Annotated in this window: 39 protein-coding genes and 1 tRNA gene (2 of these 40 running past the window's edge); 31 read left to right on the forward strand and 9 right to left on the reverse strand. The window is 42.9% G+C overall.

The window, feature by feature from the left end; all coding sequences use genetic code 11:
• A protein-coding gene (locus CS948_RS11000; protein ID WP_099291715.1) for a helix-turn-helix domain-containing protein crosses the window boundary here: on the forward strand, positions 1 to 93 show its 3' end. Its footprint begins 2649 nt before the window's first position; the window shows 93 of its 2742 coding nt (coding positions 2650-2742); its start codon lies off the left edge, out of view; its stop codon occupies positions 91 to 93.
• 14 nt (positions 94 to 107) lie between these two features.
• On the opposite strand, the gene CS948_RS11005 is transcribed toward CS948_RS11000, so the two are convergent.
• Together CS948_RS11005 and CS948_RS11010 are read right to left on the reverse strand one after the other, a co-directional pair.
• A complete protein-coding gene (locus CS948_RS11005) occupies positions 108 to 3422 on the reverse strand; it encodes a hypothetical protein (protein ID WP_099291716.1) in 3315 nt (1104 codons plus the stop codon).
• A 123-nt stretch (positions 3423 to 3545) separates the two neighbouring features.
• Positions 3546 to 4055: a sigma-70 family RNA polymerase sigma factor gene (locus tag CS948_RS11010; RefSeq protein ID WP_255301961.1), complete on the reverse strand. Its 510-nt coding sequence runs from the start codon at positions 4053 to 4055 to the stop codon at positions 3546 to 3548.
• 244 nt (positions 4056 to 4299) lie between these two features.
• Here CS948_RS11010 and CS948_RS11015 point away from each other — a divergent pair, with 244 nt between their 5' ends.
• From CS948_RS11015 to CS948_RS11035, 5 genes are all read left to right on the forward strand, one after another.
• Positions 4300 to 5526, forward strand: coding sequence for a FecR family protein (locus CS948_RS11015; RefSeq protein WP_099291718.1), 1227 nt, complete (start codon positions 4300 to 4302; stop codon positions 5524 to 5526).
• 87 nt (positions 5527 to 5613) lie between these two features.
• Positions 5614 to 9183 (forward strand): SusC/RagA family TonB-linked outer membrane protein, encoded by a 3570-nt coding sequence (locus tag CS948_RS11020; protein ID WP_255301962.1) that lies wholly within the window; start codon positions 5614 to 5616, stop codon positions 9181 to 9183.
• A gap of 5 nt (positions 9184 to 9188) precedes the next feature.
• Positions 9189 to 10706 (forward strand): RagB/SusD family nutrient uptake outer membrane protein, encoded by a 1518-nt coding sequence (locus CS948_RS11025; protein ID WP_255301963.1) that lies wholly within the window; start codon positions 9189 to 9191, stop codon positions 10704 to 10706.
• Between the two features lie 12 nt (positions 10707 to 10718).
• Positions 10719 to 11342 (forward strand): fasciclin domain-containing protein, encoded by a 624-nt coding sequence (locus tag CS948_RS11030; RefSeq protein WP_255301964.1) that lies wholly within the window; start codon positions 10719 to 10721, stop codon positions 11340 to 11342.
• An 11-nt stretch (positions 11343 to 11353) separates the two neighbouring features.
• Positions 11354 to 11779 (forward strand): hypothetical protein, encoded by a 426-nt coding sequence (locus CS948_RS11035; RefSeq protein ID WP_255301965.1) that lies wholly within the window; start codon positions 11354 to 11356, stop codon positions 11777 to 11779.
• Positions 11780 to 11863: 84 nt separating this feature from the next.
• Here CS948_RS11035 and CS948_RS11040 read toward each other — a convergent pair whose 3' ends face one another.
• Complete coding sequence (locus tag CS948_RS11040) at positions 11864 to 14971, reverse strand: response regulator (RefSeq protein WP_099291721.1); 3108 nt, start codon at positions 14969 to 14971, stop codon at positions 11864 to 11866.
• A 534-nt stretch (positions 14972 to 15505) separates the two neighbouring features.
• Between CS948_RS11040 and CS948_RS11045 the strand changes: the two genes are divergently transcribed.
• The 21 genes from CS948_RS11045 to CS948_RS11145 all read left to right on the forward strand — a co-directional run bounded on the left by CS948_RS11045 (position 15506) and on the right by CS948_RS11145 (position 48153).
• Complete coding sequence (locus CS948_RS11045; RefSeq protein WP_176555016.1) at positions 15506 to 16090, forward strand: DUF3575 domain-containing protein; 585 nt, start codon at positions 15506 to 15508, stop codon at positions 16088 to 16090.
• An 11-nt stretch (positions 16091 to 16101) separates the two neighbouring features.
• A complete protein-coding gene (locus tag CS948_RS11050; protein ID WP_099291723.1) occupies positions 16102 to 17514 on the forward strand; it encodes a DUF3868 domain-containing protein in 1413 nt (470 codons plus the stop codon).
• Positions 17515 to 17523: 9 nt separating this feature from the next.
• Positions 17524 to 19509: an Mfa1 family fimbria major subunit gene (locus CS948_RS11055; RefSeq protein ID WP_176555017.1), complete on the forward strand. Its 1986-nt coding sequence runs from the start codon at positions 17524 to 17526 to the stop codon at positions 19507 to 19509.
• Positions 19510 to 19517: 8 nt separating this feature from the next.
• Positions 19518 to 20525: a FimB/Mfa2 family fimbrial subunit gene (locus CS948_RS11060; RefSeq protein ID WP_099291724.1), complete on the forward strand. Its 1008-nt coding sequence runs from the start codon at positions 19518 to 19520 to the stop codon at positions 20523 to 20525.
• A complete protein-coding gene (locus tag CS948_RS11065) occupies positions 20522 to 21592 on the forward strand; it encodes a hypothetical protein (RefSeq protein WP_099291725.1) in 1071 nt (356 codons plus the stop codon). The genes CS948_RS11060 and CS948_RS11065 overlap by 4 nt, the downstream gene beginning before the upstream one ends.
• A 14-nt stretch (positions 21593 to 21606) precedes the next feature.
• Positions 21607 to 24714 (forward strand): DUF4906 domain-containing protein, encoded by a 3108-nt coding sequence (locus CS948_RS11070; RefSeq protein ID WP_099291726.1) that lies wholly within the window; start codon positions 21607 to 21609, stop codon positions 24712 to 24714.
• A 329-nt stretch (positions 24715 to 25043) separates the two neighbouring features.
• Positions 25044 to 26150 (forward strand): OmpA family protein, encoded by a 1107-nt coding sequence (locus CS948_RS11075; protein ID WP_176555018.1) that lies wholly within the window; start codon positions 25044 to 25046, stop codon positions 26148 to 26150.
• A 237-nt stretch (positions 26151 to 26387) separates the two neighbouring features.
• Positions 26388 to 26948: an RNA polymerase sigma factor gene (locus CS948_RS11080; protein ID WP_099291727.1), complete on the forward strand. Its 561-nt coding sequence runs from the start codon at positions 26388 to 26390 to the stop codon at positions 26946 to 26948.
• A gap of 63 nt (positions 26949 to 27011) precedes the next feature.
• Complete coding sequence (locus CS948_RS11085; RefSeq protein ID WP_099291728.1) at positions 27012 to 28199, forward strand: FecR family protein; 1188 nt, start codon at positions 27012 to 27014, stop codon at positions 28197 to 28199.
• Positions 28200 to 28340: 141 nt separating this feature from the next.
• Positions 28341 to 31961: a SusC/RagA family TonB-linked outer membrane protein gene (locus tag CS948_RS11090; RefSeq protein ID WP_176555019.1), complete on the forward strand. Its 3621-nt coding sequence runs from the start codon at positions 28341 to 28343 to the stop codon at positions 31959 to 31961.
• A gap of 17 nt (positions 31962 to 31978) precedes the next feature.
• Positions 31979 to 33400, forward strand: coding sequence for a RagB/SusD family nutrient uptake outer membrane protein (locus tag CS948_RS11095; RefSeq protein ID WP_176555020.1), 1422 nt, complete (start codon positions 31979 to 31981; stop codon positions 33398 to 33400).
• A 29-nt stretch (positions 33401 to 33429) separates the two neighbouring features.
• Positions 33430 to 34521 (forward strand): hypothetical protein, encoded by a 1092-nt coding sequence (locus CS948_RS11100; RefSeq protein WP_099291731.1) that lies wholly within the window; start codon positions 33430 to 33432, stop codon positions 34519 to 34521.
• A gap of 12 nt (positions 34522 to 34533) precedes the next feature.
• A complete protein-coding gene (locus tag CS948_RS11105) occupies positions 34534 to 35946 on the forward strand; it encodes a hypothetical protein (RefSeq protein WP_099291732.1) in 1413 nt (470 codons plus the stop codon).
• A 19-nt stretch (positions 35947 to 35965) separates the two neighbouring features.
• The gene (locus tag CS948_RS11110; RefSeq protein WP_099291733.1) at positions 35966 to 39079 is read left to right on the forward strand and encodes a M6 family metalloprotease domain-containing protein; all 3114 of its coding nucleotides are present in this window, start codon (positions 35966 to 35968) and stop codon (positions 39077 to 39079) included.
• On the forward strand, positions 39069 to 39491 hold the full coding sequence (locus CS948_RS11115) for a hypothetical protein (protein ID WP_141560936.1): 423 nt from the start codon (positions 39069 to 39071) through the stop codon (positions 39489 to 39491). Before CS948_RS11110 ends, CS948_RS11115 begins: the two co-directional genes overlap by 11 nt.
• A 24-nt stretch (positions 39492 to 39515) precedes the next feature.
• A complete protein-coding gene (locus CS948_RS11120; RefSeq protein WP_176555021.1) occupies positions 39516 to 40961 on the forward strand; it encodes a BACON domain-containing protein in 1446 nt (481 codons plus the stop codon).
• A 93-nt stretch (positions 40962 to 41054) separates the two neighbouring features.
• Positions 41055 to 44369 carry a SusC/RagA family TonB-linked outer membrane protein gene (locus tag CS948_RS11125; protein ID WP_099291736.1) on the forward strand — a complete coding sequence of 1105 codons (3315 nt, stop codon included), beginning with the start codon at positions 41055 to 41057 and terminating at the stop codon, positions 44367 to 44369.
• Positions 44370 to 44374: 5 nt separating this feature from the next.
• The gene (locus tag CS948_RS11130) at positions 44375 to 45916 is read left to right on the forward strand and encodes a RagB/SusD family nutrient uptake outer membrane protein (protein ID WP_099291737.1); all 1542 of its coding nucleotides are present in this window, start codon (positions 44375 to 44377) and stop codon (positions 45914 to 45916) included.
• A gap of 14 nt (positions 45917 to 45930) precedes the next feature.
• A complete protein-coding gene (locus tag CS948_RS11135; protein WP_099291738.1) occupies positions 45931 to 46587 on the forward strand; it encodes a hypothetical protein in 657 nt (218 codons plus the stop codon).
• A gap of 34 nt (positions 46588 to 46621) precedes the next feature.
• The gene (locus CS948_RS11140) at positions 46622 to 47047 is read left to right on the forward strand and encodes a hypothetical protein (protein WP_099291739.1); all 426 of its coding nucleotides are present in this window, start codon (positions 46622 to 46624) and stop codon (positions 47045 to 47047) included.
• Entirely contained in the window at positions 47044 to 48153 is a 1110-nt protein-coding gene (locus tag CS948_RS11145) for a TlpA disulfide reductase family protein (RefSeq protein ID WP_099291740.1), read from the forward strand. Before CS948_RS11140 ends, CS948_RS11145 begins: the two co-directional genes overlap by 4 nt.
• Before the next feature lie 54 nt (positions 48154 to 48207).
• Here CS948_RS11145 and CS948_RS11150 read toward each other — a convergent pair whose 3' ends face one another.
• The 5 genes from CS948_RS11150 to CS948_RS11170 all read right to left on the reverse strand — a co-directional run bounded on the left by CS948_RS11150 (position 48208) and on the right by CS948_RS11170 (position 52733).
• Positions 48208 to 50544 (reverse strand): TonB-dependent receptor, encoded by a 2337-nt coding sequence (locus tag CS948_RS11150; protein WP_099291741.1) that lies wholly within the window; start codon positions 50542 to 50544, stop codon positions 48208 to 48210.
• An 87-nt stretch (positions 50545 to 50631) separates the two neighbouring features.
• Positions 50632 to 51372, reverse strand: coding sequence for a response regulator transcription factor (locus tag CS948_RS11155; RefSeq protein ID WP_099291742.1), 741 nt, complete (start codon positions 51370 to 51372; stop codon positions 50632 to 50634).
• 125 nt (positions 51373 to 51497) lie between these two features.
• Positions 51498 to 51920, reverse strand: a complete 423-nt coding sequence (locus CS948_RS11160) for a GNAT family N-acetyltransferase (protein ID WP_099291743.1) — start codon at positions 51918 to 51920, stop codon at positions 51498 to 51500.
• A 64-nt stretch (positions 51921 to 51984) separates the two neighbouring features.
• Positions 51985 to 52563, reverse strand: a complete 579-nt coding sequence (locus CS948_RS11165) for a Crp/Fnr family transcriptional regulator (protein ID WP_099291744.1) — start codon at positions 52561 to 52563, stop codon at positions 51985 to 51987.
• 95 nt (positions 52564 to 52658) lie between these two features.
• A tRNA-Val gene (locus CS948_RS11170) sits at positions 52659 to 52733 on the reverse strand.
• Positions 52734 to 53035: 302 nt separating this feature from the next.
• Here CS948_RS11170 and CS948_RS11175 point away from each other — a divergent pair.
• Complete coding sequence (locus CS948_RS11175) at positions 53036 to 53512, forward strand: Dps family protein (RefSeq protein ID WP_099291745.1); 477 nt, start codon at positions 53036 to 53038, stop codon at positions 53510 to 53512.
• Between the two features lie 156 nt (positions 53513 to 53668).
• Positions 53669 to 55600, forward strand: a complete 1932-nt coding sequence (locus CS948_RS11180) for an ATP-binding protein (RefSeq protein ID WP_099291746.1) — start codon at positions 53669 to 53671, stop codon at positions 55598 to 55600.
• Positions 55601 to 55857: 257 nt separating this feature from the next.
• Here CS948_RS11180 and CS948_RS11185 read toward each other — a convergent pair whose 3' ends face one another.
• Entirely contained in the window at positions 55858 to 56775 is a 918-nt protein-coding gene (locus tag CS948_RS11185) for a DMT family transporter (RefSeq protein ID WP_099291747.1), read from the reverse strand.
• Positions 56776 to 56906: 131 nt separating this feature from the next.
• Here CS948_RS11185 and CS948_RS11190 point away from each other — a divergent pair, with 131 nt between their 5' ends.
• A complete protein-coding gene (locus CS948_RS11190) occupies positions 56907 to 57485 on the forward strand; it encodes an RNA polymerase sigma-70 factor (protein ID WP_099291748.1) in 579 nt (192 codons plus the stop codon).
• A gap of 89 nt (positions 57486 to 57574) precedes the next feature.
• Positions 57575 to 57671, forward strand: the 5' end (the start) of a protein-coding gene (locus tag CS948_RS11195; protein ID WP_099291749.1) for a FecR family protein. Its footprint extends 1070 nt past the window's final position; 97 of the gene's 1167 nt are visible here — the first part of the coding sequence; it begins with the start codon at positions 57575 to 57577; its stop codon lies off the right edge, out of view.

A 57671-nucleotide genomic window follows, 5' to 3' on the forward strand; every position in this document is an offset into this window, starting at 1 on the left:
GACGTGAAAGTTTTGGAAGAGAAGCGGAAAACGGTGGAACCGGGTATCATGGCAAGAGAACCGTTATTCCCGGGGGATAAAGGGTATGTTTAAAATCATACCCCTGCTTATTTACCGATATACTTCCATTTTACCGCATCGGCAAAAATGATTTGTTCGGGAGCGATTCCTTTGTCGCTTAACGTGATTTTATTTTTCCCTGCAGAAAAATGGAACGTGCCGAGGGGCATCCAACCATAGTCCATGAGTCCTATCTTTAACGTGATGTTTTCTTCCCCGTCTCGGGTGGTTAGCGTGTAATACTGCTCGGGGTGTCCCTCGAAGGATACTTGCCTGTTGACGATGAACGCGGATACTTCATACTGCCCGTCTTCGGGTAAATCTGTTGTCCATTCTACGGGGGTATTGCCTTTTCCCGCTTTCTTGAATACCATACTTTTGATGATGTCGCCATAGAAGTTTAATGTCCCGGCACAATATGTCCATTCGGGAATAGGTTGTTGGTGAATGGCATTAAACGTGTACTCGTAAATGTATTTCTTCTTTTTCTTCGGTGAGAACAATGTACCTAACTTTTTCTTTCGTGAATTCTCGACGATTTGGAATCCGGGGTCTTCGTTATCCACGATAATTTCATCCGCGGGAGGTAGGAATGCTTGTTTCCCGATGGCAAATTTGCCCCGTGAGGTATCAGAGGTTACTTCTTGAATATTAGGTAAATTCTGTGTGATACCGTTGGGTAGGTTGCCGGACAGGTGGAGGTTGATGGAGAGATAAAGTTGATGTTCGGATTCTTCAATTTCTTTGATTTCCCAACTTGTTTCTGCCGGGATGTGATAAATCCGCCCTCTTGTTCTTCGTCCCGCTTGTATTGATATAAATCCGTCTGTTTTGCTGTTATTGCATATCTTGAAAGATAATTGATACAGGTTAGGCTCGTCGGATTCTATTTTCCGGGCTTTTATGTCTTTCACGATGTAACTAGGTATATCACGGGCATTGTACCATCGGGGAAGGATGTCGTTCAAGCGGATATGGTAATCGTTTTCTAGTCTTGAGCTTAGGGTGTCGAAAGACAATTCCCGGAAAGGAGATTCATTCTTGCACGTGTTTATGAGCTGTTGAAATTGGTCGGGAGATATTTTGAGGGCGATATAGTTAAGCAGTTCAGATACTTTTAGTTGAAGTATGTTTTCAACCGTCTTCATGGGAAGGGTGGCGTCATTTATGGCGTCTTTTAGACTACGGGTAGAGAGGTACGTGGTAGCCTCGAACGTTTCATCGGAGCCGATGAAATGGATGTTGTTGCGTTTTCTTTGTGTCTCGAAAGTGTATAACAATTTATCTATGACAGGATAGTCTTTCGAGTAGAAGTAATTTGAATGATTGAAGAACATGGGGGTTATATCTTGATGGTTGTACGCCATCTCCGGGGTTGCGCTTCTGTTATCGAGGTAGGGAATGAAGATATTGTATTCCATCAATACCGTGTTGGGTTGGAATAGTTTGCGAAGAAGAAAATCAAGGTACACTTCTTCCCGCGATTGGGTGTAAGGCATTCCCATGTTAGCTCTTTCTTGCATATTTTCTTGGAGTTGCTTCCGGAATCTTCGTGTGAAAATATTATGTGCCGTGATCCATTTTTCCGGGAAGAGTACGATTTCGGGTTGTACGAGTTCCGTGCCGTTTTCCCATTTCCGGGAGAAGGTCGTGAGAGAAACCGGGGTTTCCACTAACCGGAATTTCGAGAACGGGTATCGTTTTTTGAAGCGATTTTCCAAATACTTTTTGTTCCCGAGTAAAGCGGTTTTTAGTTTTTCTTCCGTTAAATCTTTGAGAGTCTTTGCCAAGTGGTTATGTCCCTTGAAGGTGTATAATTCCATGGTGACAGAGTCTATCTCGATGGAGTTTTTCTCGAGATGGCCGATACATAATGTCAGTCCCGTCAACGGGTGTGTGTTATTGAACCGTATGGTATCTCCTTTGGATTCCGGGGTACCTTGGGATATGACCGTTTTATCTTGTTCCCCGGTGACTTCCAAGGAAAAACGGGTAAAGTTTTTAATCACGGCGTAAGGGGTACTCAGATTCACGGAAGGGATCGTCGTGGGGTACCACAGGCATTCCGGGGTCAATAGGGTGTAGTCGTTTCCCGTGTAAGCGTAACGTTTCCCGAAATGCAAGGGAGAGTTCTGGAATTGATCGTTCCAGTAGGAGTCCGTGTTTATATCGAGATAGCACACCCGTTCGTCAATGTTTCCCCGGTAATCTATCGTGAACGAAAGCGTGTCGTAAGGCAATAACTTTTGGGGTAAGATAATTACTTGATTTTCTCTACTGAATGTGATGGCTTCACCATCGTTATTCGATAGTCCCGTGATTTCTAATGCCGGGTTCAGGTATAGTAAAATTTCAGAGAGCGGTGACCCGGAGGTGTTGGTAATTTGAAGGCGGCTATGACAGAAGAATTGCTCCGCATGCCTGCGTATGCTGATTTCGTGTTCGGTAATTCGGGTGGGAGTATAGTTATTGTATTTTAATGCTGTTTCCCGGTAGCATGCCCGGACGGCGTCGTCCTCGCGGAAATGCTGGTAGTAATGCGTGCCGGGGAGGATGCTTAAAAGTAATATTCCTGTCGCGATAGTGCGGTTGCGCCCGTTTTCACGGAGGTTGCCGGGAAGTCGTGTTTCCTGCCCGATGGAAAAAATGATACAAGCTATTCCTGTAAGCAGGAAAAAGGTGCGTTGATTCAAGTAATTTGCTAGCCCGACGTGTCCGGTTATAGCTGAAAAGACATTCGGCAAGCAGGTTGCCCGAAAATCCAGAAGTCCGTGTAGCATGGTTGGCAGATGGTACAGGGAGATGAAAATGAATATAAATAAAATAAACATGGAGATTCCCCTGTTTTTGACAAGGGCTGTGGCGAGCATTGAGAAGCCGAGCAAAAATAGTAAAGAAGGAAACGATAACGTGAACAGGTAAAAAATATACGGGAAGAATTGGAAAGGAGAATCGCTGTCAAAAATATGTATGACCATAACCGAAGCGAGGGATATGATATTCAATGCCAGTAAGGTCACGATTATTCCAAGGCTTTTTCCTGTGGCGTATTCGGTATTGCTGATATTTTTGGCTTGTATGGTAACCAGCGTGTCCGCGTGTTTCTCTCGTCCTTTCCATTCATTTACGGCTAAAATGATCAGAATGGATTGGAGTATCGTGAATAAATACGTGTTGATGAACGGGATTGAAGAGGATAAAGTAATCATGAACCAATGAAAGGTTTGTTCTTTGCTCTGTAAATAATATTGAAAGAAGAGGATAACGAGTAATCCGATCAAGGCGATACCCGTGAAAATAGGGGTTCTGTGGATGTATTTTATCTCGTAACGGGCTACGGTTTGAATGTTTTGAAGGTTCATGGTGAATTTATTTGTGACACACGTTTACATATAGACACCACCGGAACTTTCACGGGATGAATGACATTGAATATTTTTTAAGGAGCGTCTTTTTTTTTTAGAATGGATGTTTGTCTGACGGGACTATCCGAGTTCGTAATTGCCTGAACTGAAATACACCCGAAGTTTACGAATTGCGGCGTATTTTAAAGTTTTTATCGTGTTCACGGAAATTCCCATGATTTGAGCGATTTCTCTATTTTCGTAACCGGACAGGACAAGACGCATGATGCGAGCGCTTTGGAGGGGCAAGGTGTTGATAGCGTTTATTAAGGTTTGGTTTGTATCCTCGGCAATCAGCTGGTTTAAGACTTGTGGATCTTCCTGCTCTTCAATTTCCAGTTTGGTATATCTTTGGGTTTCGCGTTGCAATCCTCGCAGGTAATTCAAGGATTCGTTTTTTACCATGGTATAGAGAAAATTGCCTATTGAGTTGATATCTTGTTGATTATGCTGATTTTCCCAGAATTTGATAATGACTTCTTGTGCGATGTCTTGAGCCGCATCCGGCGACCCGACAAAACGAACGGCAACGGCGCATAGAGCGGCGTAATGCTCCTTGATAAATGTCTCTAGCTCATGGGATTTCCTCATATCAATAATCGTTCGTTTAAAACGATTCAAAATGACAGAATATAGCCGCAATTCCGATTTTACAATGCATTAATAATGAGCATTGTTAAAATTCTTTTGGTAGGATTGAGAAATAAATACTAAATATTAAAAAACGAAGGTTAAATAATATCGAGATGCAAGTTTATAAATAATTTTTGAATTTTTCATATTTTCATTCATCCCGTCTTTCGTTTTGTGGTGTCTATATAGAAACAAGTGAAAAATGATGACATATAATAAAGCACAAATACTGGCACAAATAATCATTCGGGTAAAGTTGGGAGCGGCATCCGGGGAGGAGAGAGAAGTTTTGGGTGGATGGCTGGATGAGAGTGAAGAGAATCGCCAGTTGTATAAAAGTATTATTCGTTGGAAATGTATCAGGGAAAGATTGAGATTGGAAGATGAGATTAACCAGACAACGGATTTCAAACGGGTACATCGTATCGTGTCACGTCGTTTGGCGTACAGGGATACCGGGCAAAGGCGATGGGTCCGGATGGCATGGGCTTCCGGTGTCGCGGCTGTTTGTTTATACGGTGTTTTCTTTGTTTGGAATTCGATGCGGCAACCGGATGTGCCGATTGCCATGAATAAACAACAAAAAGTGGAGGAAACGGGGCAATCTCCCAAGCGGGGAAAAGTGATGCTGGTGCTTGAAGACGGTCGGCAGATCGGCTTGGAACGTAATGCTTCCGATAGTGTAAAATTGGCACGAGTGCCTCTTGTCGAGGTGGGAGAAAGTTTGTTGTATAAACCGATGGTGGATTCCTTACCCTCGCAAGAGATTATTCATAAAATATACACGACGGTAGGGGGTGACTATTCGCTGGTATTGGGTGACGGCACGCGGGTTTGGTTGAACGCGGAGACGATGCTGGAGTATCCCGTGCAATTCGTGGGGAAGGAAAGAGTGGTAAAGTTGACCGGGGAAGCTTATTTTGAAGTGGCACGTGACACGGAAAAACCGTTTATCGTGGAGACGGGCAATATGCGGACTCGTGTTTTGGGAACATCTTTTAATATAAACGCTTACACGAACGAAGAAGCGATTTACACTACCCTGTTATCCGGTAGAGTGGAGGTGAGTCTGGCAGACGGAGTGGGACAAGATATGGCTCCCATGATATTGGAGCCGGGTATGCAATCCGCTTGGAAACGGGGTTCGGGTGATTTCGTGTCGAGAGAGGTGGATTTGGATAACGTGATTGCTTGGCGATACGGAGTCTTCATGTTTAATGAAGATGATCTTGATGTGGTAACACGAGTGCTGTCCCGGTGGTATGGCGTGCAGTTCGTCGAGAGTCGGGGGAGCGTTGGAAAGCATACTTTTAGCGGGAAGATGAGTAAGGATGAAAACCTTGAATCCATTTTGAAGATATTGACCTTGGCAGGAGGTCCTGAATTCAAAAGGGAGGGAGATACAGTATATGTAATTGAGAGAAAATAAGAAACCGGAAATGCGTGGCAAGCATTCCCGGTGATATCTTCCTTGTTGACAGCAAGGAACGTGTTTAATTAAAAACAAAACAAAGCTATGAAAAAAAATTACAAGACAAAAAAGTTTTGTAGACTTTCGATCAGATGTAGCCTGTTGTTATGCAGTATTTTGATACTGGGAATAACATCTGTATTCACGAGTTCGACGGTCTACGGGCAAAAAACGGTTCAGCGATTTTCTTTGAAACTCGAAAGTGTGAGTGTCTTGGATGCACTTCGGGAAGTAAACCGGTTGAGCGGGAACTCGGTCGTTTTCAAGAAAGAGGAAGTCGAAAAGGAGAGCAGGCGGGTTACCGTGGATTTGAAGGATGTCACGGCGTTGGAAGCTGTTAGGGCTTGCTTGGCGGGTACGAAACTATCGTGTGTGGAGAGCGACGGTAAAGTGGTAGTTATACCGGAAAAGGAGCAGAAGGCGAAGATCGTGTCGGGTGTTATTTACGATGCCTCGGGACAACCTTTACCGGGAGCCACGGTGGTCGTGAAAGGAACGGCGTCAAAAATCGGTACCAGTGCGAACGTGGACGGGGAGTATCAGATTGTTGTTCCTGCAGGTACGAGTGTTCTGGTCTATTCTTTTATCGGTTATAAATCGAAAGAAGTCGAGATCAAAGAGCAGACGAAAATCAACGTGACGTTGGAAGAGGACGTGAAGAACGTGGACGAAGTCGTGGTGGTTGCTTACGGGACGCAGAACAAGCGGGATGTGCTGGGTGCCATGTCCACGGTGAATGCTGATGACATCAAGGATATTCCTTCACCGTCACTTGCCAATCTTTTGCAGGGACGGGTTGCCGGGATGAGCGTTATCAACATGACGGGAGCACCCGGTGGTGGAGGAACTTCGATTTCCATCCGCGGGTTCAATAGTTTGTCGGTCGAGGCTGCACAGCGGTTCAGTAACCCGTTGTGGGTGATTGACGGGGTGCCCATGTATAGCTTTACCTCTCCGGTCAGCGGGTTGAACACCTTGGCGGAAATTGACCCCAAGGACATTGAGTCCGTGCAAGTGTTGAAAGATGCGGCGTCCGCTTCGATTTACGGATCGCGTGCGGCGAACGGGGTAATTTTGGTTACAACTAAAAAAGGACGTTTCAATCAGAAGGCGAAAGTCAGCGTGAACGTGTCGCAGACTTGGATATTCAATCCCTCTTTGCCGGATCTCACGGGTGGAAATCGGGAACGCTACCATCGTATGGAAGCATTGAAAAATTATCAAGAGGCCGGTTTTAGTGATTCGCAAAACCGTTACTTGTATGTGGATTCGTATAAAGAATCTTATTTACGAGATATCATGTACGATTATTTTTGGGGTAAAGGGAATGGCGCCGGAGTCCCTTTGTACCAAGATAGTTTGAACAAATTTTATAACAACTCCACTAATCTCTTTGATTATTATTTCCGCACGGCACGAGTGACGGATGCTAGCCTGCAATTGACCGGGGGAGCGGAACGGATGACTTATAACTTCGGTTTGGGCTACTACTCGGAAACAGGAGTACTAAAAGGTACTGGGTTCAATCGTATGAAATTGATATCCAATATAACGGTTAAACCGATGAATAAAATGGATGCTAATTTACGTTTCTACTTGGCATACACGGATCGTAGCCGTTCTTCCGAGGAGATGAATACACTTTCATTTAACACGGGAACCGATTTGGAGCAAATACCCAAGGAATTGTTGGAAACATCCACGCTTTACCCGGGAAAGGGAACTCCCGCGTTCGATGAGGCTACTAAGCGTTTCCGGGGTACGAAAGAGAAAAACGATTCCTACCGGGCAAGAGCCAGTTTTGATGTTAATTATGAGTTTCTCAAAGGTTTGTCTTTCAAGACGTCTGTGGCGTTAGACTATTCTCAACAGAACGTGAATATCTTTCTGCCTTCTGATCTGAACGATTACAATGAATCTTATTCTAGCGGGCAGGTTGAACGGTATATGATGTTGTTGAACGAGAACTTGTTGACCTATAAGCGTTCTTTTGCTGAAAATCATAACGTAGATTTCTTGGTGGGATTGTCGCTACAATCGGATGAGGCGAATAAAATCGGGGGATACGGTTACAAGGCTCCCAGCGACTTGATTCATTACGTGCCTTGGTACCACGAGTCGTATGATGTGGCCGGCAGCCGCCAATTGAAAGAGTATTTGTCGACCCGGAAAAAAAGCACGATGGTTGGTGTATTCGGTCGGTTGAATTACAACTATATGCAGAAATATTTGCTTTCTTTTAGTTTAAGGCGTGACGGAAGTTCCAAGTTTGGTGAAGATGTACGTTGGGCTACTTTCCCGGCTTACGCTGTCGGTTATGCATTCTCTGAGGAGTCGTTCATGAATTGGGCGAAAAACGTGTTGGATTACGCGAAAATCCGGCTTAGTTACGGGAAGTCGGGGAAACAATTTTCTGAGCCTTATATTGCTTTGGGATTGCTAGAACCATCGGCTCCGTTCCTTGGAAACCCGACTGTTGCTCCGGACTGGGACGAAGGATTGTTCAATCCTACTTTGACTTGGGAGGAAACAGACCAGTATGATTTCGGTCTGGATCTTGATTTATTCAATTACAGGCTGAATGTGGTGTTGGATTATTATTATCGTTATACTGACAAATTATTATATAACGTGACGCTACCGGGAAACTACTCGGGATACATCAAACAGTGGCAGAACGCCTACGCGATTTCCAACGAGGGAATTGAGTTGCAAATCAAATGGGATATTTTGCGTCGGGACAACTTGAAATGGGATATGACCTTCAATATTGCCCGGAACTGGAATCGCTTGGAAAAGAGTCTTAACGGTGTGGATTTCCAAACGTACGGGGATGCCGGTTATTTTGACAGTAACGTGAGTATTATCGGTAAACCGCTGAATGGACTTTACGTGTATAAGGATAAAGGATACTATAATAGCGACGACGAGGTGCCTTATATCTACGAGAACGGGAACAAAGTATACCTGCATGGTAATGGTTATCGTCAGTATTTCCGGGCAGGCGACCGTGTCATGATGGATATGGACGGGAATGGTTCGGTTTACACCTCGTGGCCTTTGCAAGAAGACCGGGTGTATGCGGGTTCGCCCCTGCCGAAAGCTAGCGGCGGTATCGTTTCGACACTCAACTGGAAAGGTTTTGACGTGAATGTGTTGTTCACTTACGTGCTTAGCCGGCATATTTTGAATGCCGGGAAAGGTGCTTCCGTGGGTACGAGCTTGGGATTGGAGATGGATGATCTAACCCTTCCTATTTTTGCCGATTTGGACAAAGTCACTTTCTGGCAAAAACCGGGCGACAAGACGGACTTCCCTGTTAATCGGCTGGAAGCCGGGTTGGGTAATTTCACGACGATACTCAGTTCCAACGTGGAAAATGTGAATTACTTGAAATTGAAAACCTTGACAATAGGGTACACTTTGCCGCAAAAATGGACAAGACGTGCGGGAATGGAAAGTGCGAGGGTATTTATTTCCGGGGAGAATCTATTCACGATCACCAATTACTCGGGTCCCGACCCGGAATCTGTTGACGTGGTTACCGGTGTGGATAATTTTGGTAATTACCCGCTCAGCACGCGTGTCACGTTAGGTTTAACCCTTAATTTCTGATGTTTATGAAAAAGAATATATTACTGCTTGTACTTCTTGCGGCATTCGCTTTTGGCTGTGAGGACTTTTTGACCGAAGAACCGGAAATCGCGGTAACCAACAATAATTTCTGGAAGAACGAGAAGGATGTTGAGAGTGCTGTATACGGTATGCATTCGGTTTTTCGTACGGTGTTTGGCGATGTGGTCATGCTTTACCGGGATAGGGGGATGCCTTTTGATTTTATGAATGCATTATGGCAATATCCTTCCAATAACCAACCCAGTTATATGTGGAATGCGAGTTATCCTGCCATCGACTGGAGGAACGAGTATAAAGTGATTGCCCAAGCTAATCTGGTGATCGATAATGTCGACCGGGCGAATCTACCGCAAGAAAGACACAATTATTATTTGGGGCAGGCTTACTGTATCCGTGCTTACACCTATTTTTATATCCTAAGGGCATGGGGGGATGCACCCTTGATTAAAGAATCGGTGGACGTCGGCGAGAAAGCCCGTACCCCTTGGCAAGAATTGGCTGATTTCGCTATCGAGGATTTGAAGTTGGCGGCGAAAATGTTGCCGAAAGCTCGGGATTTGTATGATGCCGGAAACGTGAAAGTAACTAGCAAACAGATTCCCTCCAGTGGTACTGCCCACGCCATCTTGGCTCACTTGTATGCATGGAAGGCTGCATTAAATAATGAGCCGGAACTGAATAAGCTAAGTATTGCCGAGGCGGATTCTGTTATTAAACACGGTGGTTATGTGCTGGCGGGAAGCCCGAAGGAAGTTTGTGACGTGGTGATGCTGGGAAATAGCGACGAGGGTATTTTCGAGGTCGATTACCAGAATATGCCGGGAGATTTGAAAGGCTCCGGGGCGTTTATTGCCGGGGCTTGCCAGAGATGGCCGATTCAACCGTTGACGACTCCTGCTACACGGCGTTCATTATTGCGTATCAACAACACCACGGTCATGGAAATGTATATGGACGAGTCGGATGAGCGACGGGATGAATATTTTTACAAGTTGGACTCCATGGCAGGCGTGGCAACGTCGGTGACTCAAGGAGCCGCTTATATCAGCAAGTGGCGGGGCGTGGTGCTTAACGTCGGGGGCTCGGGTGACGGAACCTTGAAGTCGTACGAGGATAACGAGATTTTGATCCGTTTGGCAGATATCATTCTGCTTCGTGCCGAGGTGAAAGCAAAGATGGGCGATACCCCGGGGGCTATTGCTGATTTGAATGCGATCCGTGATAGGGCTGGCGCTCCTTTGTATTCCAGCGCCGAGGGTGACTTGCAGGAAGCTATCGCCAAGGAGCGGGACAAGGAATTGTTCTTGGAAACGGGAATTCGTTACTACGATATCATTCGGAACGGAACTTTCCGGGAGAAGCTGAGAGGTAAATACAAGACTCTTACCGAGCAAGATGTGGCTGACGGGGGATACTATCTGCCCGTGGGGAGTGGGGCTTTCACCAACAATACCCTAATGCGACAAACGTTATATTGGAAACGGAATGGATACGCTTATTAAAAATGCAAAATTATGAAACTACGATATTTAATGATTCTATTTATATTCGGTCTGGGTGCGTGTGATGATGATTATTTTCACGATACCGGACTGGCAAACGGACGGCATGATTGCACCGTGTGGGAATATTTGCATAAAGATTCCTACAATTGGGATTCGACGATACTGGTAATTGAGCGTGCGGGACTGGTGGATTTGTTTGACGGGAAAGACCCGGCGTATCCCGAGATTACTTTCTTCGGACCGACGAATTTCTCGATTATGCAATTCATGTACAAAACGGTGGACGGTAATGAAGAGATGCTGTACAATCGGATTGCGGACATCCCCGCGGATATGTGCCGGAAAATGATCCTGTGTCATGTCCTTCCCAAGAAAATGATGAAGGAAGAATTTGATTATGAAGTGAAAGGAACCTTAGAGGGAGGGACCTATATTAATGCTATATCCGGCACAGAATTGCGTGTTTTCCGAGCAAAATCGTCTTACATGGGTATTGCCGACATCGGGGCGGAATCTTTGGGGCTTCATGCTTTGGCAACCGGTTTCCTCGTGGGAATCGCTTCTGCCGATATTGAAATGAATAACGGGGTTGTGCACTCTTTGAGTTACACGTACCAATTTTCAGAACTTTAATAATTTTCAGGATGAAGAATATGTATAGAATAATGATATTATTGGCTTTCGTGACCGTGTCGGCAGTCTGCTGCCAGGATATTACGGTTGGTTACTTGATGACTGCCAATGCCGCTTACACGCCGGATTCGTTGGTAGTGAAAGCCGTGCTGGATCCGGAGGATGATGCTCACCAGATAAAATTCGAGATTCCTTGGCAATCGACTTCTATCGAGGGGGTACAAGGAACCTTTCCGTTGGTTTATTCCATTAAGAGCATTGCGTGTGATAACGGGCATTCGGAAGCGGCTTCTCAATTTACGATGGCTCGCAAGGGGGTAATCGAATTGCCATGGAACCATACGGTCCCTCCCGGTCGTTATGTGATTACACTGGAAGTTTCTAACGAGGGATACACACGAGTGTTGGATTCTGTTTTCACAGTCATAGTGAAATAAAGTATCGGGTGTGCTTTTTCAAGAGGGAGCCTGAAAAGTTTGGAGAGCTTTGGGTTCCCTCTTTGTTTTACTGTCTACAAGTGTTTACACCAGCGTGAAACTTGAATTTAGTGCTGTTTTGAGTTCTTGAATCAGTTTATTCGCGTTTAGGGGTTTGGATACATAACTATTGAATCCGTTTTTCATGATTCGTTCCTTATCCGAGGCGAAAGCATATGCCGTGACGGCGATAATGGGAACCGAATCAGAGAATTTCCTTATCTCTCGCGTGGCTTCGTAACCATCCATTTTGGGCATATTGATATCCATGATGATGATTTGAGGTTTGTGTTGTTGGTATAATTCAACTGCTTCCAGTCCGTTCCAGGCGTGGATAAGTTTGTATTTTGAACCAAGAATAGATTGAAACAGCAAATAATTGCTTTCATTGTCTTCTGCTATCAGTATTGTGATATCTTTCTGTTTTATGCATTCTTTCTGTATTTCTATAATAACGGGTTTACTTTCTTCGGTGGCAGTCAAGTGCGGGATGGTGAACCAGAAAGTGCTGCCTTTGCCTTCACCATCGGATTCTACACCAATACGACCTGACATTTTTTCAACGATGCTTTTGCAAATGGAGAGACCGAGCCCGGTTCCCTGCGCGAAATCGTTCAGTTTGGTGAAACGTTCGAAAATACGTTTTTGTCCTTCTTGTGATATGCCTAATCCGGTGTCGCGGACGAAGAAACGGATTTCATTCTCTTGCAGTTCATAACCGAAAGTGATACATCCTTTGGGGGTGAATTTGCAGGCGTTTGTCAGTAAGTTTATCAATACTTGGGACAAACGATTGGGTTCTGTTTGGATGTAACAATCGGCAGCCCCGAGAGTGAAGTTCAATATTACCCCCGGCTGAACTCGTAGGCGTACGGTGCTTTCCACGGAACGAATGAGTTCATTCAAGTCGGTAGATTGGTAATTGAAATCGAGCGTGTTCGATTCTACTTTTGCCAAATCGAGCACGTCATTAATCAATTGTAGCAGTAATTGATTGTTATTCTCGATGATTCCTATAAATTGTTGTTTTTGTTCCTCGTCTTCGGTCGTGGTCAACAGGTTCGAGAATCCCACGATAGCGTTTAATGGCGTGCGAATCTCGTGGCTCATGTTGGCGAGGAAGGCGGATTTCAGACGGTCGGATTCTTTCGCTTTTTCCCTTGCCGAGATAAGAGCCTGTTCTTGTTTTTTGCGTTCGGTAATTAATAACAATGAGCCGATAAGAGCGGTGGGGTGCTCGGTATTATCGCATTGGGACACGGCGGCGTTGATTTCCAGCCAGTCAATGTGTTCTTTGCCCGCTTTTTGAGAAACAATGCGGAATTCTGCCTTGGTGTATTGTAATTTCCCGTTTAAAAAGTCGTGGTGTATTTGCTTTACCCGGGCAACGTCCTCCGGGTGTATTCTTTGGAAGTATTCGCTTTCTTCGATGATATGTATCGAGTGAGTCGAGCCTTCCTGCTTGGTGAAGTTCATGTGGCTCAGTACACGTTGTACCTCGCAGGCTATTTTGTGATTTTTCAAATCCCAACGCCACGGGATAATACGTGCCACGCTCAATGTCATATCCAATTTTCTCGCCGATTCTCTTAAATCGTTCTCTGCTTTGCTTCGGCTTGTGACATCCAGCCCGAAGATATCAATCACGTTTTCTTCTGCCGACTGGCAAATGATGAATTCATAGAAGGTGTTGGTCTGTTTGAAATAATGCGTGAACGTGACCGAACTTTCTTTTTGGAAGACGGTTTCGATGAAAGGTGAAATATATTCCACGGGGAAAAGCGAATGCTGCTGGTCGTTATCCGTGTTTTGCTTGGTTAGCGTGTTGAATGACTCGTTCGTGGAATGGTAAGTCAAGCGTGTCACGTGACTGTCTTTATTGAAATTGACGGCGGCTTGCGCGTAACAGATGGGCATGTTGCGTACCAGTATGTTGTGTGTTTTGAAGAGGGCGAGTTTCTTGCGTTGGAACAAGGAGTTCAAGACGGCAACGATAATCAGCGACACGAGGATAATGATACCGATGATGATCTGCCAGCTATATTGTTGCCATAGGGTTTTCGGTTTGTTGATAAACTTTGTTCCCGGCAGACAATTTTCAATGGAAAGGTGGTCTTGGACTAGTTGAATGTAGTTGACCACGGGGTGTGATTTTGTAGAATAGATAAAAGGAATGTTGCGCATGGATTTCCCTTCCAGCATTTTGATGACAAGTGCCGGAAGAGCTTCTTGTGTTTGTTTTCGCTCGGGAAAATAACCGCCAAGAACACCATCTTGAAGATAGGCACTTCGTAGGGCGAAAACGGGATGGGGGGATGCGGAAATCATACGTGTATCCCCGGAAATGAGCGTGGGGAAGCCGTGCACGTTTTTGCGTTCATAGAACCAAGTGGAGAAAAGTAAACCGATTGTCAGATCCCGGCTGACCAAGTATTCTTGCAAGTGTTCGGCGTTTTGATCGTTACCCACGAGCCACTCGTATTCGAGGGTAGGGTATTTTGCTAAAATATACGCGTGAACAAGTCTGTCCAGATAACGATTCGTGTAAAGTTCGTCCGCGATGAAAACGATTTTCTTTATTTGTGGCTGCATTTGTACCATCATATCGATGGTTTGTTCGTATAGGAGCGGTATCTCGATATACGCGAAATTGTATTGCTCTCTGACTTGGGATAACGGGGTTAATTTACAGTCCATTAAATTTAGTGTGCCACCCGTGTAATAATATTCGTTCGGTGCGAATGAATCCTCGTTACCGATTAATATCATCGGGATATCGCCCCATTCTTGTTTGATACGATCTCTTAAAGTAAAAGCCATGTTGCCGATTAGTACCAGATAGTCAGGTTTTTTATTTTCGAAACGGGTGAAAATGCCGTCTTCCATCTGTTTGAATAATGTCTTGTTACGGATGAACGTGCCGTTCATGTGAATGATTTCGGCAGACACTCCTGCGGTCTGGGCTGTTTGCATTGTGATAGGAGTGATCAATTCCTGACTCCATGGAGCTCCTTCGTTATAGGAATTGATAATAAGTAGACGTTGCTGCTCTTTGGCTTCTGTTGTTTGGGGTATGAGCGCCGATGTAAATCCCAAGTATGCAAATAGCATAACCACGCACTTGGAAATAAGATAGGATTTTTCGTGTATCATTATGGCAATATATTTTCTTCGCTTGTAAAATTGTATAGAATTTCTATCCTCGTAATTTGATATTTTATGTGTCTGCAAAAATATTAAAATCTGCAATGATGATCAAAAAAAAGTAGGTTGTTTTTTGATTTGTTAAAACATTATTATTCAATAATATTCCTATATTGAAGTATTATTGACTGATATATAATTGTGTTTTTGGGGAGTCTATTTTTAAACCATCGTTAAAAGAGATTGAAAAAAAAGGGGTTAAAAGAAGTGGTTTTAATAATTATAAAATATCTATATTCATGTATGTACCAAATTATTACATGAAAATTTTGCATTGTCATAGGAACGTATTAATTTTGTATCATAAAACGATCGTTTAATGCGATTCGAGTTGTGAGTTTAATTTGATTGATAAATAGATGTTTAACATGGGTGCTGAATGGTGTTATTTATTTTGTTAAGTATACCTTGTTAAAGTGGATTGCAGTTCGATGAGGTTTACGTTGGGTGTATAAATTACGATGAATCTTGAATATGGGAAAAATGAGTTTAAAGATTTGCGTGTTTTTGCTTTTTGGGCTTTTTTTCAGCACGGGAGCGAAATGCCAAAAGATGGCAGTAAAGAGCAACTTGTTGTATGATGCAACGGCAACGATTAATGCCGGTGTGGAGTTTCGTTTAGCCCCGAGGTGGACGTTTGATCTTTCGGGTAATTATAACGGGTGGACTATATCGGGTGACCGTAAGTGGAAGCATTGGATGATGCAACCGGAAGTCCGTTACTGGTTTTGTGATCGTTTCGCTGGACATTTTCTAGGTGCACATGCGTTAGGGGGAAAGTACAATATCGGTAACTTGAAAAACAGCATCTCTTTTCTGGGGACTGATTTCTCCAAGTTGACAGATCGTCGTTATCAAGGTTGGTTTATAGGTGCCGGGGTAGCTTACGGTCACTCGTGGATACTTTCCAAGCATTGGAATTTCGAGGCGGAAATCGGTGTGGGGTACATTTACACGCGTTATGACGTGTATCCTTGTGCCGAGTGCGGGACGAGATTGGCAAAAGGGCGGTCGCATCATTACGTGGGACCGACAAAAGCGGCGTTGAATTTGGTTTACTTGTTTTAAAAAGGACGGTTATGAGAAAGATATGGTGTTTTATCATGTTGATATTATTCGGGGCAAACGTGAGCGGGCAGAAACTTGCCGACGGGCAGGTCGTGGTGAGGAATCTCGACGTGGTGCACGGAGAGAATGCCTTGTTTGTTTCGATGGATTTGGATGTATCCGCTTTGGATATTGCCACTAACCGGGAATTGCTTTTTGTTCCGGTATTGAAAGGAGATCGGGATAGCGTTCAGTTACCCTTTGTGATAGTGGCGGGACGGAACCGTTATTTCTATCATTTGCGCAATACTCCCGTGTCGGATGGGGATATGCTGGAACGCGCCGGACAGGCAAAAGTGATTCGTTATCGAGCCGCATTGCCGCTCGAGGGATGGATGTCTAAGGCGACGCTGGTAATAGACGAGAGTGCTTGCGGTTGCCGTGGCGAAGGGGAGGACAGTCGGGTACCCTTGTTGCGGATGGAGCCGAAGGTTTATACCCCGGTGTTCGTGTATTTGCCCCCGGAAGTGGAGACGGTGAAGACGCGGGAGGTGAAAGGTTCCGCTTATATCGATTTCCCGGTGAATCGCACGGAGATTCATGAGGATTACCGGAATAACCCGTCGGAGTTGCGGAAGATCAGGCAGACGATAGACGTGGTGCGGAATGATCCGGATGTTCGTATCACTTCGTTAAGCATCAAGGGATTTGCCTCTCCCGAGGGTACTTATGCGAATAATACCCGTCTTGCCAAGGGAAGAACGGCAACATTGAAAACGTATGTGCGGGAGTTGTATCACTTCCCGGACAGCGTGATCTTGACTTCCTATGAGCCGGAAGATTGGGCGGGGTTGGAGGCTTACGTGGACAGCACGAATTTGAGAAATCGTGATGCGATACTGGCGCTTATCCGTTCCGGTGTGGAGCCGGATGCTAAAGAGAAGATGATAAAATCGACTTATCCGGAGGATTACCAGTTCCTGCTGAAGAACGTGTATCCCGGTTTGCGGCACTCGGATTACGTGGTGCGATACGTGGTACGTACTTACACGAGTGCAGAAGAGATACGCCGAATCATGAAAACACAACCGCAGAAATTGAGCCTTCGGGAGTTGTATATTGCTGCGCAAGGTTTGGAGCCGGGCAGTGACGAGTACAACGAGGCTTTCGAGATTGCGGTGCGGATGTTCCCGGGGGATGAGGTCGCTAACTTAAATGCTGCCAATGCCGCCATGGCGAAGGGCGACTTGAAGGGAGCTGCTCGTTACTTGGATAAGGCGGGTGACCGTGGGGAAACTGTTTATGCCCGAGGGGTCTATGCCGCACTATTGAAAGATTATGAAACGGCGATGAGGGTTTTCACCGAGGCAGCCCGGAGGGGCATAGCTGAGGCAGAAGATGCCTTGCGCCAAGTAGAAGAAGTAAAAAATGACCAATTTAAATAAAAAGAAAAGATGAAAAAGATGTGGAATTATTTCGCGAGCATTCTCGTGATGGGTCTGTTCGCCGGGTGTAGCAATGACACCCTTACAGGTGACGATTCAGACGGGGAACTGAATGGATCTAAAGATGCCGTTTACATGAACGTGACGGTACAACTTCCTGCCGGGGGAGGGATCGGTGCTCGGAGTAAAACAGACACCCCCGACAAAGGTGATTACGTAACCAGTACGGATAAGACGGAAGAGGGGAAAGACTACGAGAATAGAGTCGATGAGGTGTTGCTTGTGTTGGCAACGACTAAGAACGAATTTATCGCTCATAGTATTATAGAAACGGATAAAAAAGATGTTATTAAAGAATTGAAATCGTCATCTTTCAACACGACTAAAAAAATTAGTAAATCGGAATTGGCAGCGTACTATGATAAAAAAGGAGATGCTAATGGAGATTTGAAAGACGCTAAAGTGCATGTTTACGTGTTCTGCAACCCCACGCAGGATTTAAAAAACAAGATTAAGAAAGCAGCATTGGAGTCAACAGATTGGGTAAATGAGATTGCAACAGTGGAGGCTGAGAAGGTAGAGACTGAGAATTCTGATGTTTGGGGTGGAAAAGAGCATAAGGGTGGTTTTTTGATGTCTAATGCCATGAGAGCAGAAAAGACTTTACCTAAAAACATGGAAGATTGGAAAGATTATGCATCCGAAACTACCGCTTTCGATTTATCCGGATGGAATAATTATGGCACAGACAAGGAGGTTAATAATAGTGAGTCCGGGGCAATCAAGGTGGAGCGTTCTGTCGCTCGTTTTGATTTTAGAGACGGAAGCTCTACTGAAACAGATGCTAATACCTATGATGTTGTAAAGAAGGATGGTAACACTATTATGCAAATCCAATTGCAGAAGATTGCATTGGTAAATATGAGTAAAGAGTTCTACTATTTGCGTCGGGTGTCTAACGACGGATTGGGTGCCGGTACTATTTGTGGTGTGGAAACATCAAATAATTACGTGGTTGACACGGATGCTGACTACAAGAACGGGACTATTGATATAAATTCTTATGGAGATCATTTTAATTATTGTCTTGGTAATGTGGATGGGGGAATATGGAAAATTGACCAAGAGGCTCGTAAACAGTGGGCTGTATATGAAATAGCTAAAATATTAGCTCCTACCGCAGAAGACGATAATTATAAGGATAAAGAGTATAAAATTTGGCGTTACGTAACCGAAAACACGATTCCCGGGGAAACAGGCAATCAAAAGCAAGGAATCTCTACCGGGATTGTTTTTAAAGGTAAAATGGTTGTTCCCAATGGTGCGGATGAAACTTCTTCTTTAGTCAAAGCTATTAATAATGTTAAGGGAGAATCTATGACAGATGATATCCTTTACACGTATTTGACAAATATTTACGTAACTTGGAAGGAGGTTCGCAAGGCAGCTTTACAACCGGATGCTAGTCAAGAATTTTATAAAGCCGTATTTGGAGATCCCGAAAAGGCAGGCGATGTTAAGGCAGAGGTATTGAATGCTGCTGGGGAGGTTGAAACACCTGCTAAGTATAGTGACAATATGGATAGTCCAGATTACTTGTGGGCACAATGGCATGAGAATCAATCAAATATAGGTAAGCCTGAATATTGGGAAAGTTTTAGAGCTGCAGCAGTAAGATCTTTGTTTACAATTTATCAGTCTAGTATAGACGAAACGACTAAGATCCCCGGGTATTATTGCTATTATTTTTACTGGAACCGTCATAATGATAATGAGAAGGCAGGAGAAATGGGGCCAATGGAGTTTGCCGTGGTACGTAACAATGTATATAAGCTTGCTGTTACTAAAATTGATCGTCTTGGTCACCCGCGCATTTCGGATAACGATCCTGACCCTGTTGACCCGGAAGATCCTGACGAAAAAGGCGATGTTTACCTGACGCTTTCCGTTGAGGTGTTGCCTTGGGTAGTTCGTGTAAATAATATCGAATTTTAAGAAACGACATGCAAAGTAGAAAACGAGATATAGTTTCAAGAATCATCGGTGCGACGCTCTGTGTCGCATCGATGAACTTTGCCTTCTCTTCGTGCGAGAAAATATATGAAGATCTTGATCCATGCGCACACGGGGTATCGCTTCGTTTTATCTACGACTACAACATGGAGTTTGCCAACGCTTTCCCCAAGAAGGTGGATTGCTTGACACTTTATATATATGACGAGGAAGGCAATCACGTGGGTACCCGTGTGGTGACAGGACCGGAACTGCGTGACGAGGGTTTTCGGATGACGTTGGACCTCGAACCGGGGAATTATCGTTTCGTGGCTTACGGGGGGATGGCTTGCGGGAAAAGTTCTTTTTCCATGGTACGGACACCGGAATCGGGGTGCAAGTATAGCGATGTGCGGGCAAAGATGGATGTGGATTGTTTGACGAATCCCGACCGGAAAAAGTTGCACGATATGTACTGGGGGCAGCTAACGCTTGCCACTGCCGACTTGTATCAAGAGGGCGTGGTAGAGATGATGAAGAATACCAACAATATCCGAATCATGTTGCAACAGATGAACGGAGAGCCGGTAGATGATAAGGATTTTGATTTCGAGATCACGGATGATAACACCTTGTTCGCTTGTGATAACGATTTGATCCCGAACGGGGTCGAGACGTATACCCCTTGGGCTCGAGGACAAGCTTCGACGGGAGTGATGGAGGGAAGCAAGGAGGTTATCGAGGCGTACGCGGAATTTTCGACTTCACGGCTGATGCTTAAAAATAGCCCGAAACTCGTGATTCGCCGGAAGGATGGCGAGGAAGTGGTGAACATCCCGTTGAACAATTACTTGCTTTTGTTCAGGAGCGAGTTTCATAAAGATATGGACAAACAGGAGTTCTTGGACCGAAGGAGCGAGTGGTCGATGCTGTTTTTTCTTGATGAGGATCACACGTGGCTGAAAACGAAGATAAAGATTAATGATTGGACGGTTAGAATCAATGATGCAGAGATATGATAATGAAAAAGGTTGCGTATGTTATCATATTGTGGTTAACGGCATCCTTGTTAGCAGGAGGGTGTAGTCGGGATACGAAGGAAGATGCCGGGGAAGAGGTTCTAGTGAATCTCGATATCAGTGTGGCGTTATCCGACGTGGCTCAAACCTTGGCTCGTGGTGTTAAGGAAGATGCAGGGCCTGCAAATGATGACGAGAAGATGCAAAAGTTGCGTGTTGTCGTGGTGCGAGAGAATGGTATAGTCGAGAAAAATGGCCTTATGAATCTTTCTCAGCCAGCCGTAATGAATGAACGCTTGAGCGAACGTTTGAAGGTGGTTAGCAAGGAATGGAAACAGATTTACCTTTTCGTGAACGAGGATAACGAGAAAATCAAGGTCGGTCATGGAGATAGCGATGAATCGGTTTCTTTAACAAGTTTTCTTGAAAGCATGGCAGTTGGGTCAGTATTCCCGACAGAAGAGATTTCCGAATTGACTGTCCGGTTGGACATGCCTTCCGGGCAATTGGAGGGGGCTTTGCCTATGAGCGAATGTCATTGGGTGTATGTACCCAAAAAGGATCATGAGTGTGAGCTTTTCGTGACGAGGGGTGCCGTGAAATTCTCGTTCCGAATCACGAATAAAGGTTCGAAAGATAGCAAATTAACCGAATTGACTATCAAAAATATGATGGACAAGGAGTATTACTTGCCGCGTAACGCGAAATACGAGAACGAGGAAATTGATGGCAATAAATATTTAGCGATACAAACTTATGATATACCTTCGTTTGCCAAAGAATACGATTACAAACAAGAAGGGCTTGAGATTTCTTTACCTGTTAATAAAGAGGTCGCTTTGAAGCCTATTTATTTGCTGGAGGGGAAACACGAGGGAGCGTATTCCGTGGGAATCAAGGTGAACGGTGGCAACATGGAAGGGGTTCTCGAAAATTTACCCAGAAAACTCCCGAGAAACACGCATGTCGTGGTTAATATCACGGTTAATAACAAGAATTTAGAGTTCGAGGTAAATGTTGAACCTTATAGAGAAGTTGAACTCGAACCGGGTTTCGGGATAAACTGAAAACTTAAGGAGATATGAAACGGGATATAATATATAGTCTTTTATGTATGTTGTTCATCTTTGTTATCGCTTGCGAGGATGAACCGTTGGGAGAAGAAGATGATTTTACTCCCGGTGCCAAGAGTGTGGTGACAGCTACCGTGGAATTTAAACCATTGGTTCCTGCCTTAAATGGAGCGAGTAGAACAGCGGGGAATGCGATAAAAGAGATTAGCAGTTTATGGATGTTGTTGTACTCGGAGGATGGAATGTTGGTCGAGAAGTACAAGATTGAAGATTTCACGAAGACAACAATTGGCAGGAATGACCTTACAACAGGTGGACCCTATGCTGAATCGAAAACCTCTCGTGCATCATTTAAACGGGCTGTTCCTCAAGGACGGTACTATGTTTACGCGGTTGCCAATCTGGATCTGGAACTTGATATTTATAAAGACGCTATTCAGACTCGGGATGGATTGAAAGGAATATCTTTTAACTGGGTTGCCGAAGATGTGGCAAAGAACAGTCAAATGTTCGGTCACTTTTCAGAGGATGGAAAGATAGATGCCACGGATGGAACGGTGCTTATTAATAAAAATACGACGAAGTTGTACGCGTGGGTGCGTCGTGCGGCATCGAAAGTGACCGTGGCTTACGATGGGACGGATCTTAACGAGAACGTGTACATTTATTTAAAATCAGTACAAATCAAGGATATTCCGGCTACTTGTTTTTTAGGAAAAGAGAATGCTCCCGATATTACAAAAGATAAAGCCGCTCTTATAAAGGATGGGGAGTTAATCGATTATTCCGAAGGCAACACCACTTATAACTCTAATTATAAAGCGAGAATCACGAAAGGAACTCCTAAATACAGTAGCGCAAATCCGGATAAAAATGAAAAAGATCCTCATGGAGAGACAGTTGAGGCGCTTTACTTCTTCGAGAATATGCAGGGAGAGGGAGAGGAAGGAACTGAAAGTGATAAGCGGCAAGATGTAAGTGGTAACAATTCCTCGGTAAGCTACCCGACAGGAGGTAAGGAAGATGATAAGGCTTATAAAGATGCGAAGCCCTCGGGAACCTATATAGAGGTAAGGGCATATTACGTGTCCTCTAATGAAGAACGCGTGGGGAGTGGCGATATAGTCTATCGTTTTATGCTAGGAAAAGACGTGATCAAGGATTATAATGCTGAACGAAACTATCACTATAAATTAACTCTCAAGTTCAATAAGTTTGCGAACGATGTGGATTGGCATATCGAGTATGAAGAGGAAGTACCCGGTATTGAAGTGCCGCAGCCTTATTACATTTCTTATCTTTATAATCGTACCATGGATTTCCCTCTAAAAATCAATACTGCCGGGGCTAAACTTTTGTCTTTGGACGCGAGAATTATATTCAACAATTGGGCTCCGGAGGGGGCTTCAACACTGGATTATGCGAGGCAGTATGATTGTGCGGTGACGTCCAGTGCTGAAAATGCACCTTGGAATGGTTTTCTGTCGCTTCGCAAGACCACTGCCAGAGTGCTGACAATTGATCCTGACCAAGCGAATGAGGCGGCTGGCGTGGAGTATGTTGGAACTGAGGATAATACTGCTGGTAATAAACTCTACTATAATAGTAAAGCAAGGGGAAAAAGGAGTTACACTATAAGCGAGGGACAAACAGAGTACGTTGATGATGATAATGGTAATTATAGTATAAAACCTACCGAAGGGAATAAAACCGTCAATGTGAAGATTCCGTTGTATACCCGAGCTAAACAGATGATTATTAGTACAGCTTATACCGGTAATAATCCTTATGTAGCCTATCAACGTCGTGCAGAAGTGGAATTTACCGCGAAAATCAAGTTTGATGACGAGAGGGGTGAAAAGATATTAAAAGATACGGCAAAGATTTTTCAGGTGCGACGTGTTGTCAATCCCAAGGGAATTTATCGAAGCGCGGAGAACACGACTTCCTTTCACGTGAAATTGATGAGATTGCCTAAAGAGGAGGCTACCGAGTTTGAAGTTTTCCCATCCGAAGGACCTTGGCGGGCTTATATTCCCGAGGAGGTGGATGGAGTTTCTTTTGAAGGGGATGATTTTATTACACTCAATGGTGGTCAGGAGGTGGTAGGAAAGACGGGAAGTCCTATCGAGTTCACCGTGAATTTCAAAGGGAAACTCAAAGAGGGGGAGGCTCGTCACACGATTATTCGTGTAGACTATCATAATTATACTTGCCAACACTTGATTTTCGTGACGCAGGGAGATGCCCCGGTGCAACTTGTGAGCGATGGTGCGAAGTGGCATACCCGCAATTTAGTTAGCGAGACGCGAGAGGCTGCCAATCCTCTTGACGAGGGTTCCTTATTCCGTTTTGATAACTTGGAGCAGCCCATTGCGGCATCCAATCAGGTAAATTCTCGAACCCCGTGGACTAATGTTAAAAAAGAAGATTTTGAAGATGCTAAAGATAAGGAATTTACAATAGTGGGGAGTGAAAAAAAATTACTGTGGGGAGAGATAGATGCTGGAACTTCTGACACATCTCCCACGTGGAAGGTGAATTTAGGGAATGGAGCAAGAATTGCAAAGTACGAGGATTACCAAGCTCTTTTTGATGATGCAAATATCCAACAGGGGTATGGGGTGCTTTATGGTGATGAGGCTAATGATACTCGCGCAAGTATTCAGGACGTTTATGAATACCGTATCAGTGCAGATGGGAAAGCTAGCGGCTATGGAATGAGAGGATGTTTCGTGTATAATAAGACTAATGGTAAGCATGTGTTTTTTCCTGTAGGAGCATCGGGATATGGGCACCGAAGGAACTATGATTATGAGCCGTGGGGCGGTACTCCATTTAATGAGAATACTAATGGAAGAGGTGTACTTAGATATGCTTCCGGGAGAATAGATTATTACCCCAATCCCAAAAATAATCCTTTATTCTATGATCTATTCCGGCGACCGGGGGCGGTTTATTGGTTGAATAATAAAGTAGAACCGGGTTCTAAAGTTGCTTGGGATATAAATTATTTTACTTTTGATTTTAACTCATTAGATGACGCTAATGTCTTTGCGAAGAAAGGAGGGGATAAAAAAAGTGATGCTTGTTTTATCCGTTGCGTGGAAGATTAACTGCTTTAAACATATCGAAAACCTACTGTACTCCTACCTAAGATCTAGGGTAATAAGTACATGGGGATGCTTTAGGCGTCGTCAATCTTCGGGGTTTCTATATGGGAGATAATAGGATGTCCATAGAATGAACGGGGAACGCACGGGGACAGGGTATGATTAGGGTATTATTTGGGTAGGATTGCAGTAGGTTTTCGGTAGGTGTAAAGTCTTTTAGTTGTTTTATTCGCGGTATTGAGAAATGAATGAATTTTATTAATTTTGCGGCGTTTTTTCGAATTTTGTATATGAGGAATGTTACACGAATAGACACTTTAATTATTTTAAAAATGAAAAAGAATTTATTGTTTGCATGTATGTTAATGTTGTGCATCTCCACGTTTGCACAATCTAATCAAGAAAAGAATTTACCCGGTTACAAAACATCTTTTGAAACCAATAATTTTTGGGATAATTGGTTTGTTTCTATGAATTTTGGCGCTCAGACTCTTTATGCAGAAGGTTCTACTGATGCTAAATTCGGGGATAGATTGACTTTTATGCCGGCATTGTCTGTCGGTAAATGGTTTGCACCTTGGTGGGGAGTGAGAGTACAAGGTTTGGGAGGTGCGTTACACGGCTTCCAGAATAACGGGAAAACCATGTTGCACAAGCATTACGGGGCTGTTCACGGGGATTTCATGTTCGGGTTGTTGAATTTCTTCGGTCGATACAACGAGAATCGTTGCTTTGACTTGGTTCCGTTTGCCGGAATCGGTGGTGCGTTCATTGGCAGTGACCAGTCCTTCACGATTAATGCCGGGGTGCAGGCTCGTTTCCGCTTGTGCGAACGTTTTGATTTGAATCTGGAATACTCCGGGATGATTTTAGATGATGACCTTGTGGTTCGCGGAGGATTTCCCAATGATGGAATTATGGGGTTAAGCGTGGGTGTTACCTTTAGATTTAAAAATCGTTCTTTCAAGAAAGCCGTTAGCCACAAACAATACGCGGAGCTTCAGAGTTTGACAAAAGCGCAAGAGGCACAAATTCAGGAATTGTTGAGAAGAGCCCCGGATACCGTGGTGAAAATTGTAAAAGAAGAGGTGCCGACAATGAAGACGGATGTTGAATACAAGGCATTGCCGACGACGATTAATTTCGCTTTCAATAGCTACAAGATTGATGCAACCCAAGAGGTGGGTATTTATAATTTAGCTCAATTTTTGAAAGAGAATCCTGACGTTCGTGTTCGTTTGACCGGTTACGCTGATAAACGCGGAACCCAGAAAGCGAATATGTACATTTCTGAAAAACGCGTAAACGCGGTTGCGGATATGTTTATCGATAAATACGGGATTAACAAGAAACGTGTCGTGAAAGACCATAAAGGTGTTAGCTCCCGTTATGACAAGGATGAATGGAATCGTTGCGTTCTGGTAGAGATAATTAAATAAGATACGATAGTGATTTTAAAGAAGCCCGGCGGATTTGTCCGCCGGGCTTCTTTGTTCGTCTAGCATGGGTATATTCTAACGGGTACAAGCTAACCAGTGCCAAAGGTGTCCACCAGTTTGGCTTCCGTCTGGAAATCCAATATTTTAATATTAAAACATTAGAATGTTAAATTGAGAGATAATTAGAGGAAAAGTGTTCTGCATTCTCTATATTTGCCTCGGAAGAATGTTTTTTGTATGGAGAGTAATAAGAAATTAATCGTGGGAATAAATTGTAAAGCTAAAAAAGCATGGGAAGAGTTTTACAAGACTTATTATGAACCTTTATGTAATCATGTTTATCGTATTTTGCTAAATAAGGAGGTTACAGAGGATATTGTGCAAGAAATATTTTTAAAGATTTGGGATTCTGAGGTCATTTTTGAGAATGAAAAAGCATTGATTAGTTATTTGTATCGGGCAGGAACGAATAATTCGTTAAAATATTTACGGGAGCAGAATACGGAGCAGGAGAGATTGAAAATGTGGTGTGATATGGAACAGGAGATGACCGAGGATGATTTCTCAAGTGTTGTTAGAGAAGAAGTGTTGCGTAAGTTGCGTCATTTAATTGATCAATTACCTGCGGAGCGGCGAAGAATTATATTGATGAGTATGGAAAATATGAGTGGGGAAGAGATTGCCAAGCAATTGGGGGTTACCATTAATACTGTAAAGCAGCAAAAATACAGGGCGTATAAATTTATAAAAGAGCAACTTGGTGATCGTTGGATCATCGCTCTCTATTTTTTCTTGTAATTTTTTTCTTTTTTCCTGTTATGCTTTTTTTCTTTTTTGGATTTTATATACAAAAAAGAATGTATGAAGCGTTGCGGATTTACAGTATTTGAAATTGTAGAGGAAGTTCTTCGGAACTTTTTAAATGAAAATGATGAGAAAAAGAGAGAAGAGTTTCAAAAGCTAATTAATGAACCCGCTTTATTAAATAATGGGAAGGAATTAGCTGATCGTAAACAAGTGGTTGCTTGGTTGAAGGAACCGTCTCGTTTTTCTTCTCAAAAGGCATACAGTGAGTTTAAAGTGTATGTGCGCGGGCAACAGCGTCAAATCTGGAGAAGACGGATAAGATATGTTGCAGCTGTTTTGGTATTGCCATTTTTAGTGGGGGGTATTTATTATTGGCATGTTATTAATTCCGAAAAAGAAGATCAGAACTCGGAGACTCAATTAATACACCCGATTGCTTTTAAAGCATCTATCGAGTTGGATGACGGGAAGCGAGTGTATTTAGGTGCCGAAGAGGGAAAAATAACCTTGAGTGATCAAACAGAAATAATTCGAGATCAAAAACAAGTGGTGTATGCGGCTTCTGATTCGCTAGATGTGCATAAAATGATTTATCATGACCTTTGTGTACCTCGAGGAGGAGAGTATGCGTTGATTTTGTCGGATAGTACTAAGATTTGGATTAATGCGGATTCAAAATTACGATATCCGGTTCAATTTAACGGGAAAGAACGGGAGGTATTTTTACTGGAAGGAGAGGCTTATTTCGAGGTAACCAAAAATAGTGAAAAGCCTTTTTTGGTGCGTACTTCACGGGGAACTGTAAAGGTATTGGGGACGGAATTTAACGTGCGTAATTATAAAGATGAGGGATGTGTGGTAACAACATTAGTCAATGGTTCCGTTCAATTTGGAAGTAATCAAAATCCTGAAAGTAATACCGTTTTGCGTCCCGGGTATCAAATTATAGCCGGTTCTGTTATAGAGGATTGGATTGTTCAAAAAGTGAATTTGAAAGAGTATGTAGGTTGGAAAGAGGGACTATACGTGTTTAATAATATGACATTGGAGGAGTTAATGAGAACGGTGGAACGTAATTATGATGTGACGGTGTTTTTTGCTAGTGAAGAGTGTAAGTTTTTGCGTTTTTCGGGTGATTTGAGAAAATATGATGATGTTCGAAATTTTTTGCGTTACATTGAGATTGGTGGGGATGTTCGGTTTGTTATTAAGGAACGTGTAATTACAATATATAAAAAGTGAAAAAGGGAGCCCTTGGCCCGGATACTCCCTTGTTATTTGTGAATAATTACTTGGAATAATTAAACATTCAAATCTATGAAAAAAAATTGGATTAATAGGCGTGATATACCTATTCGTGTTTTAAAAAAAGCATTTTTGGCTATGAAATTAACTTTCTTATTAACAGTGTTGTTGAATGTAAACGTTTGGGCAACAGTTTTTTCTCAAGAACATAGGGTCTCTCTGCAGTTGCAGAATGTTTCTTTGGAAAAAGTAATCATGGAATTGCGTAAACAAACGGAAATTCGTTTTTTCTATAGTATTGATAAGATTAAAGCTATAGAGAATGTTTCCGTGGATGCGAAAAACGAGACGTTAAAAAGTGTGCTAAGTAGCTTGTTGGTTGGTACGGGACTTACTTATACTCTTTTAGATGATGTCGTGGTAATTAAGGATGAAGGGGAGGTCGTTGCCAAAGATTCGGTACAAGGTACTCTTATTAAAGGAATCGTGAAAGACAAGGAGGGGATTACTTTACCCGGGGTGTCGGTTACGTTAAAGGGAACTTCAGTTGGGGTGGCTACAGACGTGAAAGGTGCATTTGCTTTACAAGTGCCTTCCAAAGACCGGATTGTGTTGGTTTTTTCTTTCGTGGGTATGCAGACGAAAGAGGTGCTTTATAAAGGAGAAAAGTCGTTGGAGATAGTTCTGGAGGAAGAAACACAGAGTATTGACGAGGTGGTCGTTACCGGTTACCAAGTGATTGACAAACGAGAGTTGACAAGCGCTATTTCTACGGTGAAGGCAGAACAGTTGGAGCGGATGGGTGCTTTGACGATCGATCAGATGCTGGAGGGTAAGGCTCCCGGGTTGATGATTATGAATATAAGTGCGCAACCGGGAGCAGCCACGAAGATGAGGGTTCGTGCCGGAGCTACTTTCACGGGAACCCGTGAGCCGTTGTGGGTTATTGACGGGGTTATTTACGAGGATCCTGTTCCTTTGACTCCTGCAGAGATCAATAGTTTGGATAACGTGAATTTGATTGGTAATGCCATCACGGGTTTGAATCCTCAAGATATTGCCCAGATAGATATTTTGAAAGATGCTTCTGCCACGGCTATTTATGGAACTCGAGCAGCGAACGGGGTTATTGTCGTGACCACGAAGCGTGGGAAGAGCGGATCGTTGTCTCTCAATTATAATGGATCGATAAGTGTGGTGGATCGTCCGCGTTATTCGGACCTTAATTTGATGAATTCAAAGGAACGTATTGATGTTTCGAGAGAGATTGCGGAGAGGAATCTGTATTATCCTTCTCAAATTCACCAGTTTGTCGGGTATGAAGGGGTGTTGAAAAAGTATTATTTCCGGGAGATTGATTATGCTCAGTTTCAAAAGGAGGTCGCAAGATTGGAAGCGTTGAACGAAGATTGGTTCGGGGAGCTTTATCGGGTAGCTCTTACGCATGCGCATTCCGTTAATTTATCCGGGGGTAATGAAAAGATGAGGGTTTATGCGGGTTTGAGTTATGATAATCAACGCGGAACGGAGCTCAATGTGGGGTTGTATCGTGTCAGCGGTCGTGTTAACGGGGATTTTAATTTGAGGAAAAACGTGTTGATATCTGTCGGGTTGAGCGGAAGTTCACAAAAAGCAAAATACAATCATTCGGCGTATTCGGCTTTTAACGAGGCGTATAATATGAGCCGGGCGGTACCTGCACGAGAGGAAAATGGCGGTTTGTATTATATTGACCGGATATCTATTCAGAATACCACTGGTGATTATCGTTACGTGAAATACAATATCTTGAATGAACTTGCTAATTCGGGTCGTACGGTGTATAACAGGGATTTTAATGTTCGTGCTTCTGTTGATTGGGAGATTATTCATGGTTTGAAGGTTCGGAGTCAATTTTCTTTCCGAAATACCACTAATTCTTCCGAGGAGTGGATCGGTGGAGATACGTATTATATGTCAATGTGGCGTTCTATCGGTGATGACGCTGACGAGGAGAGTAAAAAGGGTACGGTGGTACCTTTCGGTGGATTGTATTCCAGCGGTATGGTGCTTTCGGAGGCAACTTCCATATTGACACAGATCAACTATAATAAGTCTTTTGGGGAACGGCATTTTTTTAATTTGAATATAGGGCAGGAGGCTTCGTCTACTATTTATAAAGGGGCGGAAGGTTGGATGGCTCCCGGTTATAATCACGAGCAAGGTAGGTCGTTTATAAAGATTCCGACTTTTTTGATGACGGAGATTGATGATTTGAAATATCCTTTCATGCTTCGTTGGTTGGCGGCTGGAGGAGTAGGTGGAGCTTCAGTTTATCCGACCGTTACGGATCGCGTGAGGAACGTGATGTCGATGTTCGCTATTTTTAATTATTCGTTTGAGAACAGGTATATTTTCAATTTTAATATCCGAAGTGACGGTTCCAATCAGTTCGGTCAATATGAACGTTATAAATTCAGACCGGCGTGGTCTACTTCCGTGCGTTGGAATTTGCATAATGAACCTTTTATCAAGAATATGGCGGTGTCGTTTATGGATGAGTTGGCTCTTCGTTTGTCTTATGGTTTCCGGGGGAATCCGCCTTCGGCTTCACCTTATCTGACGATACAGAATTACGGGCAAGGTAATACAGATTTATCACCGGAGTATGTTTCCGAACTGGCATCTTTCCCGAATGCTAATTTGAAATGGGAGCGAACGAAGACTTTGAATATCGGGTTGAATCACTCTTGGTTGGGTGGTCGTATCAGCGGGGCTTTGGATTACGGGTATTCGAAGAGTCTCGATTTGTTGTTGACTCGTCCGGTTTCTTTAGTTAACGGTGCTTCTTCTCAGTTGTATAATGGAGGTTCGAAGGAAGACCATACTTTCGAGTTTAATATTATGACGCAGAATATTAAGACAAAAGATTTCCAATGGAATATGAATTTTAATATCACTCGTGTGAAAGAGAAAATTCTGGATGGTATTAACGAGGATGTAAGTTTCAGTACCGTAGAGAGTTTTTTGAACGGTTCGATTTATATGAAGGGGTTCCCGATAGACGGTTTTTATTCTTATCGTTTCGGGGGATTGGATTCCAATGGTTTGCCGACGTTCGAGGGAATGGTTGGCGATAAGAATCTTACGAACCGGGATGGTTATTGGGATACGAGGACGATATACGCCCAATTACAAAAAGCTCTGGTGTACGAGGGAAGTCGGTTGCCTTTGTTTTACGGGGGATTCGGGACGGAGTTTAAATATAAGAATTTGAGATTATCTGCAAGTTTCACGTACAAGATAGGGCAGAAGGTTCGTTTGTTGGAGATGTATGGTGAGAATCAAACGATGCCGTTGCCGGAGCAGAATATGACGGGCGAGTTTAACAAGAGATGGCGTAAGCCCGGGGATGAGGCTCATACGAATATTCCGGCTTTGTCCAATGAACTTTTGACTCCGTCGTATACTTTTGAAGAAGCCGTGTCTCCGTATGTTCTTCCCTGGCAAAAATCTTACTGGTGGGCTTATGACCGGAGTGATGTACGTACGGCTAAAGGAGATTATATCCGGTGGCAGCTTTTGACATTGAATTACGATTTGCCCGATCGTCATTTGAAACGGTTAGGTATTTCTAATATGCGCTTCGGTTTTCAGGTTCAGAATATCGGTTACTTGACTTTTGATAAGAAGTTGAAGGGGAAGGATCCGGAGCAGGTGAACTCTGTGGGAATGCCGGTGTTACCTTCTTATAATTTTAGCCTTGGTTTTAGTTTTTAATGTATTATATTGAAATTATGAAAACAATTAACCTGTATCTTTTGCTTTTGACAATTATATTGGCTGGGTGTGATGGTTTTCTTGATGAGTCGTCACAGGATCAGATTAGACCCAATAAGGCCGAGCATCTTGCTTCTCTTGTTTTGAATGAATGCACGTTGTCGCATCCTTATTTTTACGGGGCAAGCCACATGACGGATGATATTTCCGAGAATATGCTTACCCCGACGAGTAAAAAAAGGAATTATAAGACCATTTATACTTGGAAGAATGAGATTGAACTTGATGATTACGGTGCGCAGATCGGGACGAATGTGGCGTGGGGAAATTTGTATCGTTCGATCGCTATTTTGAATGATGTGTTGATCAGTTGTGAAGATATTCATGATGACGAGAAGGGGTTGGCTTTCGTGAAAGGTGAAGCTTATTTTTTACGGGCTTTGGCATATTTTGACTTGGTAAATTTGTACGGGTTGCCCTATGATCCGGAAAAGGCTAAAGAACAATTGGGTGTTGCTATTCGTTTGGATCATGGGGTCGAGCAATTTTATTCAAGGAATAGTTTGGAGGAGTGTTATAATTTGATCGAGCGTGATTTGTCGATTGGTAAGACTGAATTGGAGAAGTCTGGGTTGGAGAAGTCGTTGTGGCACCCGTCTGTGAATGCATGTAATTTATTGATGTCGAGAGTGAAGTTATTCCGTCAGGAGTGGCAGGCCGCGGCAGATTACGCTGATTCGGTTACATCGAAAGTCGGAATGACCAAGTTGTTGGATTCTATGAAGTTTGTAGATCAGTCCAATAGCGAGATTATTTATTCTTTCGTGTATGATAGAAGAGTTTTAAGTATCGAAAATATGGAGAATACCGGTTTCGTTGTTAGCGAGAATCTGCTTTCTTGTTATGATCAGGATAATGATATTCGTTTCCGGAGCTTTTTTGTAATGCGGGGTGATTCTCGGCAAAAGTATTATTACCCGAGAAAGTTTGAATCTTATTTCACTTCTCTTGGCGGGTTTAATATGCGAGTTGCCGAGGCATGGCTGAATAAAGCGGAGGCTTGTGTTCGGCTGGGAGATATTAATGGTGCCCGTTTGGCGGTGAAAAGGGTGGTTGATCATCGATACAGACATCCCGCGAATGTAGTTATCCCTTTTGATGATGAGGAACTTCTGCAATTCATATTCGATGAGAGAAGGCGGGAATTTTGTTTTGAAAGTCATTTCCGTTGGTATGATTTAAGGCGGATGGGTGAGGAATACAGACCGGAAATTAAGCATGTATTTACCTATGTTAATGATGATGAGGTGAGAGAGGGACAGGAGAGTTACCGTTTACTCAAGAATGATCCTAATTACGTGTTGCCGATTCCTTTACAGGAACGCGAGAATAATCCGTTGATTATTAATAATGATCGTTTGGAGAAATTGCCTGAATAATCTTTTGACTTTTAATAAAAATTACCGAGATGAATAGGATAAGTATTATTTTAGCTATTAGCGCATTATTGTTTTGTTGTGTCGCTTGTGAGGACGAGGATGGGTTGTCTCCCTCGGGCTTGGATGTTGACCGGGTGCAAGATTTGCTTGATTGGTCAAATCCCGTTGTCAAAAGATATTATGACGATTATGGTGTGGCATTGATGACGGATTTTGATGAAAATCTGGATATAAAGTTTAATTTTTACGAGAGTTGGGCCAATCGTTTCTGGAGAAATATGGAGATCGGGAAGATGGAGCGAAAATCGGAATGCGATTCGGCGATAGCGGTTCTTGATACGGCTGTTTTCCGTTATTTTAAAGATGAACTGGAATTTCAAGGGGAGGTGTATCGTTCTGATTTTAAGAAGAAATATTTTCCGAATAAAATATTGATAACAAATAAGTTGATTGTCGGTACGGATGTGAGCGGTCTGATAATGCAGACGGTGAACAGACCGAGTAAGACGGGGGCAGGTTCTACTTTTTGCCAGAGTAATGATAATGCGATAGTGGTTAATTTGGAGTCCGGTATGTTGAATATTTCACCGGAGAAGTTTGAGCAGGTGACGAAAGCTATTTTGTACGTGATGATTATTTATGCTTTTGAAAAGTATGATTTGTATAGTATGATTCCTGACGCTTTCTATGAATTTAGTAAACCGTATTATGGTAAACGTGTTTATCAAGTTCAGGAGGAACTCGGTGAGGAACAGCACGCTATTTCTCGAATGGAGTGGGTTGAGAATTACCACATGGTTGTTACAAGCGTGGGACCAACGGATAATATGTTCGGTTTTCTTGCCACGTATCCTATTCCTGATGCGAAAAGAGATGTCCGTATTTGTATCGATCATTTGATTAATCCGGAAACGATTGATGGTGCCCGGGTTGAAACGGAAAATGCTCCTTTTGTTTACCAGTTGGATTCGCGATGTTCTATCAAGATGTGGTATATCGCCCAAACGTTGATAAAGTTAGGAATTGATGTTATGGCGATATCTCCGGATCCTAATTTCAGGGAATTTATATCCAACAAGACGCAGGAGGATATTGATGATATAACCAATAATTTGTTTTAAGCCATGATGAGGATGAAAAGTACATATTTATTTATTTTTTTTCTGGTGAGTTTTTTGTTTATAGCTTGTCAGGAAACTCCGGAGTTTCCCGATCCGAAGTTCGATTCGACGGATACGCGAGTTTACGAGGTAAGACGCGACACGGCGGATTTCGTGAATCTGGAATGTTTTATGGATGTGCCGAACGGTATTGACCGGATAGAAATCTTGGAGGGGCGTAGTTATGAGGTTTTAGACGTGTTGGAAGAGTATAAGGGTAAGAAAGAGTTGGATTTTAATTATCAGGTGGATATCAGTGATATCGTGCGCGATTCTTCTCTTGCTTTTATCGTAAAAGTTTATGATTTGAAATATCGTACGTATAATAAGGCTTTTATGGTACGGGTGAAGAAGTTTTCCGTTCCGGAGATTATTTTAGAGGGAGGGGAAACGATTTCGACGGATGTAGATGCTTTTTCTATACGGGCGACTTTGACCACGGGAATGATCCCGATTCGTCAGGTACGTCTTACGGTTGACGGAGAGAAGCAGGAACTTCCGGTCGTGGAAGAAGATATGACCGAGTACGTGTTGAATTATCGTATACCGTTACGTCGTCAAAAAGAGTATTCCGTGCAAATTTTACTGGAGGATGTGGATGGAAGACGAACGACGAAGGTAGTGAAGATTTTTAAAGTTCGGGAGATGGAGAAGCCGGTAAAGATTCTTTGTGGAGGTCGGTTGCCGTATGAGGTACTTTTGGAGTATGATGAGCAAAATCGTATAAGTTTGATTGATATTTTGGAACATTACAAGTTCCAGATTATGTATGAGCAGATCAAGGAAAAGGAGGTGATACGGAGTATCTCTCAAAGCGGTTATGGTTTGGAGAACCCGGATTATATCAGTTATGTTTTTAATTATGACACGACAGGAATATTGCAGAACGTGACCGAGTCGTGGGGATCGGCAGTTACTTACCATGTCGGTCAATGTTTGTACGATAAAGAGAAGTTGAACGGGTTCGTGGCGGGTGCTGTTGTTGTTACCCAGGTCGCGTACGAGGATGTACCCGGAATCGGCGAGATTATGTCGGAGGTTTGGGGAACTGCATTTGCAGCGACATTGGAGAGGGATCGTCTTCGGGCGACAGATTTTCAAACGATGAGAATTCCGACTTATTTGAAACAATTGCCCTATTCTTTGTTTGTTCCTTTTAAGGTGGGTATTTTGTTCCAAGATGTTTTTCTTAGTCCGTACGTGTATTTGAAAATGGTAAAGTATTTGGATGCTTCTGTTGTTGTGAATAATTTTTCTTACAAGACGGATGAAAAGGGGCGTTTGTCTTCTCTGACCAGAACTTCTACTAGTACCGGAAGTGACGGTCGTGCTATTATGTATTATTATCAGTTTGTGTATAAAGACACTGTTTTGCCCGAGAATTAAGTTTTAATAAAATAATAATATGAAAGACAGGATTAGCTGTGTTAAAATCTTTTTGTTGCTTTTATTCTTGGGATGGAATGGAGTGACAATGGGCATACCGGCCCAAAGAGGGGTGTGTCATAAGGTATTGCCGGATGGAACGACTTTATCCATTCGCATGTATGGGGATGAACGATTTCATTACTTGACAACGCTTGACGGTTACGTGATCGCTCAAAAAGAGGACGGTTTTTATTATTACGTTGATTTTTCTTCGACAGGTGCGAGAGTGATTAGTGATATGCGGGCTAATGATCAGGGAAAGCGTGATTCCCGGGAGAATGCTTCTTTGACAAAACGTGCGAAGGGGTTTCCTGCTAGTTTCAAGGCGCGTGCAAAGATGCGATACGCGGAACGGGAACAAAAGGATGTTCAAAAAGTTTTTGTAGCCAAGGGAAGCCCGAAGGCTTTGGTGGTGTTGGTCGAGTTTGAGGATGTTAAGTTTGCAACGCCTTCTCCTCAACAAGCCTTTAATGACCTGCTTAATCTGAGGGGATATAGTGCTAATGGGGCCACGGGGAGCGCACGTGATTATTATCGGGATAATTCATACGGGCAGTTCGATCCTGAATTTGTGGTTGTGGGACCCTATAATTTAGGCAAGCCAATGGCGTATTACGGAAAGAACGATGATTATGGCAATGATGTGCGTATGGTGGATTTTGTTAAGGATGCCTGTCAGAAAGTTGTGGATAACGGGGGGGCGTTGAGACAATTTGATACCGATGGAGATGGGGTGTTGGATAATGTTTTTATTTATTATGCCGGTTTTAATGAAGCGGAACACGGACCGGCAGAGTCGATTTGGCCTCATCGTGCTTCTCTCGCTTTGCATAATTATACTGTGGATGGGATGAAGTTGGCTGATTACGCGTGTACTTCAGAGCTTCGCGGAAATACAGGAAATAGAATGGCGGGCATCGGGACATTCTGTCATGAATTTGGTCATGTCGTAGGTTTGATGGATGCTTATGATACGGATTACGGTGAAAATGGAGAGGGAGCAGGTTTGTTCGAACTTTCTTTGATGTCATCGGGGAATTATAATAATGACGGGTGTACTCCCCCGTGTCTTACTGCCATTGAGCGTGTGATGGCTGGGTGGTTGGAACCGGAGGAGTTGACTCGAGCCGGTAGTTATAATCTGCTTCCGATCAGTGAGAATAAAGCTTATTTTTATACGACAGATGTGGAAGGGGAGATTTTTATGTTGGAATGTCGCGAACAAAAAGGATGGGATGCATTTATTAGAGGTGCGGGGTTATTGATTTACCAAATCGATCGTTCGAATAATTGGGTGAATGGTGTTAAGGCGAAAGATCGCTGGCTTCAGAATACGATTAATTGTATTAAGGCGCATCCGTGTATGAGAATTATTCCGGCGAATGGCGTTGAGGCAGGTGGTTTTAGTAGTTCGGGCATGTTTTATCCCGGTTCGTTGAATAAGACGCAAGTGCAGCCGAAACCTTGGTCCGGTATAGAGTTGGGGAAGGGATTGTCTAATATCAGTCAACGTGGGAGTGAGCTTTCATTTGATTTTTATTTAGCGGAATCGGTTGGGATGACAGGTGTGGTTACGAATATGAAGGGAGAGCCGCAGTCGGGGGTTCGTGTTACACTGAAAGCTGTGGAAGAGGTGGTAGCTAAGAGTGTTGTTCCTTTTATTGAATATGCCAGAAGCGCACGAAGTGAGAGTATTGAGACAATCACGGATTCTCGCGGAAATTATACTTTTAAGGATATACCCGCGGGAAAATATGTTGTTGAAGCGGAGAAAGAGGGGTTTGCTCGTTTTAGTACGGTGAAAGATATAATATTGACCGATAATCGTTTAGATATACAACTTCAAACACCTGCGGAGGAGCGTGCTATGAAGTTGTCCCAGAATAAGGATGAAGAGATTATGGGTTCGATACGTAATATTTCGGGAGCGGGTCCGCTTTACGTGGCGCACAACTGGACAGTGGAGGAATTGAGGGATTATGAAAATTGCAGTTTGAAGTGGGTGGATATGGATGTGTCGAAGGCCGCCGGTTTGGAACTGAAGGTATGGCTCGATGATGCTTGCGTGTTGACCAAGTCGTTGGATAATTTTGTTTACGGAAGGTTGAATCGGATTTACCTGGGAGATGATGCCGTTATGATTCCTGCTGGTAAAACTTTAAAGATTGGTGTACGTGCCACGGGTGAAACGAACGAGATCGAGATCCCGATTACCGCTTCCCGTATTTCTGGGGGAGGAGTGATGAGTTCTAATGGAACGTCATGGGAAAAGCAGGAGATGTGTATGATTTTGTCTGCTTGGTTGTTGGAAACGGTGTGGTCAACAGGAGTGGAGTTGGATCAGAAGGAGGTGACCGTGGGAATTTTGGATACTGTGAGATTGAGTGCGAAAGTTCTTCCGGAGGACGTAACTAATAAGGCTATCGTGTGGAGTAGTTCGGATAATCAGATTGTTAAAGTCACGGATAAAGGGGAAGTTATCGGGTTGACCGAGGGGGTGGCTACGGTTACGGCAGCTGCGGCAGACGGGAAAAGCAAGATAACATGTAACGTGACTGTTGTGCAGGATATTGTTCAATTAAAAGATTTCATGATCGGACAGCGGGAAGTGCGGTTGGTATGGAATGATGATAAAGAGGTGTTGAATTGGAAAATCAGGTATAAACAGCAGAAAGATAATAATTTCCGTGTTCTTGAATCGGATACGACGTTCTGTATTATCAATCAATTGTTGCCGGGTACGGCGTACGACGTGGAGATTGTGGTTCAATCGGGGGATGTTGAAACCGGAGCGTTGGTGAGCAGAAGTTTTACCACGGAGAAGATTCAAGAGGAGGTGGCTTCTCTAGCAGGCATTCGGACGGATTGGCGTGAAGGAGATTTGTATTGGCCGGTAGTGACTAATATTCAAAAGGATGTACGTCGGATCGTGTGGAAGTTGGACGGGAAAACTTTTGTGCCTACCCGGGATTTAGTATTGCCTGCCGGTTCGCATGTTTTGAGAGCGGAGGTGACGACGACTGATGGTGTGACGGAAATTCTGGTTCGTAAAATAAATGTTCAATCTAAAGCGAAGAAAGATGTTAAATAAAGTTGTATGTCCATTATTGCTAATGTGTTGTTTGCTCGGTTGTAAAGATGATGAGGTAGAGACGATGGGAGATAATGCCAAGCGTGAAAAGTTTTTACAACAGACGGTGAGTGGCGTTTATGATGGTGATGTTCCTTTGTTGATGTTCGATGAAACTAATCATCAAATGGCTTTTACGGAGGATCAAAGGGTTTGGCGAATCCAAACGGATAGTCAGGATAAATATGTTCACTGTGAATTGGCGGAAGCTCCGGTGGCGGAGGCTAAGGTGGTGATGAGCGTGAAAGCTAAAGGGGTGAATGACGTGCTTGCCGGAGAACAGGAAGGGGTAGTGTTGAAAAAGGAAAATAATAAATGCTGGCTCTGGTCGACTGCTACCGGAGTCGGTTATTTGATGCAAAATAATGAATAATTGTTGAATTAAAATCTGATGATTATGAAAAAGAATCTGATGTTAATGCTTGTGTTAAGCATTTGGGGAATGTTGTGTTCTTGTAGTGATAGTGACAAAGACCCCTCGGAAGTACCTCTTACGGTGAGTCCGTCTAAAGTGGAGTTTAGCGCTCAAGGAGGAAGTAGGGAGCTTGCCGTGGTTACGACTGCCGAGGCGTGGACGGCTTCTTCCGACGCGGAATGGTGTAAGCTCGAGCAGGCAGGCGATAAGTTGAAACTCACGGTGGAGTCCCACAACGAGGTGGAGTTACGGGCGGCTAAGGTGACTGTTAAAGCGGAGTATGCTGTAGACCAAATTGTGGAAGTGCGTCAATCTGCAGCGGCAGAAGCTACTTTGGAGTTGTCTGCCGATGTTTTAGAATTCAAGGCTAAGACTGCGGAAACGAAGACGATAACTATTGAAACGAATCAGGCAGACGTGAAAATAGACACGAAAGATATGGAATCGTGGTGTCATGTTACACTTGCCGAGGATAAAACTTCATTGAGCGTGACACTTGATTTGAATTCTGAAGCGGCTCGTGAAACGACCTTTAAGGTGATTGCAGGTACGGAATCAAATAATGCAGAAGCCGAGGTAACGGTAAAACAAGCGGATGGTTCTATACAGATCGAGTTGTCGTCTACGGAAATAGAATTGAATTCTCTTGGATACCGGATGCTTGTGACTGCTAACCTTGATGTTAAGCAATTGCAACTTACGTCTAATGCTGATTGGTGTAAAGTTGAGGCCACGGATAACGGTATTGTTATTTCTGCCCCGACGAATTTCGATCAAGATGAGCGGAATGCTGTAGTGACGGTTTCTGACGGGAAGGAAACGAGCGTGGAAGTAAAAGTAGTGCAAACCGGAGAAAAGTTAGAAACGGGTAGCATCTTTAATTACAATGGACAAGAAGTGGGAGTCGTGATCCAAAATGAAAATGGTCAAATTGACGTTTGGGCGTTAGAAGAAAAGGAAGGATTGGTATGGAGTACGGAAAATAAGGCAATATCGGATCTATTTTATATGGAGTCGGCTCAAAATATGATTAAAAAAGTTAAGCAAGAGGAAAATTGGCAGGCAAAATATCCCGTATTTGCCTATTGTGCTGAAATGGATGAGAAAACCGGCATGGAGGGGTGGTGTTTGCCTGAGACTGATATGAACTCTAAGTCTCCATATCATAAAATAATAGCTAATATAAAACAATTAGATGCAGTTCTGGAACAGTTTGGACAAGGAGGGTATTTAAATAGTAGTTTTAATCGTAAATACTATGCAAAATATTGGACTTGTTCAGAAGATCAAAACAGTTCTGCAAATGCCTATATTTGCCAATATGGTGAATCAAAAAACTGTCGCGTGTGGGGTAAAGGCGAATCGAACAGCAAAAATGGGAATTTCCCAACTGTACTAACTCGTTGCGTTTGGTCGTATAAGTATTAATAATGGTGTTTTTATGAAGGTGTGTTTAGAAGGGAATGGACTTTTAACACACCTTCGCTTTTTCTTTTTCAGTGTAGAATATTAAAATGGAGTATGAGTAAAAACTATGATTCCTTTTCAAGAGGAAGAGGTTGCGTTATGTTTCTTCTTTTCTTCTTGATACTCCCCGGTTGGGGGGTGTTGAATGCCACGACGATTCCTAAAATAATTCATACAGAGTCGCAACAGGTTAAGGATTCTCTGATTCATGGAGTGGTTGTCGATGAAAAGAATGTTCCCATGCCGGGAGTGACCGTGCGAGTGGAGGGAACAAAAGTGGGTACTGCTACGGATAATAAAGGTGAATTTAAGCTACGGTTACCGGGGAAAGGTGGAGTCTTGATATTTACGTTTATAGGGTTTAAAGAAAAGAAAGTTGCTTATAAAGCGGGGGCACCTCGTATGGTGGTGGTGCTTGAAGAAGATGTCGAAAGTATAGATGAAGTTGTTGTTGTGGGATACGGAACAACAACTCGTCGTAAAGCGACCGGGGCGGTTTCCGTTATTAAAGCAGAGGAACTTGAGGGAATACCTACTTCTAATATAGCTAATCTTTTGCAAGGGCGGGTTGCCGGTATGGATGTTACCAATATGTCGGGAGCTCCCGGAAGCGGGGGAACGGCTATTACTATCCGGGGGTACAATTCGTTGGATGTTGAACAGGGACGGCGCTTTTCCAACCCGTTGTGGGTTGTTGACGGGGTCCCGTTGAATTCTTTTACTTCTCCGGTCACGGGTACAAATTTATTGTCGGATTTGAATCCGGATATGATAGAGTCTATCCAAATTCTTAAGGATGCGTCTTCTGCGGCTATTTATGGTTCTCGTGCTGCTAACGGGGTTATCATCGTGACCACGAAGAAGGGAAGTAAGAACCAAAAGGCTACTTTTTCAGTCAATGCCTCCCAGACTTGGAGTATTTTACCCCAGTTGCCCACGGTTACCATCGGGAGTGCCGAGCGTCGTTTCCGGCTGGAACAACAAAGACGGTCGATGGTGGCTTATCGGGATCCAGAAACGGGACGATATAAATATCCGACTTCTTGGAAAGAGGTATATGAAGTGGGTGGTGATGCAAAATTAGACGGTTTTTGGGAGCCGCATAGGAATTTAATTGCCAAGAAAGGAAATATTTATCAAGATAGTTTGAATGCTTTTTACGCTCATTCAACTAATTTCTTCCCGATGTATTATCGCACGGGGAGAGTGACGAATGCCAATATTCAGGCTTACGGGGGACAAGAGAGAATGACTTATGGTATCGGTCTCGGGTATTATGATGAAGAAGGTATTGTGAAGGGAACCGGGTATAATCGTATCGATTTGAATTCGCAGATGAATGTTACTCCCGTGGAACGTTTTAATGTTGATTTGCGTTTCAACGCTTCTCTTGCCGGTCGTATGCGGGGAGTTCGGTCCGGGCAATTGACCTCCGTGCAGAACGTGGAAACGGTACCGGGAGATCCTTACCAGTTAAATACTTTCTTGCCGGGAGAAGGAACTGTCGTTTGGGATGAGATTATTAATCAATATCAAGGGATTCATGAACGGAATCGGTCTGTACGTTTGCGTTCTAATTTTAAACTCGGTTTGGATTTGATCGAGGGATTGAATATTTCGGCTTCACTTGCCGCGGATTATTCAATTGAAAGAAGAAATTATTTTGCGCCCGCTTCGTTGGACGTGAACGGGTGGTCGAACAGTTTGGGAGAAACGGGAATTAATCTAATGGTATTAAATGAGAACTTGATTTCTTATAATAAGATAATTGGAGAGAGTCATTCGATTTCTGCTATCGGTGGTTTTTCTTATCAATATGACCAGATAGAGTACAACGGGGGATATGCCCGGAATTCTCCCAGTGATAAGATCGAGTATGCGCCCGGTGGACTACCCGGTTTAACGATTTTGGGAAGTGGTGATTTTCAACAAACTGTTGCGTTGAAGAATTATATTTCGGACATGGAGGAGAAAACATTACTTTCGTGGTTTGCCCGTTTGGAGTATAATTATTTGCAGAAGTATTTTTTATCAGCTTCCATACGGAGGGATGGTTCGTCAACTTTCGGGAAAAATAACAAGTGGGGGACGTTTCCTGCTATTGCCGCGGGTTGGACTTTCACGGAGGAAAATTTTATGGAGTCGTTCAAAAATTGGTTCAATTTTGGAAAGCTTCGGGTGAGTTGGGGGATGTCCGGTATGCATTTTTATCAGAATTATCTGGCGTTGGGAATTATGGCCGTGGATAATTCTTCTTATTTGGGTAATCCTGTTATTACTCCGGTGTGGAATGACGGGTTGTATAATCAAGATCTATCGTGGGAGAAAACGTCCCAGTATGATTTCGGGCTTGATTTGAATTTTTTGAATTATCGACTTGGTGTTACGTTAGATTACTATTACCGGTATACAGAAGATTTGCTAATGCCTGTGCCCCTGCCGGGAAATTATAACGGTTTTCAGAATCAATGGAGGAATACTGCCGCAATTTCTAATGAAGGTATAGAGTTGATGGTGGAGTACAAGTTCTTTGATCGTCCCGATTTTTTGTGGCGTATGTCGGTTAACGGGGCAAGGAACTGGAATCGTTTTGAGAAGTCATACGATGGTCATGATTTGGATAATAAGATTATAGGTAAGCCTCTTAATCAGATGCGCGTGTTGAGAACGGAAGGGTTTATTAATGATCAGGCGGAAGTTCCTGTTAGTTGGAAAACAGATGGTTCAAACGGACCGATGAACGTGGGTTCGGGATATATGCAACCGGGAGATTACAAAATCGTGGATGCGAGTGGCGACGGTCATATAGATGGTAATGATTTGGTATATATCGGAAGTGCTTTGCCCTCTATATCCGGGGGAATTGTCAACGAGTTGAAATGGAAGGGATTTGATGTTAATATGTTATTAAGTTATCAGTTGGGAAGGCATATTTTGTATCCGTATGCAGTACAGTCTATTATGATGAATAATGATTACTACGCTTTGGTTTTCGATTTGGAAAAAACTACTTTCTGGGAAAAAAACGGGGATCGTGCCGATTATGCTAGATTGCAACCGGGAATTCTTGATAATCATGTGTATGATTATTTGTTAGATAGAAATGTTTCCAAGGTGAATTGGTTGAAATTGAAAACATTGACTGTTGGCTATACTCTTCCTTCTCGGTGGACGAGATGTTGGTTTATCGATCAATTGAGGTTTTTTGTTAGTGGAGAAAATTTGTTGACTTGGACGAATTATATCGGTATGGATCCCGAAACTGTCGATATTACCACGGGTATTGACGGGGTGCTTACAGGAAATGGAATACAAGGTTCTTATCCCTTGGCGAGGAAGTTTACCATAGGTGTTACGTTTAAATTTTAGTGAGGATGAGAAAACTTAGTTTTATTATAGGTTTGGGTATTTTGTTCGGTTGTTGGGCATGTAATGACATTCTGGATATGGATCCGGAAAATTCGGTTACTTTTTCGAATGCGATGCAAACAGAACGAGAGATCGAGGTCGGTTTGGGAACAATAGAAAAGAAAATTCGGGATTATTCGCAAGATAACCAGCGGATTAAACCTGCTCGGGCCGGACGTTTTGCTTCCAATATTTGGGGTAATAGTGAACAAACTCTTGATCAACCGTATACTTACGCTTTGTGTGATTGGGGTAATATTTATCAGATTATTGCTTCGGCTAATATTGTTTTGCCTTATATCGATCAGGTAAAAATGACTCGAGAGCGAAGGAATTTTTACAAGGGTCAAGTATATTTTTTCAAGGCATTTTGTTATTACGAATTGATTCGCAGATGGGGTGATTGTCCTTATATCGGAACTCAGGTCGAGCTTGAGCCGATTGCCAAGTCTCCTTGGACAACGATTGCGGATTCCGCGATATACATGGCGCAGATGGCTGCGGATTTGTTACCGGAATTATCGCAGGCGACAAAATGTGATGGAGGCGGGATATCGTATAAGTCGACTCCAGTCAGAGGGGCTGCCAATACGTTGTTGGCGCATCTTTGCGCGTGGAAAGCGGGATGTAAGTATTTGGCTTCACGGGATGAGAATGATTACGATGAAGACGAGTTATGGCAAAGAGCGGAAACCGCTTGTACCGATGTTATTTGGTCGGAAGAGTACGAGTTAGCTGCTACACCGGAAGAAGTCTGCACGCGGGTGTTGGTTGATGGAGGGAAAGAAGCGATTTTCGTGAGTGTTTTCCGGAATTTCTGGAATGAGGTAGGTTCTAATCCTTTTAACGTGTATGCCACGATTTACACGACTTATCCGGTGAAACCGATGGTTGGTCCCGGTGAAAATAGAGGTTGGGATGCTGTAAGTTATCAGGATGTAAAAGCAATGTACCCGGGGAAAGATCAACGACGGAATGCGTATTTTTATAAGCCGGATTCCATGAACGTGCAGGTGGTCAGTGAAGGCGGTACGCCTTTGTATCGGGATGCGTTTTTATATAAATGGAGAAAATGTGTGTTGGAGACAGCGGGGAATGATAAGGGGAAGTTCATCACGTTTGATCAAAATATGATTTGGTGGCGGTTGGCGGATGTGATTTTATTGCGTGCGGAATGCAGATGCCGTTTAGGTAATAAGAAAGGCGCGATCGATGATTTGAATACGGTACGTCGGCGTGCGGGAGCTGCTGATTACAAAAATACCGAGTATAACGGAGATTTGCAGCGTGCTATATTCAAGGAGCGGGAGAAAGAGTTGCTGTTGGAAGGTGAGCGTTATTTCGATATTATGCGCAATAATTATCGAAAACTTGATTTGAGGGGAAATTTTGTCACCTTGGATGATCAGGATTTTGTTGACGGTGCGTTCTGGAATGCTGTCGGTTCGGCGGCTTTTGCGAGGAATACATTGATGAGACAGAATACGTTTTGGTTGAAAAAAATGTAGAATTATAAAGGTGTATGAAAACGATGTTGAGATATATTGCAATATGTATTTTGAGTGTCTGTTGTTTTGCTTGCACGAAACAGGATGTTATAGACACGGGTATTTCTTCTCCTTATTACGAGGGGTCGGTTATGGATTATCTTCGGGGAGATCATTACAATTTTGGTATGACGGTCGAGATGATCGAGCGTGCCGGACTTGTTGATTTGTTCGAGGGAATGGATGCGGATTGTCCGGAAATTACTTTTCTGGCGTTTAAGACACATACGGTTTATCTTTATTTGTTGCGAAACGATTTGGATAGTGTGCCTCAACTTAGTTCTACATTTTGTAGAAACGTGGTTATGCATCATGTGATCCGGGGAAAGCATCTTAAACAAGAGATGGGATACCGGAATCCCGAGGTTAATTTCACTGATGGGGAGTTACCCGCGGAGGAAATCGGCGGTAGTGTGTTTACGATGTTGGATGGAGGGGAAGTGTTGATTTACCGGGAGAAGACGGATTACGGGGGCATACCGGATATGGGACCCGAGTTTATGTATAGCTATTCTTTGACGGATAAGAAGTATTGGCCTGTTGCTACTCCTGATATCCAGCCTGTCAATGGGGTTATTCACGCTCTCACGGAGTATTATCGTTGGGATTATAAAATGGCGGAATGGCAGTAAGTAATATGATGGATGAATGTAAAAATTAGATAATATGAGAAAATTATTAGGAATAGTTCTGTTATTACTTGTCTACTGGGGATGTCAGGATATTACGGTAGGTTATCTGGATGTAAAAAATGCGGCATACAATCCGGATTCTCTAGTCGTACGTATTCATTTGGACTCCACGGGTATAGATGCACAACGTGTTAAAACGGGACAGCCTTGGATGAGTTACCAGATAGAAGGCGTGGAAGGTACGAGACCGATTTTTTTTAGTGTTCGGGATGTTGTGGCTTTTGATGGTGATAAAGATAGCATGTTGAAATGGTTGTCTGTTAGAAATGATGGAACATTTATGATTCCGTTAGAACATCAAATTGCTCCCGGACGCTACCTCATCTCTCTTGATTTTGAAAACGAAGGATATAAAAAGTTTAAAGATGCGGTGTTTACTGTAATTGTAAAAGAAAAATGATGAAATTGAAACAGATTATTGCGTGTTTGATTTTCGGTTCGCTTGTTGTTTTAATGGCTGTTCAGCAGAAGCCGGGGTTTGTTATTGAAGGTTATGTTGATACTCCCAAAGAGGGAACGATGTTACTTATTACTTTGAACGCCAGTGATACTTTTGCGAGGGCTCCTATCGTGGACGGTCGTTTCCGGCTCACGGGATCCGTTGATTCCATTATCGAGGCAGCGTTAATTCCTGAAGGGTGTACGATGGGAGCTTTACCGCTTTTCCTTGAAAATAGCGAAAATAAATTTGAAGCTTATTATAATCGGACGAATGATATTTTTTCCAGTAAGGTCACGGGAGGAAGTATCCAAGATATTGCGGCTAAATTCTTAAGCCTTTCTTTGGGTTTTAGAATTAAAATGGATGCGGTAGCCAAGGATATTCAGCGGGCTCAACAGGATGGAAAGCAAGAAGATCTAGAGCGTGCCGCTCGTCGTTACGGGCAATTGAAAGTTCAAGCGCGACGGGGTGAGGACTCTTTGTTGAATGTGTATAAAGATACTTATGTCGCGGCTTATTTGTTGTTTACCAGAAGCAGGCATGATCTCGATTTGTTGAAGGCGGAAAGTCGGGTGTTGGGACCAAACGCTTGGAACACGACTTACGGTAAATATATCAAGTCGATGTTGACGCAATACGAGAAGTTGAAAGTTGGGGAAACGGCACCTGATTTTTTCGCGTACACACCTGATGGAGAATCGGTATCTTTGTATGATGTTAAAGGTAAGGTGAAGTTGTTGTATTTCTGGGCTTCTTGGAGTGGAGATTGTCAGAAAGAAGGTTCGAAATTACTAAAACTTTATGATGAATTTCATGACAAAGGATTGGAGATTGTCGGTTTTTCCATGGATCTTAGCGAGAAAAGGTGGTTGGGGGCTTTAGAACGGGAACAATATCCTTGGATTCAGTTGATTGATAAGAAGAATCAGGGTAAGGCTTCAGATTTGTATGTAGTTACATCAGTTCCGAATATATTGCTTTTGGATGAGGATAATAAAATTGTAGGGCGGAATTTGCAGGATGAAGTTCTTCAGGCGGAATTGGAAAAAAGATTAGGAAAATAATAGTTGTAAGTAGAGTTCCCGGGAAGTGAAACGGGAACTCTACTAGTATAAAATCTAAAATTCTATTTTATAACTAATATTCGGTATTATATTCGCTTCTCTTTCAGCCTCCACCTGACGCGTGATATAATTATACCTATGCCCGTAATAATCCTTGTATCTGGTAATATTCAGTACTTTGGCCGCAACCTCATGTGACACTTTTTTCTTGTTTATTTTATAACTTATTGTGAGATGTCCCAGTAAAACCGGGGCTAATTGTTTAGAATAAGGTTTACTCTCGTCATGAATTGCGTCTTGTTGTTTTAAAGAAACGATTTCATTAATCGGGGAATACCTGTCACCACCTTGAAATGTTGCTCTGGCATTTATCCCCAGTATATTCTGATGATTTTCACCTAGCATCCATTCTTTCCCCGCGAGTAAATTGAGTGCGAAATTACGATTGTAACGGGTATTATACCATTTGTCCCTTGTTGTTTTGTACCGGGAATTGAATATGGAAGCTGTTATCATGTAATAATCTCCGCGTGACATATATTTCTCGAATGTGATATCAATCCCGTAATTAAGCCCTTTCCCCGTGTTAATAAGTCTTTCCGACAGAAACCAATCATCATTGCCTTGTAAATTAATAAAAGAGTAGGTGCTGTCGGGCAAAACCGGAACATCATATAGATATTGTATATAAGGTTCAATTTTTAAATGTTTATTTTCTCCAATATTCCAATCATAACCTAAAGACAAATGATGCGCTTTCGTGAAATCAAGGTCTTTATTTATTTTTTCCCCTTCTTTTTCCGTGAAATAATAATTCAGCATTTCCAAACGGCTGTGCATGCCATAAGCCAAAGAGTATGCTTGGTTGGGCATAAATTGACATTTCAGGCTCACCCGCGGTTCAATCGTGTAATTCCCGTTGAGGGTAAAATATTGTGCGTTTATCCCGACATTCACGCTCCATTGGTTTGTAAACCGGAATGTGGAAGAGGAATAAGCGGTAAGCAAAGAACTGAATCCCGACTCATCAGTTAAAGTTTGTAATTCTCCTCTTGTTTTTTGTGCGTCTTGCATGGACATGTCATATTTCAACCCGGTAATTCTGAAACCTGTTTTATTTGTATGATGTTCACTGTATCGCTTTTGGAACGCGGAGGAAAGCACGAAGTTCCAGTTGGTGTTTTTTATGACGTTTTTCGGTACAAGTAACACATGTTCATTCATTCGTTCCGTGTGCATATCCAACCCGCTAACGGTCAACGCTATTGTTGTTTTCAAGAAAGATGTCTTGTCAATATTTATCTTGTGATTGACTCCCAATGCCCCGGCGTATTGTTTCACGTCTTGATTTTCCATATCCTGCTCGTATTGCCATTTGCTTTTATCTTTCTCCGCTATGGTACCCGAGTGGTCAATTAATCCCATTCCCCACGCGGAAAAAATTCCGGCCTTACGGGTTGGGAAAAATAATTTGAATGACAGGTCTTGATAGTCCGTGCCGTCCGCATCTTCCGGTTGCAACGGTGATAATAATGCCAGCGTGGAATAACGGTAATTAAAGAGATAGGAACCGTCGTATCCTTTCGTGAAAGGTCCCTCGGATGCAGCCTCGATACCGAGAAAACTGATTTGTGCAGTATGTTCATGTCGTGTGTTATTGCCATTTCTAAGATACATGTCAAAAACACCCGATAGGGCGTTGTTGTATTCGGCAGGAAAAGCCCCGGTAAAAAAATCGGAGTTCCCGAGAACCAGACTACTTAGAGCTGTCAAGCCACCACCGCCGAAACTCGTGACGTCTGCAAAATGGTTCGGGTTGGGTATCTCGACATCTTCCATGCGCCATTGTAGAAACTTGGGTGCGTTTCCCCGTATCGCGATGCCATTATTTCCCACGTTTGCCGTTACTCCCGCGAACGAGGATACCAGACGTGCCGGGTCATCCATCCCGCCCGCGTAACGGCTTGCTTCTTCCACGCTCAGCATACGCCCGCCCGCTATAGCCATGCTGTTAAGAGGTTGTGTTTTATTGATGCTCGGTTTGACTGTTATTTCGCCCAATTCCATTAAAGTTTCCTGCAAACGGATGTCAAGAATTATTTCTTTGGAAGAACTGACAAGAATCTCTTTCACGGTAACGGTTTCATACCCTAGACAACGTACTTCTATATTATGTCTTCCCACCGGTACGTTCGGCAAAGAAAATCGGCCTGCCGTATCCGTGGTGGCACCGATGACGGGAGTAATATTAAGCAACATGACAGTCGCGTAAGGAACAGGAGTGCCACTATTTTTTTCGGTGACAGTTCCTTTGACGGTCTGGTATGATTGCCCGTGCGAGAAATTGAAAAATAGAGTATTCAGCAGAATAACAATACAAATTTTCTTCATGGCTTCAATTGCATTAAATTGTTTTTAAGAATTTTGATGCAAAATTACCCGGCTCTCGCGGCGGTTACAATACTGATAAATCAGTAATCACGTATCCAGTAGGCCTAATGTTTGAGCGTATTTAATCGCTTCTATGGAATTGTTCACGTTCAGTTTTTCAAGTATTCGTTGCCTGTGAGTGTTTACCGTGTGTATGCTGATGTTTAAATATTCAGCGATTTCCTTGCTTAGCTTTCCCCGTTCTATCCATTTCAATATCTCTATTTCCCGTTGTGACAAAATGGTGTCTTTATCGAAATATTTGTCTAGCGGGGAAAATATATCTCCTGTTTTGAAATTGACCAGTTGGGAATTGACTTTTGAAAAAGGGGATTGATTGAGGGAAATATCAACAATGCTTAAAGACAACCAGATATTACCCCTTTTGTCTATTTCCAGAATTTGTATTTGTTCGGTAATTCTTTTGTATTTACCGTTAATCAAAGTTCTGTATTCCCGAATCAGTTTACTGTATTTCGTGTATTTATTGTGCATGAAAATATGCTTCATCGCGGCAATGCCGTTTTTCAGGACTTGTTCGTAATCATCGGGATGAATTTGCACGCTCGTGTATTCCCCGTTTGAATTTTTGAACAGTTCTTTGTGATACGATGACTCGTAAACATGGCATTTTTTATACATGTCGAAAATCGATACCGCGCTTCCTGAAAAAACAGTTGATTTTGATAAAACCGAAATATGTTTATCCAGTATGTCATAATCTAACTCTTCTTTATCGAAATGCTGGGATTTCAACAATTCGAGGTATTCTTTTTGAAGGTTATCCATAGAATTGACTATTATGTTTTTTCAGGCGTAAAAATAGTAATTCTCGTGTAAAAACAATTTTTAGGCTTCACTTCAAAACACGCCTCTCGCCCGTGAGGTCAAATATTCAGGTATAATATTGAAGGCTACAACCGCATGTGTAAAATAGGATATTCTTTACCTTCTCCGTCTAAGCTTGACCTTTTGTATACGCTAAAGCCCATATGTTTATAAAAACCGACAGCTTGAGAGTTTTGCTCGTTCACATCGACTTTAGTTACTTGCAAATTATCTATGGCATAAGTAATCAATTTTTTCCCGATACCCGTGCCTCGATAATTATTGTCGATAAATAACATTTCAAGATTTCCTTCAGCGATTCCCATAAACCCGATTAAGATACCCTCTTGTTCAAACCCGAATAGAGTGACATGCTGAAAATATACCGGAAGGTGTTCTTTATAGTATAGAAAATCTTCCTCTTTGAGAAAATCATGTGTACTCAACACTGCACTTTCCCAAATTTCCATCAAACGCGGATAATCCGTAGCTTTTATTTTTCTAATCATAACTGTACTTTCGATTTAAGGTTGTAAAGTTCGGAACTTGTATATTCAAAACACTGAACCCAAGTTAAGAAATACGTTTACGGATTCTGCTTAGTGCTTGCGGTGTGATACCCAAGTAAGAAGCTATATCTTTTAATGGTATATAGTTTAATGTAATGCCATATTCTTCAATCATCTGTAGATAATACTGTTCAGGAGAATATTTAATCAAGTCGATATTTCTTTTCAAGAGTTTATTCAACAATATAGCATTCAAATCTTCGAATACGGTTTTTACCTTAGGGATAGCAGTATATAGTTCATTTACTCGTTTCTTGTCTATTCGGTAAATAACGCTATCTACAATTGTTTGCACGTTAAATGCAGACCTTGTTTGTAATGTAAAAGATATGTTTGACATTGAAAACGTACCCTCTTTACAAAACCAGAAAACTTGTTCTTCCCCTTTATGATTTAAAAGCCAGCAACGTAATATACCATCAAAAACGAAATAACTATACCTTTCTATTTCTCCTTCCTTAATCAAGAATGTGCCTTTGCTAATTAATATTCGTTCAAAATATTGGTCGAATAATTTAGATTCCTCCAAATTAAAAGTATTGGTGCTAAAATTAAATTCTTTAAGTAGTTTTTCTAAAAGCATAAACTAAAAGTCACTGGATTATAAAAAGAAAACCTGTAAGTTGTTGATGCTTACAGGTTTTTGTCTTTCCTTTTCGCCTTTCGGCTCCACGGGAGTGGGCGCTGAGGGATTCGAACCCCCGACCCTCTGGGTGTAAACCAGATGCTCTGAACCAGCTGAGCTAAGCGCCCGTGTTGCTTGATTGCGGGTGCAAATGTAATGCAATTTTTGAATACTGCAAAAGTTTAGTCGATTTTTTTTCAAAAAAGAAGAAGGTTTTATTTAAATGTGGAATTTAATGATAGAGAAAAGTCATTTTAAAATTATTTTTCATGTAAATAGAGATTTTATTGTATTCTATATTATTGAATGGCAGTTGTTATAATTTTATTAGATGTAATTATAAAAACAATCGATTTGATTTATATCATTATGCTTCTTACATTTGTAATAGAAAAATGAAAGAGAAATATAATAATAAAAATCAATAGATATGAAAACAAAGAATTTAATCGGATTAGACGTTGAGAAATCAAAACAATTAGTTGAGCATTTGAATGATTTATTGGCAAACTATCAGTTGTATTATCAGAACGTGAGAGGTTTCCACTGGAACGTGAAGGGACGCGGGTTCTTCCAGTTGCATGCCAAATTTGAAGAGTATTACAATGACGCTATCGAGAAAATAGACGAGATTGCTGAGCGCGTGCTTACGTTGGAAGGGACCCCGTTACACGCTTACTCGGCTTACATGAAAGTAGCCGAGATCAAAGAAGTAACGGGTGTTTCCAACGGGTTGGAATGCGTGAAGCATATCATGGACAGCCTTGTGATTTTAATCCGGAAGGAAAGAGAGATTCTGGCACTTGCAGCCGAGGCGGGAGATGACGGTACTCAGGATATGATCAATCCTTATATCTCCGAACAGGAAAAGACTTTGTGGATGCTACGGGCATTTTTAAGTGAATAAGTTTAAGTTTTGAATTTGTAACCACAGAAGGCTATCGGAATCATCCGGTAGCCTTTCTCTTTATCAGCTATAGAAACCTTTTTCGGCAACTTCTCCCTTGGGGTGACGTTTTAATTACTATATTTGCGTTATATAACAATCTAATTCATCAACACCATGTGGGAGTATATTATTGCCGGAATAGTGACTTTAAGTAATCTGGCTTTCTTTCTTTACTATAAAAGAAGGATGTCCGAAGTGCGTGACGGTATGGCAGAAACGATGCCGGAGAGGATCATTAGCTCTGTGCCGGATATGATTTTCATGGTGGATAACAAACTGGATATACAAAAGATATATAATGCCGACGCTTCGAAATTGTCGTTACCGGTTGAGGCGTTGATCGGGAGAAACTTGAAGAATTGTGTTGACCCGGAGTGCGTGGAGGACGTGACCGCTAATATACAAGAGGCTTTATTGACGGGCGAGGTGCGCGAGTCCGAGTATTCGGTAACAATGAACGGGAAAAAGATACTTTACGAGGGACGTTTCAAGCGGGTGGAGGATAATCTCGTCGCTTGTTTCGAGCGGGATATCACGGAACGTAAAAAGACGGAGGCTGAAATCAAGCAGAACGAGCGGCTGTTGAACGCTGTTTTGGATAATATGCCGATGCCATTGATAATTAAAGATATCGAGAACGATCTGAAATATATTTTTTGGAATAAACAATGCGAGCTACTGGGAGGATATACCCGGGAAGAAGTTCTCGGGAAAAATGATATTGAAATTTACGGTGAAGAACGGGGGCGTCAGTACAGGGAAATAGATTTCGAGATTATAAAGAATGGCGGTTCGTACCGGGAACAAGAGGAGTACGTGACCCCCGATGGCGTGAAACACGTTTCGATCGTGAGCAAAAACATGGTGGCAAACGACGTTCATCATTGGTTGTTAGCGACCCGTTGGGATATTTCCGATTTGATCGGGGTGCAGGAGCAATTGCAAAAGGCGAATCAAAATTTGAGGCAAATACAAGAGATCAATCAGTTGATACTGGATCACTCGAATAGCGGATTGGTATACGTGAACACGGATTATATCGTGGAGTGGGAAAATTTGGCCAAGTATTCCACGCATCCTTTAGCCGGAAAATACAAACAAGGGGTATGTTGTTACCGGAACGTTATGGGCAGAGAGGAACCTTGTCCCGGCTGTGTGATGCAGCGGGCTTTGATTTCCGGTAAAGTGGAAACGAAGGAATTGGAACTGGAAGGCGATGTGTTTGTTGAAGTTGTGGCGACTCCCGTGTCCGCGGAAGATGGCAGGCAACCGCGGGGTGTCGTGTTGAAATACGAGGATGTAACCGAAAGGCGCAGAGTGGCGAAAGAGTGGATACGGGCGAAAGAGGCCGCGGAGAATTCCGATAAATTGAAATCGATGTTCCTGTCAAACATGAGCCATGAGATTCGTACGCCGTTAAACGCTATCGTGGGATTCAGCGAATTATTGACACAGACGGAAGACCGGACGGAGAGAGAAGAGTATATAGATATTATTCAACGGAATAACGAGTTGTTGTTACAATTGATCAGTGATATACTGGATTTGTCCAAGATTGAGGCAGGGACGTTGGAATTTGTTTACACGATGGTGGATATGAATGAATTGCTACGAAGTCTCGAGTTAAGTAGTCGCCAGAAAATAGTCGATAATCCGGATATAGAGGTGGCTTTTATCTCCCGTCATGACGAGTGTATCGTGTACACGGAGAAAAACAGGGTATTGCAGGTATTGTCCAACTTTATGAGCAACGCCTTGAAATTCACGAATAAGGGACACGTGCATTTCGGTTACGAGCGACGGGGGGATGAGTTACGTTTTTTTGTTTCCGATACCGGTAGGGGCATCCCGACAAATAAGCAAACCGATATTTTCAAACGATTTATCAAATTGGATAGTTTCTCGAACGGAACCGGATTAGGATTAGCGATATGCCAGACGATCGTGAATAAGCTGGGAGGTACTATCGGCGTGGAATCCGAGGAAGGGAAAGGAAGTACTTTCTGGTTCACTTTGCCCTTGAAACCGGGGGATAGACTTCTATAATAGATAGTATAGGTTAGGGTGTAATCCTACTCGTTACCCGTGTGATTTCCGCGGGAATAGGGGATCACTTCCGGTTCAATAGTGCATATAAAGTTTTAATTTAGCTTTTACTTCCCTGTAAGAACGCTATTGTATATAGCGTTCGTATAGGGTTCGTATAGGGTTCATGACGGAAGTGATGCGGAATTACACCGGAATTATACTACGAATCCTGTGGGAATCGTGCATGTATTCCCTTTGTTCAGTACAGGTACAAATTACGATTGTTTCTCGATATCGGCTCGTGATTTACTTTGTGTCACGAGGTAGACGCCGAGGAACACGAGGAGGGCGGCGACGGGTTTGTCCCACGTGAAGCTATCCTGTCCGATGAGGATAGCAACGATCGAGGCGATGATCGGTTGGGCGTTGTTGTACATGCTGACAGTGGTCGGGCGTATACGTTTCAAGGCGATGGGTACGAGCAGGTAAGCGACTCCGGTTGCCATGATGACGATGTATGCGAGGCGTAGCAGGGCGTTCAGGTCAAGCACGGGTGTCATGAATATTTTGGATTCGCCGAGTTTGTCGAGGCCAAGGGGGAGAGCAACGAGCGCGGCAAAGAGAAACATCCATTTCATTAAAGTGACCGGGGAGTAACGCTGCGATATGGTGCGGGTGATGATCAGGTACGTGGCATAAGTCACTATATTCACGATGCAAAGAAGAGTGCCGAGCGTGTGATTGCTCCCGCCACCTGCGGGAGTGGATTGAAGTATTAATAGCAATGCCCCGCAAGCCCCGATAAATACTCCGGTTGCTTTTTTACCGGTGATAGGTTCTTTCAGGAACACGGCTGCCATGAGCATAACGATGACGGGAGTCATGGCGGCGATAAGGGAGATGTTGACGGGCGAGGAGTATTGCAAGGCGACGGCAAAGGACAATTGTGCCCCGATAAGCCCGAAGAGGGCGGCGAAGAAGAGTATTGTCAAATCTTTAAAACTTACTTTTTCTCGTGGCAGAAACAAGGAGATACTCCAGAAAATCAAGGTGGCACATGACATCCTGACCAGCGTGAGGGCAAACGGGTGAATCCATTCCGGGACTAATGTTTTGGCAATAGGGGTGTTCAATCCGAAGATGACGTTTGTCATCAGAATAGCGATGTGTCCTTGCCATTTTTCTCTGGTCATGTGAACTTGAATTAAATGTTCGTTACAAAAGTAGGGCTAAAATCAGAGATTTGTTCCGGGATTTTATTAATTTTGAAAATCAATTTCGGGTGTGGATTTTTGGGAGTGTCGAGTTTAATTGATGCAAGCGAATGGAAGAGAATTTGAAATATCGGGACATGGCGATTTTGACGAGAGATTTGAAAGCGGGAGAAGAGGCTGCTTTCGATTTTCTCTTCCGTACTCGTTACAAGAATTTGTGTCGGTTTGCCGCCACGTTTGTCGTGCATTTCGATGTGGCGGAGGATATCGTGCAGGAGATTTTCGAGAAGATATGGCAGAAGAGTGCCCGGATCGCGGAAGGTGAATCCATTGATAGTTATTTGTTTGTTGCCACGCGTAACGCTTGCTTCACGTTCTTGAAAGATAGGCGGGAACGTGTTGATTTGGAGGGTTTGAAACAGGAGTTGGAGGCTCCCGAAGAGGTTGTCGAGTTCGAAAGTGCGGAGTTGAATCGTTTGTGGGGGGAGATCGAGAAGTTGCCTTTGCAGTGTAAGACCGTTTTTAAATTGGTGGTGTTGGAAGATATGAAGTACAGGGAGGTGGCTGAGGCTTTGGATATTTCGGTGAACACGGTGAAGACTCAGGTTAAGATTGCCTATAAGACTTTGAGGGAAAGTTTACAACGGGGACAGTTTACTCTTTTCTTGTTGCTTTACGGGAGGAGGTAATTATATCCAGATATTTTTTTCAAAAAAAATCATTTTTTTCTTCACCCTGTTTTCGTGTTTTGTAGTACTCTATGTAAAAATCATAGAAAATGAAAATTGAAGACAGGGTATATGAATTGATTTCTGGTAAACTCGATGACGTGTTGTCAGAAGAGGAAGAGAGGGAATTGTCGGGTTGGTTGGAAG

It is taken from the genome of Butyricimonas sp. Marseille-P3923 (assembly GCF_900184685.1).
GTDB lineage: Bacteria > Bacteroidota > Bacteroidia > Bacteroidales > Marinifilaceae > Butyricimonas > Butyricimonas muris.

Coding starts and splice junctions, on each gene's coding strand:
- CS948_RS11005 (WP_099291716.1), bottom strand. CDS start 3,422: ATGAACCTTCAAAACATTCAAACCGTAGCCCGTTACGAGATAAAATAC.
- CS948_RS11010 (WP_255301961.1), bottom strand. CDS start 4,055: ATGAGGAAATCCCATGAGCTAGAGACATTTATCAAGGAGCATTACGCC.
- CS948_RS11015 (WP_099291718.1), top strand. CDS start 4,300: ATGATGACATATAATAAAGCACAAATACTGGCACAAATAATCATTCGG.
- CS948_RS11020 (WP_255301962.1), top strand. CDS start 5,614: ATGAAAAAAAATTACAAGACAAAAAAGTTTTGTAGACTTTCGATCAGA.
- CS948_RS11025 (WP_255301963.1), top strand. CDS start 9,189: ATGAAAAAGAATATATTACTGCTTGTACTTCTTGCGGCATTCGCTTTT.
- CS948_RS11030 (WP_255301964.1), top strand. CDS start 10,719: ATGAAACTACGATATTTAATGATTCTATTTATATTCGGTCTGGGTGCG.
- CS948_RS11035 (WP_255301965.1), top strand. CDS start 11,354: ATGAAGAATATGTATAGAATAATGATATTATTGGCTTTCGTGACCGTG.
- CS948_RS11040 (WP_099291721.1), bottom strand. CDS start 14,971: ATGATACACGAAAAATCCTATCTTATTTCCAAGTGCGTGGTTATGCTA.
- CS948_RS11045 (WP_176555016.1), top strand. CDS start 15,506: ATGAGTTTAAAGATTTGCGTGTTTTTGCTTTTTGGGCTTTTTTTCAGC.
- CS948_RS11050 (WP_099291723.1), top strand. CDS start 16,102: ATGAGAAAGATATGGTGTTTTATCATGTTGATATTATTCGGGGCAAAC.
- CS948_RS11055 (WP_176555017.1), top strand. CDS start 17,524: ATGAAAAAGATGTGGAATTATTTCGCGAGCATTCTCGTGATGGGTCTG.
- CS948_RS11060 (WP_099291724.1), top strand. CDS start 19,518: ATGCAAAGTAGAAAACGAGATATAGTTTCAAGAATCATCGGTGCGACG.
- CS948_RS11065 (WP_099291725.1), top strand. CDS start 20,522: ATGATAATGAAAAAGGTTGCGTATGTTATCATATTGTGGTTAACGGCA.
- CS948_RS11070 (WP_099291726.1), top strand. CDS start 21,607: ATGAAACGGGATATAATATATAGTCTTTTATGTATGTTGTTCATCTTT.
- CS948_RS11075 (WP_176555018.1), top strand. CDS start 25,044: ATGAAAAAGAATTTATTGTTTGCATGTATGTTAATGTTGTGCATCTCC.
- CS948_RS11080 (WP_099291727.1), top strand. CDS start 26,388: ATGGAGAGTAATAAGAAATTAATCGTGGGAATAAATTGTAAAGCTAAA.
- CS948_RS11085 (WP_099291728.1), top strand. CDS start 27,012: ATGAAGCGTTGCGGATTTACAGTATTTGAAATTGTAGAGGAAGTTCTT.
- CS948_RS11090 (WP_176555019.1), top strand. CDS start 28,341: ATGAAATTAACTTTCTTATTAACAGTGTTGTTGAATGTAAACGTTTGG.
- CS948_RS11095 (WP_176555020.1), top strand. CDS start 31,979: ATGAAAACAATTAACCTGTATCTTTTGCTTTTGACAATTATATTGGCT.
- CS948_RS11100 (WP_099291731.1), top strand. CDS start 33,430: ATGAATAGGATAAGTATTATTTTAGCTATTAGCGCATTATTGTTTTGT.
- CS948_RS11105 (WP_099291732.1), top strand. CDS start 34,534: ATGAAAAGTACATATTTATTTATTTTTTTTCTGGTGAGTTTTTTGTTT.
- CS948_RS11110 (WP_099291733.1), top strand. CDS start 35,966: ATGAAAGACAGGATTAGCTGTGTTAAAATCTTTTTGTTGCTTTTATTC.
- CS948_RS11115 (WP_141560936.1), top strand. CDS start 39,069: ATGTTAAATAAAGTTGTATGTCCATTATTGCTAATGTGTTGTTTGCTC.
- CS948_RS11120 (WP_176555021.1), top strand. CDS start 39,516: ATGAAAAAGAATCTGATGTTAATGCTTGTGTTAAGCATTTGGGGAATG.
- CS948_RS11125 (WP_099291736.1), top strand. CDS start 41,055: ATGAGTAAAAACTATGATTCCTTTTCAAGAGGAAGAGGTTGCGTTATG.
- CS948_RS11130 (WP_099291737.1), top strand. CDS start 44,375: ATGAGAAAACTTAGTTTTATTATAGGTTTGGGTATTTTGTTCGGTTGT.
- CS948_RS11135 (WP_099291738.1), top strand. CDS start 45,931: ATGAAAACGATGTTGAGATATATTGCAATATGTATTTTGAGTGTCTGT.
- CS948_RS11140 (WP_099291739.1), top strand. CDS start 46,622: ATGAGAAAATTATTAGGAATAGTTCTGTTATTACTTGTCTACTGGGGA.
- CS948_RS11145 (WP_099291740.1), top strand. CDS start 47,044: ATGATGAAATTGAAACAGATTATTGCGTGTTTGATTTTCGGTTCGCTT.
- CS948_RS11150 (WP_099291741.1), bottom strand. CDS start 50,544: ATGAAGAAAATTTGTATTGTTATTCTGCTGAATACTCTATTTTTCAAT.
- CS948_RS11155 (WP_099291742.1), bottom strand. CDS start 51,372: ATGGATAACCTTCAAAAAGAATACCTCGAATTGTTGAAATCCCAGCAT.
- CS948_RS11160 (WP_099291743.1), bottom strand. CDS start 51,920: ATGATTAGAAAAATAAAAGCTACGGATTATCCGCGTTTGATGGAAATT.
- CS948_RS11165 (WP_099291744.1), bottom strand. CDS start 52,563: ATGCTTTTAGAAAAACTACTTAAAGAATTTAATTTTAGCACCAATACT.
- CS948_RS11175 (WP_099291745.1), top strand. CDS start 53,036: ATGAAAACAAAGAATTTAATCGGATTAGACGTTGAGAAATCAAAACAA.
- CS948_RS11180 (WP_099291746.1), top strand. CDS start 53,669: ATGTGGGAGTATATTATTGCCGGAATAGTGACTTTAAGTAATCTGGCT.
- CS948_RS11185 (WP_099291747.1), bottom strand. CDS start 56,775: ATGACCAGAGAAAAATGGCAAGGACACATCGCTATTCTGATGACAAAC.
- CS948_RS11190 (WP_099291748.1), top strand. CDS start 56,907: ATGGAAGAGAATTTGAAATATCGGGACATGGCGATTTTGACGAGAGAT.